This is a genomic window from Micromonospora sp. WMMD1120, assembly GCF_029626235.1.
Taxonomy (GTDB): domain Bacteria; phylum Actinomycetota; class Actinomycetes; order Mycobacteriales; family Micromonosporaceae; genus Micromonospora.
Map to the genome: position 1 here is coordinate 3,284,515 of NZ_JARUBO010000005.1, position 55,743 is coordinate 3,340,257.

General features: G+C 70.6%; 53 protein-coding genes, 3 tRNA genes and 2 pseudogenes (2 of these 58 cut by a window edge). 29 read left to right on the forward strand and 29 right to left on the reverse strand.

Annotation, left to right across the window (positions count from 1 at the left end; translation table 11 throughout):
- The 4 genes from O7634_RS15510 to O7634_RS15525 form a co-directional block, all read left to right on the forward strand.
- On the forward strand, positions 1–1,829 hold the 3' portion of the coding sequence (locus O7634_RS15510; RefSeq protein ID WP_278150836.1) for an O-antigen ligase family protein. The gene continues 802 nt to the left of window position 1, outside the view; 1,829 of the gene's 2,631 nt are visible here — the last part of the coding sequence; its start codon lies beyond the left edge, outside the window; its stop codon occupies positions 1,827–1,829.
- Positions 1,830–1,880: 51 nt separating this feature from the next.
- Positions 1,881–2,690, forward strand: coding sequence for a glycosyltransferase family 2 protein (locus O7634_RS15515; protein WP_278150837.1), 810 nt, complete (start codon positions 1,881–1,883; stop codon positions 2,688–2,690).
- Positions 2,687–3,847, forward strand: coding sequence for a glycosyltransferase (locus O7634_RS15520; RefSeq protein ID WP_278150838.1), 1,161 nt, complete (start codon positions 2,687–2,689; stop codon positions 3,845–3,847). Before O7634_RS15515 ends, O7634_RS15520 begins: the two co-directional genes overlap by 4 nt.
- A 66-nt stretch (positions 3,848–3,913) precedes the next feature.
- Positions 3,914–5,224, forward strand: a complete 1,311-nt coding sequence (locus O7634_RS15525) for an acyltransferase (protein WP_278150839.1) — start codon at positions 3,914–3,916, stop codon at positions 5,222–5,224.
- A 63-nt stretch (positions 5,225–5,287) separates the two neighbouring features.
- Here O7634_RS15525 and O7634_RS15530 read toward each other — a convergent pair whose 3' ends face one another.
- Together O7634_RS15530 and O7634_RS15535 are read right to left on the reverse strand one after the other, a co-directional pair.
- Positions 5,288–6,718 carry a sugar transferase gene (locus O7634_RS15530; protein WP_278150840.1) on the reverse strand — a complete coding sequence of 477 codons (1,431 nt, stop codon included), beginning with the start codon at positions 6,716–6,718 and terminating at the stop codon, positions 5,288–5,290.
- 219 nt (positions 6,719–6,937) lie between these two features.
- Positions 6,938–8,002 carry an LCP family protein gene (locus tag O7634_RS15535; protein ID WP_278150841.1) on the reverse strand — a complete coding sequence of 355 codons (1,065 nt, stop codon included), beginning with the start codon at positions 8,000–8,002 and terminating at the stop codon, positions 6,938–6,940.
- Between the two features lie 121 nt (positions 8,003–8,123).
- Between O7634_RS15535 and O7634_RS15540 the strand changes: the two genes are divergently transcribed.
- The 3 genes from O7634_RS15540 to O7634_RS15550 all read left to right on the forward strand — a co-directional run bounded on the left by O7634_RS15540 (position 8,124) and on the right by O7634_RS15550 (position 10,875).
- On the forward strand, positions 8,124–8,957 hold the full coding sequence (locus tag O7634_RS15540; protein WP_278150842.1) for a class I SAM-dependent methyltransferase: 834 nt from the start codon (positions 8,124–8,126) through the stop codon (positions 8,955–8,957).
- Between the two features lie 4 nt (positions 8,958–8,961).
- Positions 8,962–9,780: an MOSC N-terminal beta barrel domain-containing protein gene (locus O7634_RS15545; RefSeq protein WP_278150843.1), complete on the forward strand. Its 819-nt coding sequence runs from the start codon at positions 8,962–8,964 to the stop codon at positions 9,778–9,780.
- A gap of 105 nt (positions 9,781–9,885) precedes the next feature.
- On the forward strand, positions 9,886–10,875 hold the full coding sequence (locus tag O7634_RS15550; protein WP_278150844.1) for an expansin EXLX1 family cellulose-binding protein: 990 nt from the start codon (positions 9,886–9,888) through the stop codon (positions 10,873–10,875).
- A 3-nt stretch (positions 10,876–10,878) separates the two neighbouring features.
- Here O7634_RS15550 and O7634_RS15555 read toward each other — a convergent pair whose 3' ends face one another.
- From O7634_RS15555 to bcp, 3 genes are all read right to left on the reverse strand, one after another.
- Positions 10,879–11,403 carry a GNAT family N-acetyltransferase gene (locus O7634_RS15555; RefSeq protein ID WP_278150845.1) on the reverse strand — a complete coding sequence of 175 codons (525 nt, stop codon included), beginning with the start codon at positions 11,401–11,403 and terminating at the stop codon, positions 10,879–10,881.
- Between the two features lie 94 nt (positions 11,404–11,497).
- Positions 11,498–11,580 (reverse strand) — tRNA-Leu (locus O7634_RS15560).
- Between the two features lie 69 nt (positions 11,581–11,649).
- On the reverse strand, positions 11,650–12,126 hold the full coding sequence (gene bcp, locus O7634_RS15565; RefSeq protein ID WP_278150846.1) for a thioredoxin-dependent thiol peroxidase: 477 nt from the start codon (positions 12,124–12,126) through the stop codon (positions 11,650–11,652).
- Positions 12,127–12,303: 177 nt separating this feature from the next.
- Here bcp and O7634_RS15570 point away from each other — a divergent pair, with 177 nt between their 5' ends.
- From O7634_RS15570 to O7634_RS15585, 4 genes are read left to right on the forward strand one after another with little or no spacing between them, the layout of a single operon-like run.
- Positions 12,304–13,020 (forward strand): energy-coupling factor ABC transporter permease, encoded by a 717-nt coding sequence (locus tag O7634_RS15570; RefSeq protein WP_278150847.1) that lies wholly within the window; start codon positions 12,304–12,306, stop codon positions 13,018–13,020.
- On the forward strand, positions 13,017–13,427 hold the full coding sequence (locus O7634_RS15575; RefSeq protein WP_278150848.1) for a PDGLE domain-containing protein: 411 nt from the start codon (positions 13,017–13,019) through the stop codon (positions 13,425–13,427). Before O7634_RS15570 ends, O7634_RS15575 begins: the two co-directional genes overlap by 4 nt.
- Before the next feature lie 17 nt (positions 13,428–13,444).
- On the forward strand, positions 13,445–14,215 hold the full coding sequence (gene cbiQ, locus O7634_RS15580) for a cobalt ECF transporter T component CbiQ (RefSeq protein ID WP_278150849.1): 771 nt from the start codon (positions 13,445–13,447) through the stop codon (positions 14,213–14,215).
- Positions 14,212–14,970 (forward strand): ABC transporter ATP-binding protein, encoded by a 759-nt coding sequence (locus O7634_RS15585; RefSeq protein WP_278150850.1) that lies wholly within the window; start codon positions 14,212–14,214, stop codon positions 14,968–14,970. Before cbiQ ends, O7634_RS15585 begins: the two co-directional genes overlap by 4 nt.
- A 343-nt stretch (positions 14,971–15,313) precedes the next feature.
- On the opposite strand, the gene O7634_RS15590 is transcribed toward O7634_RS15585, so the two are convergent.
- The 4 genes from O7634_RS15590 to O7634_RS15605 are packed head-to-tail and all read right to left on the reverse strand — an operon-like array spanning position 15,314 to position 18,261.
- Positions 15,314–16,408: a hypothetical protein gene (locus O7634_RS15590; protein WP_278150851.1), complete on the reverse strand. Its 1,095-nt coding sequence runs from the start codon at positions 16,406–16,408 to the stop codon at positions 15,314–15,316.
- The gene (locus O7634_RS15595; RefSeq protein WP_278150852.1) at positions 16,405–17,121 is read right to left on the reverse strand and encodes a thioredoxin domain-containing protein; all 717 of its coding nucleotides are present in this window, start codon (positions 17,119–17,121) and stop codon (positions 16,405–16,407) included. Before O7634_RS15595 ends, O7634_RS15590 begins: the two co-directional genes overlap by 4 nt.
- Complete coding sequence (locus O7634_RS15600; protein WP_278150853.1) at positions 17,114–17,638, reverse strand: MauE/DoxX family redox-associated membrane protein; 525 nt, start codon at positions 17,636–17,638, stop codon at positions 17,114–17,116. Before O7634_RS15600 ends, O7634_RS15595 begins: the two co-directional genes overlap by 8 nt.
- 32 nt (positions 17,639–17,670) lie before the next feature.
- The gene (locus O7634_RS15605; protein ID WP_278150854.1) at positions 17,671–18,261 is read right to left on the reverse strand and encodes a sigma-70 family RNA polymerase sigma factor; all 591 of its coding nucleotides are present in this window, start codon (positions 18,259–18,261) and stop codon (positions 17,671–17,673) included.
- A 171-nt stretch (positions 18,262–18,432) separates the two neighbouring features.
- Between O7634_RS15605 and O7634_RS15610 the strand changes: the two genes are divergently transcribed.
- The 3 genes from O7634_RS15610 to O7634_RS15620 all read left to right on the forward strand — a co-directional run bounded on the left by O7634_RS15610 (position 18,433) and on the right by O7634_RS15620 (position 21,546).
- Positions 18,433–20,100 carry a copper resistance protein CopC gene (locus tag O7634_RS15610; RefSeq protein ID WP_278150855.1) on the forward strand — a complete coding sequence of 556 codons (1,668 nt, stop codon included), beginning with the start codon at positions 18,433–18,435 and terminating at the stop codon, positions 20,098–20,100.
- 17 nt (positions 20,101–20,117) lie between these two features.
- The gene (locus tag O7634_RS15615; RefSeq protein WP_278150856.1) at positions 20,118–20,852 is read left to right on the forward strand and encodes a YcnI family protein; all 735 of its coding nucleotides are present in this window, start codon (positions 20,118–20,120) and stop codon (positions 20,850–20,852) included.
- 151 nt (positions 20,853–21,003) lie between these two features.
- Entirely contained in the window at positions 21,004–21,546 is a 543-nt protein-coding gene (locus O7634_RS15620; protein ID WP_278153981.1) for a hypothetical protein, read from the forward strand.
- 94 nt (positions 21,547–21,640) lie between these two features.
- Here O7634_RS15620 and O7634_RS15625 read toward each other — a convergent pair whose 3' ends face one another.
- Positions 21,641–22,924, reverse strand: a complete 1,284-nt coding sequence (locus O7634_RS15625; RefSeq protein WP_278150857.1) for a glycosyltransferase 87 family protein — start codon at positions 22,922–22,924, stop codon at positions 21,641–21,643.
- Positions 22,925–22,996: 72 nt separating this feature from the next.
- On the opposite strand from O7634_RS15625, the gene orn reads away from it, so the two are divergent.
- Positions 22,997–23,587 (forward strand): oligoribonuclease, encoded by a 591-nt coding sequence (orn, locus tag O7634_RS15630; RefSeq protein WP_278150858.1) that lies wholly within the window; start codon positions 22,997–22,999, stop codon positions 23,585–23,587.
- A gap of 105 nt (positions 23,588–23,692) precedes the next feature.
- Positions 23,693–23,768 (forward strand) — tRNA-His (locus tag O7634_RS15635).
- Positions 23,769–23,890: 122 nt separating this feature from the next.
- Here the strand turns inward: O7634_RS15635 and O7634_RS15640 are convergent.
- Positions 23,891–25,180: an Ig-like domain-containing protein gene (locus O7634_RS15640; protein ID WP_278150859.1), complete on the reverse strand. Its 1,290-nt coding sequence runs from the start codon at positions 25,178–25,180 to the stop codon at positions 23,891–23,893.
- A gap of 245 nt (positions 25,181–25,425) precedes the next feature.
- Positions 25,426–26,688: an Ig-like domain-containing protein gene (locus O7634_RS15645; RefSeq protein WP_278150860.1), complete on the reverse strand. Its 1,263-nt coding sequence runs from the start codon at positions 26,686–26,688 to the stop codon at positions 25,426–25,428.
- 187 nt (positions 26,689–26,875) lie between these two features.
- On the opposite strand from O7634_RS15645, the gene O7634_RS15650 reads away from it, so the two are divergent.
- Positions 26,876–26,951 (forward strand) — tRNA-Lys (locus O7634_RS15650).
- A gap of 177 nt (positions 26,952–27,128) precedes the next feature.
- On the forward strand, positions 27,129–27,377 hold the full coding sequence (locus O7634_RS15655) for a DUF4326 domain-containing protein (RefSeq protein WP_278153982.1): 249 nt from the start codon (positions 27,129–27,131) through the stop codon (positions 27,375–27,377).
- Here O7634_RS15655 and O7634_RS15660 read toward each other — a convergent pair.
- From O7634_RS15660 to O7634_RS15670, 3 genes and pseudogenes are all read right to left on the reverse strand, one after another.
- A complete protein-coding gene (locus tag O7634_RS15660) occupies positions 27,367–28,251 on the reverse strand; it encodes a hypothetical protein (RefSeq protein ID WP_278150861.1) in 885 nt (294 codons plus the stop codon). The two genes, O7634_RS15655 and O7634_RS15660, sit on opposite strands and share 11 nt — an antisense overlap.
- Before the next feature lie 56 nt (positions 28,252–28,307).
- Positions 28,308–28,934 (reverse strand): annotated as a pseudogene (locus tag O7634_RS15665) (IS5 family transposase); the annotation flags it as partial.
- Between the two features lie 267 nt (positions 28,935–29,201).
- The gene (locus tag O7634_RS15670; RefSeq protein ID WP_278150862.1) at positions 29,202–30,041 is read right to left on the reverse strand and encodes a helix-turn-helix transcriptional regulator; all 840 of its coding nucleotides are present in this window, start codon (positions 30,039–30,041) and stop codon (positions 29,202–29,204) included.
- A 229-nt stretch (positions 30,042–30,270) separates the two neighbouring features.
- On the opposite strand from O7634_RS15670, the gene O7634_RS15675 reads away from it, so the two are divergent.
- Together O7634_RS15675 and O7634_RS15680 are read left to right on the forward strand one after the other, a co-directional pair.
- Positions 30,271–31,143: an SDR family NAD(P)-dependent oxidoreductase gene (locus O7634_RS15675; RefSeq protein WP_278150863.1), complete on the forward strand. Its 873-nt coding sequence runs from the start codon at positions 30,271–30,273 to the stop codon at positions 31,141–31,143.
- Positions 31,144–31,366: 223 nt separating this feature from the next.
- Positions 31,367–31,786: a carboxymuconolactone decarboxylase family protein gene (locus O7634_RS15680; protein ID WP_278150864.1), complete on the forward strand. Its 420-nt coding sequence runs from the start codon at positions 31,367–31,369 to the stop codon at positions 31,784–31,786.
- Between the two features lie 82 nt (positions 31,787–31,868).
- Here the strand turns inward: O7634_RS15680 and O7634_RS15685 are convergent, their stop codons facing one another.
- Together O7634_RS15685 and O7634_RS15690 are read right to left on the reverse strand one after the other, a co-directional pair.
- Entirely contained in the window at positions 31,869–32,006 is a 138-nt protein-coding gene (locus O7634_RS15685; RefSeq protein WP_278150865.1) for a leucine zipper domain-containing protein, read from the reverse strand.
- A 341-nt stretch (positions 32,007–32,347) separates the two neighbouring features.
- Positions 32,348–33,097 carry an SDR family oxidoreductase gene (locus O7634_RS15690; RefSeq protein WP_278150866.1) on the reverse strand — a complete coding sequence of 250 codons (750 nt, stop codon included), beginning with the start codon at positions 33,095–33,097 and terminating at the stop codon, positions 32,348–32,350.
- A gap of 128 nt (positions 33,098–33,225) precedes the next feature.
- Between O7634_RS15690 and O7634_RS15695 the strand changes: the two genes are divergently transcribed.
- Complete coding sequence (locus O7634_RS15695; RefSeq protein WP_278150867.1) at positions 33,226–33,834, forward strand: TetR/AcrR family transcriptional regulator; 609 nt, start codon at positions 33,226–33,228, stop codon at positions 33,832–33,834.
- 24 nt (positions 33,835–33,858) lie between these two features.
- On the opposite strand, the gene O7634_RS15700 is transcribed toward O7634_RS15695, so the two are convergent.
- Both O7634_RS15700 and O7634_RS15705 read right to left on the reverse strand, forming a co-directional pair.
- The gene (locus O7634_RS15700; protein ID WP_278150868.1) at positions 33,859–34,107 is read right to left on the reverse strand and encodes a hypothetical protein; all 249 of its coding nucleotides are present in this window, start codon (positions 34,105–34,107) and stop codon (positions 33,859–33,861) included.
- Positions 34,108–34,360: 253 nt separating this feature from the next.
- Complete coding sequence (locus O7634_RS15705; protein WP_278150869.1) at positions 34,361–34,939, reverse strand: hypothetical protein; 579 nt, start codon at positions 34,937–34,939, stop codon at positions 34,361–34,363.
- Positions 34,940–35,110: 171 nt separating this feature from the next.
- Between O7634_RS15705 and O7634_RS15710 the strand changes: the two genes are divergently transcribed.
- Positions 35,111–35,710 carry a TetR/AcrR family transcriptional regulator gene (locus tag O7634_RS15710; RefSeq protein WP_278150870.1) on the forward strand — a complete coding sequence of 200 codons (600 nt, stop codon included), beginning with the start codon at positions 35,111–35,113 and terminating at the stop codon, positions 35,708–35,710.
- Between the two features lie 58 nt (positions 35,711–35,768).
- Here O7634_RS15710 and O7634_RS15715 read toward each other — a convergent pair whose 3' ends face one another.
- Positions 35,769–37,001, reverse strand: coding sequence for a cellulose binding domain-containing protein (locus tag O7634_RS15715; protein WP_278150871.1), 1,233 nt, complete (start codon positions 36,999–37,001; stop codon positions 35,769–35,771).
- Positions 37,002–37,067: 66 nt separating this feature from the next.
- Positions 37,068–38,183 (reverse strand): ricin-type beta-trefoil lectin domain protein, encoded by a 1,116-nt coding sequence (locus tag O7634_RS15720; protein WP_278150872.1) that lies wholly within the window; start codon positions 38,181–38,183, stop codon positions 37,068–37,070.
- A gap of 526 nt (positions 38,184–38,709) precedes the next feature.
- Here O7634_RS15720 and O7634_RS15725 point away from each other — a divergent pair.
- Together O7634_RS15725 and O7634_RS15730 are read left to right on the forward strand one after the other, a co-directional pair.
- Positions 38,710–41,694 carry a glycoside hydrolase family 3 protein gene (locus O7634_RS15725; RefSeq protein ID WP_278150873.1) on the forward strand — a complete coding sequence of 995 codons (2,985 nt, stop codon included), beginning with the start codon at positions 38,710–38,712 and terminating at the stop codon, positions 41,692–41,694.
- Positions 41,695–42,078: 384 nt separating this feature from the next.
- Entirely contained in the window at positions 42,079–44,775 is a 2,697-nt protein-coding gene (locus tag O7634_RS15730; RefSeq protein ID WP_278150874.1) for a ricin-type beta-trefoil lectin domain protein, read from the forward strand.
- A 46-nt stretch (positions 44,776–44,821) separates the two neighbouring features.
- Here O7634_RS15730 and O7634_RS15735 read toward each other — a convergent pair whose 3' ends face one another.
- From O7634_RS15735 to O7634_RS15745, 3 genes are all read right to left on the reverse strand, one after another.
- Positions 44,822–46,030 carry a DUF1996 domain-containing protein gene (locus tag O7634_RS15735; protein ID WP_278150875.1) on the reverse strand — a complete coding sequence of 403 codons (1,209 nt, stop codon included), beginning with the start codon at positions 46,028–46,030 and terminating at the stop codon, positions 44,822–44,824.
- A 101-nt stretch (positions 46,031–46,131) separates the two neighbouring features.
- Positions 46,132–47,013, reverse strand: coding sequence for an ion transporter (locus O7634_RS15740; protein ID WP_278150876.1), 882 nt, complete (start codon positions 47,011–47,013; stop codon positions 46,132–46,134).
- A gap of 79 nt (positions 47,014–47,092) precedes the next feature.
- Entirely contained in the window at positions 47,093–47,410 is a 318-nt protein-coding gene (locus O7634_RS15745) for an amphi-Trp domain-containing protein (protein ID WP_278150877.1), read from the reverse strand.
- 125 nt (positions 47,411–47,535) lie between these two features.
- On the opposite strand from O7634_RS15745, the gene O7634_RS15750 reads away from it, so the two are divergent.
- On the forward strand, positions 47,536–47,832 hold the full coding sequence (locus O7634_RS15750) for a DUF6582 domain-containing protein (RefSeq protein ID WP_278150878.1): 297 nt from the start codon (positions 47,536–47,538) through the stop codon (positions 47,830–47,832).
- Between the two features lie 308 nt (positions 47,833–48,140).
- Here the strand turns inward: O7634_RS15750 and O7634_RS15755 are convergent, their stop codons facing one another.
- Positions 48,141–48,785 (reverse strand): hypothetical protein, encoded by a 645-nt coding sequence (locus O7634_RS15755; RefSeq protein WP_278150879.1) that lies wholly within the window; start codon positions 48,783–48,785, stop codon positions 48,141–48,143.
- Between the two features lie 37 nt (positions 48,786–48,822).
- Between O7634_RS15755 and O7634_RS15760 the strand changes: the two are divergent.
- Positions 48,823–49,482: pseudogene (locus tag O7634_RS15760) on the forward strand (glycoside hydrolase family 15 protein); the annotation flags it as partial.
- Positions 49,483–49,487: 5 nt separating this feature from the next.
- Here O7634_RS15760 and O7634_RS15765 read toward each other — a convergent pair.
- Entirely contained in the window at positions 49,488–50,303 is an 816-nt protein-coding gene (locus O7634_RS15765) for a DUF72 domain-containing protein (protein WP_278153983.1), read from the reverse strand.
- Positions 50,304–50,488: 185 nt separating this feature from the next.
- Between O7634_RS15765 and O7634_RS15770 the strand changes: the two genes are divergently transcribed.
- Complete coding sequence (locus O7634_RS15770) at positions 50,489–51,217, forward strand: Clp protease N-terminal domain-containing protein (RefSeq protein ID WP_278150880.1); 729 nt, start codon at positions 50,489–50,491, stop codon at positions 51,215–51,217.
- A 9-nt stretch (positions 51,218–51,226) separates the two neighbouring features.
- On the opposite strand, the gene O7634_RS15775 is transcribed toward O7634_RS15770, so the two are convergent.
- Both O7634_RS15775 and O7634_RS15780 read right to left on the reverse strand, forming a co-directional pair.
- On the reverse strand, positions 51,227–51,745 hold the full coding sequence (locus tag O7634_RS15775) for a hypothetical protein (RefSeq protein WP_278150881.1): 519 nt from the start codon (positions 51,743–51,745) through the stop codon (positions 51,227–51,229).
- A 179-nt stretch (positions 51,746–51,924) separates the two neighbouring features.
- A complete protein-coding gene (locus O7634_RS15780) occupies positions 51,925–52,116 on the reverse strand; it encodes a DNA repair protein (RefSeq protein WP_278150882.1) in 192 nt (63 codons plus the stop codon).
- Between the two features lie 159 nt (positions 52,117–52,275).
- On the opposite strand from O7634_RS15780, the gene O7634_RS15785 reads away from it, so the two are divergent.
- Positions 52,276–52,938 carry a GNAT family N-acetyltransferase gene (locus O7634_RS15785; RefSeq protein ID WP_278150883.1) on the forward strand — a complete coding sequence of 221 codons (663 nt, stop codon included), beginning with the start codon at positions 52,276–52,278 and terminating at the stop codon, positions 52,936–52,938.
- A gap of 663 nt (positions 52,939–53,601) precedes the next feature.
- Here O7634_RS15785 and O7634_RS15790 read toward each other — a convergent pair.
- Positions 53,602–55,059, reverse strand: coding sequence for a glycoside hydrolase family 3 N-terminal domain-containing protein (locus O7634_RS15790; RefSeq protein WP_278150884.1), 1,458 nt, complete (start codon positions 55,057–55,059; stop codon positions 53,602–53,604).
- Between the two features lie 170 nt (positions 55,060–55,229).
- On the opposite strand from O7634_RS15790, the gene O7634_RS15795 reads away from it, so the two are divergent.
- Positions 55,230–55,743: the beginning of an ROK family transcriptional regulator gene (locus O7634_RS15795; protein WP_278150885.1), read on the forward strand. It continues 662 nt past the right edge of the window; 514 of the gene's 1,176 nt are visible here — the first part of the coding sequence; its start codon is at positions 55,230–55,232; its stop codon lies off the right edge, out of view.

The window sequence follows — 55,743 nt, forward strand, 5'->3', positions numbered from 1 at the left end:
CGCCGGTGTTCATCGTCCGGATGATCGCCGACCCGTCCGGTGGCTCGCGGGGTCAGATCATGTCCAGCGCGCTGCAGTTCATGGCCAACCGGCCGTGGTGGGGCATCGGCCCCAACAACTACGTGGAGGTCGTCGGTCGGATCGATCCGATCGTGTCGGCAGGGGTGCCGGTGCACAACGGCGTTCTGCTGGCCGCCGTCGAGTTGGGCGTGCTGGGCGCCGTCATCCTGCTCACACCGGTGTCGGCCCTGGCCGTGCTGAGCGTGTGGAAGGGGGTTTTCTGGCCGACCCTGATCCCGGCGTTCTGTCTCACCTTCACGGTGGCCTACTTCGGAATCGTGGCCACCACGTACGGCGTCATGGCGGAGTCCATGTTGCCGCTGTGGTTCCTCGTCGTGGGGGTGGCGACGATGGTGCTGGTGCAGGACCATGAGCGCCCACGACGCGGGGCCGGCGCCCCGGCGTCCGGAGGTAACCCGAGCGCGGACGGCCCAGGCGGCATCGCCGGCCGAGGCGAGGACCGGCGCGGTAGCCAGGCCACCGTGGTCGTTCCGGCGCAGGCGGGTTCGTCCCGGCGTGGCACGCTGGGCGGCGTGCTGGGCGGGGCCTCGGCGCTGGCCGCCTCCCGGATCGTCGGCAGCGGACTGCAGGCCGTCGCGATGGTCCTGTTGGCGCGTTATGTGGACCCGCGAGGCTTCGGCGCCTTCGGCGGCTACTTCGGGGCGGTGGCCTTCCTGACCGTCGTCGCGGACGCGGGCGTGTCGACGGCTCTGCTGCGGTGGCGGGCGCTCGGGCGCGACGCCGCCGTCCGCGCGGGTCTTCGCCTGAACGTCCTCACCACGATCGGCGGACTGGTCGTCGCCGCGGCGTTGGGCTTCGGTCTCACCGCCGGCACCATGGCGCCGTGGGTCGCCGTGCTCCTCGCCGCCGGCTGGATGCTGGACAAGAACGTCGAGACGATGTTGTCGCTCGCGATCGCCGACGGCCGGATGGGGCAGGCGGTCGCCTCGATCCTGGGCCGGAAGGTCATGCAGGTCGCGATCTTCGTGGTCGCCGTCGAGATGGGTGGCGAACCCTTCGCGGCGCTCGCGTACGGCCTGGTGGTGGCGTCGGTCCTGGCGCTGGTCCACGTTCGTCTGGTGGTCCGGGTCTCCGGGGCGGCGGCCTCCGGCGACGTGTGGCGGGCGCTGGTGGACGCGCGGGCCTATCTGGTCAGCAACGTGTCCGCCCAGGCCCGGGTGCTGGACGCGACGGTGGTGTCCCTGGTCGTGCCCGGTCTGGGCGCGGGCCTCTATGCCGCCGCGTCCCGGATCTTCTCACCGTTCGTGTCGATCCCGTCGGCGCTCAGCGCGGTGCTGGTGCCGCACGCCGCGACCGCGCGCGGTGGCGAGGCCCGGCGACTCTTCTGGCGCACGAACCTGGTCGTGGTGCTCGTCGTCGGCGCGATCAGCGCTGTCGGAATGGCGGCGTCGCCCTGGCTGGCCGAGCTGTTGTTCGGCGAGACCTACGCGAAGGCCGGCGTCGTCATCGCCGTGCTGCTCGCCGGGGTGCCCTCGTTCTGCGCGAGTTCCCCCTGCGGCGCGGTGCTCCAGGGCGTGGGGCGGGGGGCGTTGGTCGCGAAGATCGGCGTGGTGAGCGCCGTTGCCCTGCTCGGCACGGTGGCCGCTGGCGCGGCGCTGTTCGGGGCTGTCGGCGCGGCCGCGGCGGTCTCCCTGAGTTACCTCTTCAAGCACGCGGCGCTGCTCGTCGTGGGTGACGCCGTGTTGCGGAGCGACCGGGCCGTGCCGGTCGTGCCGAACACGGCCCGGCCCTCGCCGTCGGCGGCGTGACCCGACGACCCCCTCAGGATCGAGTCAAGTGTGAAAACGATAGCCATCGTTGTGTCCTACAATTCCGCCGTCGACCTGCCGATGAGCTTGGGCAGCCTGGCTGAGCTGCCGGTCGCCGACGTCGTGGTGGTGGACAACGGGTCCTCCGACGACAGCGTCGAGGTGGCGAGGCGGTACACCCCACACGTCGTCGAGTCGTCCAATGTGGGCTTCGGTAAGGCCATCAACGCCGCGGTGCGGCAGTTCCCGGACGCCGAGGCGTACCTCCTGCTGAACCCGGACGCCGCGCTCGCGCCCGACGCGTACGCGGAACTGGCGCGGACGCTGCGCGACGACGCCAGGATAGGCGTGGTCGCCCCGCAGATGCGCTATGCCGATGGCGAGCCCGGCATCTCCTCGGGGCCGGACGTCAGCCTGGCCAAGGAGTGGCTGGCCGCGTTGCGGGTCGACCATCTGGTGCCCGACCGGGTGAAGCAGGGGCTCGCCAACTCGCAGCTGCTCCGCAGCCGACTCTCCATGCTGGACTACCTCGACAAGACCGGCTCGGCGGCGGCCACTGACGTCGCCTGGGTGTCCGGGTTCTGCATGCTGGTCCGCGGTGACGCGTTCCGCGACATCGACGGATTCGACGACTCCTTCTTCCTCTACTTCGAGGATGTCGACTTCTGCAAACGCCTGCGCGCTGCCGATTGGCGCGTCGTGTCGGTCGGCACCGCGTCGGCGACACATCGGGAGAGCACGAGCACCGGCGCGGTTGGCAAGAACCGCCTGTACCGCTCGGGCCTGGTCACCTACGTCGACAAGTACGGCTCCGCCATGGACAAGTTCTCGGCCCGCGCCCTCAGGAGACTACCGCTGTGAAGATCCTTTTCGTCGCACCCTGGATTCCCTCCAAGATCCGCCCACGGAGCCTGGCTCTGCTCCACATCCTCGCCCGGGACCACCAGATCCGGTTCCTCGGCCTCACCAGCTCGGACGAGGAGGTGCGGCAGGCCGCGGAGCTACCCGTCGAGTCCACAGTGCTGGTGCCCCGTAACCGGGTGGCCTCGATGATCCGCTGCGCCACCGCGCTGCCGACCGGAACCTCCCTACAGCAGGCCTACGCCGACGTGCCCGAGATGTCGGCAGCGCTCGCCAGGGAGCTTCAACAGTGGCGGCCGGACGTCGTCCACCTCAACGTCTTCCGTACGGCACACCTGGTGGAGCGCTGCGCGCCGGTGCCGGTGATCGTGGACCTCGACGAGTTCCGCAGCGAGTACTACAGCCAGCTCGCAGAGACCGCCGGTCCGAAGTGGAAGCTGGTCGGCAAGATCGAGGCACCCCGGATGCAGGCGCGTGAGGACACGCTGGTGTCGCGTAACGTGCCCCTGATGGTGTCGGCCCCCTTCGCCCCGGGCGAGGAGCGGCCCAACACGTACGTCGTCCGCAGCCCGTACGACCACCCGGACAGCGCCGCGCCGCGTGCCACGGAGCCGCGGGTGCTGTTCGTGGGTCGGCTCACCTACGAGGCGAACGTCGACGGGCTGCTGTGGTTCCTGAAGAACTGCTGGTCCGAGGTGACGAAGCGGGTCCCGAAAGCCGTCCTCGACATCGTCGGAACGGAGCCGCCCGCCTCGGTGCAGGCGTTCCGGGGCAGCAACGTCGAGATCCACGCGAACGTCCCGGACGTCACCCCCTACTACCCGCGGGCCGCGGCGGCCATCGTCCCGGTCTGGCGCGGCACCGGCGTGCAGATGAAGCTCATCCAGGCGCTGGCGGCGGGCGTTCCCACGGTGACCACTCCGGAGGTTGCCCGTCGCGCTGATGTGCGGCACGATCACGAGGTCGTGGTGGGTGCGGACGCGCAGGCGTGGGTGACCGAGCTGAGCAGCGTGCTCACCGATCAGGCCAGGGGCCAGCGGTTGGCTGCCGCCGGGAAGCGGTGGGCACTGGACTTCCACAGCTCGAACGCCGTGCGGGAGCAGCTCGCCACGGCGTACGCGGCGGTGTGGCCGGGTGCCGAGCAGTCCCGTCGGTAACCCCCACAACCCGCACCTCGGGTGTTCGTCGCGGACTGTCGGGCCGCTCTAACGAGTGAGGTAACCATGGAGTCTCACGGTGCCGCCCGGCGTGGCGGGCACGACCGCCTCGTCGTGCTCGACGGTCTGCGCCTGTTCGCCGCGCTCATGGTCGTCGTCTACCACCTCCTGCACGGCGAGGGCGTGCGCGACGACGCCTGGGGCGCTCCGGCCGGCCAGCTCTTTCCCGGGCTGGCCGGCGTGGCGGCGTACGGCTGGCTCGGGGTGGAGTTGTTCTTCCTGATCAGCGGCTTCGTCATCTGCATGAGCAGTTGGGGCCGCACGGTGGGGGAGTTCGCCGTCGCGCGGGTGGTGCGGCTCTATCCCGCGTACTGGTTCGCCGTCGTGGCGACCACCGCGGTGCTCGTGCTGTTCCCGGTCTTCGCCACGCACCGGGACTGGACCCACGTCCTGGTCAACATGACCATGCTGCAGTCGCTGATGGGCGTACCCGACGTCGAGCAGGCCTACTGGACGCTCTCCGTGGAGCTGCTCTTCTACGTGTTGTTCGCGCTGGTGGTGGTGGTCCGCGGGGTCACCGTCCGTCGCGTTGTCGCGTTCTGCGCGCTCTGGACGCTGGCATCGCTGGCCGCGCCGTGGATGAACAACTCGATGATCCTCATGCTCCTCGGACGCGGCTACGCGCAGTACTTCATCGCCGGCATCGCCTTCTACCTGATGTACCGGTTCGGAGCGACCGTTCTGCTCTGGGCCATCGTCGGGTGCTCGTGGATCATCGCGGTGTCCCGCATGTGGTCGGAGATCGAGACGTACGAGACGAGCACGTTCATGCCCGCGGCGGCCTGCGTCACCGTCTTCTTCGTCCTCATGGCGCTCATCGCGAACCACAAGTCCGACCGCGTCCGGTGGCGGTGGCTGACCACCGCCGGCGCCCTGACCTATCCGCTGTACCTGCTGCACGCGCAGATCGGCCTGACCGTCATCACCGCGGCCCGGCCGCACCTCCCCGCGTGGGTGTTGCTGGGGGCGACGATCGTCGGGCTGCTGCTGCTGGCGTACCTCGTGCACCGGCTGGTCGAACGTCCGGCCGCACGCCGGCTGCGCGCCGCCCTCCTCCGCTCGCTCGACAACATGCGCGCCGCCGACGCCGCGACTGCCGCGCCCGCGCCCGCGACTCCCGCGCCCGCGACTGCCGCGCCCGCGCCCGCGACTCCCGCGTCCGCGCCCACCGTCGCGCCCACCGCGCCCGCGCCGCGGGCTGCCGAGCAGCCGCCGTCGCCCGCCACCGACCCGGCCAGCGCCGACACGGTGGTGCTGGACGCCGAAGCGGTACGGCAGTCGCGGCGGCGCGGCTCCGAGACCCGGACGTTCACCTGACGGACGTCGGGCGGGAGCGCGACGCTCCCGCCCGAGAGAGACCTGTGCGTGCGTGGCCGCCGGTCAGCGACCGCCGGCGCGGAACACCTCCGCCACCGTACGGAGGACGACCTTGACGTCGAGCCAGAGCGACCAGTTCTCGATGTAGTAGTTGTCGAACCTCGCCCGGTCGGAGATCGGCGTGTCGCCACGGAGGCCACTGACCTGCGCGAGCCCGGTGAGCCCGACGGGCACCCGGTGGCGCATCGCGTAGTTCGGGTACTCCGCGGAGAACTTCTCCACGAAGTGTGGCCGTTCCGGCCGTGGCCCGACGATGCTCATCTCGCCACGCATGATGTTCCAGAGTTGGGGCAGCTCGTCCAGCGACGTACGGCGCATGAACCGCCCGATCGGCCCGACCCGCGAGTCGTGGGCGATGGACCAGTTGGTCTGCGACTCCTGCTCGTCGACCGGGCGCATCGACCTGAACTTGATGACCTTGAACGGCTTGCCGTAGCGGCCGATCCGTTCCTGGTAGAAGAAGATGCCCGGCCCGCCGTCGATGAAGGTCGCTATCGCGCAGAGCAGCAGCACGGGACTCAACAGGATCAGTGCCACGCTGGCGACGAAGACGTCGGAGGCGCGCTTGATGGCCCAGCGCGGACCGGACAGGGTGGTGTCGCCGATCTTGGCGATCGGGATGGCGCCGATGTGGTCGGGATATCCCGCCTGGGACCGCGATCCCCACAGGCGCGGCACGACCCAGAGGTCGCAGCGCGCGGTGTTCGGCTGCAGCAGGGCGGCGATCAGGGTGGACTCCGTGCAGTCCGGGTCGGCGATGACCAGGACGTCGCAGTTCAGCAGCCGGACCAACTGCTCGACGTTGTCCAGGGTGCCCAGCAACGGAACCGCTCCGGAGTCCTGGCGGGACGGTGCGTCGACGCAGCCAACGAAGCGCAGGCCGTACTGCGGGTAGCGCCGCAGCAGCCGAGCCAACTCGACACCGATCGGACCGCTTCCGATGATGATGGCGTTGTGCTCGACCCACCGGCGCCGCCGCGCGACGATGGTGAACTTCCGGCTGAGCGCGCGACCCGCGATCACCAGGACGGCCGAGAGGGCGACCCCGCGCATGAAGCTGGTGACGTACTCCACCGAGGCGTGGCGTTCGGCCGCGATGATGGCCACCACGGCGGCCGAGGCCAGCAACCGTCCACAGAGGATTGGCAGCTCGTCCAGGATGCTGATGTGGCGGCGGGCCCGGTAGAGCCCGCCCGCCGCGAAGATCGCCACCGTGAGGACGGCGTGGGCGAGGATGCCCCGCCAGTAGTCGTGGGTCACCAGAAGTGGCGCCAGCAGCGCGATGACGTCGATGGGAGCCGTCATCATCCACGCCCGCAGGAACCGGGTGCCGGTCGAGGCCCGGGAGCTGGCGTAGGGGAGCACCGCCGTGGTGTCGATGCCGGGAACCGCTGGCGTGGCGGCCGCCGGATCGGGCCGTTCGACGCGGGGCATCGCGCCGACGGTCGGCGCGTCGCTCGGTGCCTGTTGCCGCGGGGCCACCTGATGCTCTGCGACCCCGCCGACCGCGTTCGAGTCACTTACCGCCGATTGTCTGGACATGCTCGATTCCTCCCCCGTGGCAGCCCTCGGCCGTACCTGTCGAGCCTTGGGCGATCGCAGGATATGAGGAGCTCAACCGGGCCGCCAGAGCCGGAAGGACGATTAAGCGCCCTACTTACCGGCAGCCAGAATCTCCGGCACCGCATCCCGTCGAACCGCGCCGTAGAACGACTTTGCCTTCTCGGTGTTCGCGAAGACGACGCTCTCGCTGCCGACCTGGCCGGTGCCCTTCGTCGGACTGGTCAGGAAGGTGAGGTTGCCGCCCCGCAGGTTGCGTAGGTCGGTCGCCATGTCCAGGAGGGACATCTTCTCGTCCACCGACACGGCGCTGGACGACGCCTTGACGAACGAGTTGAGCCGGCCCGGGTTGGTCAGGATGCCGCCGGACGCCGCCCGGTCCATGATGGCCTTGATGACCTGCTGCTGGTGTCGGATGCGCGCGAAGTCGCCGTCGGCAAACTGCTTACGCTGCCGCGAGTAGTCCAACGCGGCTTCCCCGTCCAACCGCTGCATGCCCTGCTTGAAGGTGCGGAACGGCGGGTGGATCGAGGTGAACGACTTCTCCGAGTCGATGTCGACGCCGCCCAGCGCGTCGATGATCTCCACAAACCCGGCAAAGTCGATGATCATGACATGGTCGATGCGAACGTTCGTGAACTTCTCCACGGTCTGCACCATCAGGGGCACGCCACCCCAGGCGTAGGCAGCGTTGATCTTGGCATCCCGGCCCCCGTTGCTGCCGTTCTTGGAACGGGGTACCGGCACCCAGGTGTCCCGCGGGATCGAGACGAGCTGCGCGCTCGACCGGTCCTTGGGGATGTGCGCCAGGATGATGCTATCGGTACGCGAACCGGCCGTGCCCTCCGGATCGCGCGAGTCGCTGCCCAGGATCAGCATGTTCAGCGCGCCCTTGACCGCCGGCTGCGGGCGGCTCTCCTCGGGTACGTCGACGAATGCGTCCACCCGCTCGATGTCGGAATTGATCGAGCGGAAGTAGAGCCCTCCCGCGACGAGACCACCACCGCCGAGAAGCGCCAACACCAGAAAGGTGATCAGAACGACCTTCTGCCACCGGGGGCGGCGACGTTTCGGCCGCGTCGCCTCGGTCGGCTCTGGTGCTGACTGCTCGTCGACGAACTGGGTGCGGGGTGCGTCGTGCTCCTGGCCATACTGCATGCGGCGATGCTACTGATTTCGCGTTTCCGCCAGGTACCCCCGTCCGGTCCACTCGGCCGCACATCCTTGGCCGAACGGCTTTCCCCACCGCACGTTTGCCTCGACCTGATATAAGGCAACGGTGGACGCTACGCAGCTACGGCGAGCCATCGCCCGCACCCCCCTTGCCCCCGTCGCCGCGTTCCCCAAGCGGCTCGCCCGGATCGCCCGCCACGACGCCAAGGTGTTACGCGTCTCGGCCCGCTGGCTGGTCACCTCCCGTGAGCATCACAACTACACGTACGAGCTGACGAAACTCAGCCGCCACCACCTGACCTGGTTCGTCAGCGTGGTCTGCGACCTGCCGGTGCGGCAGGCGCGCGACCACATCGCCGAGATCGAGTCCGACGAGGTGCTGCGGCGGCACATCGAGCAGGCCACCGCCACCGCCGCCCGCCGTGGCCTCGCCGACCGGAAGGTGCACTACGCCCGACGTGTCGGCTGGTACGCGATCGTCCGGGCCACCCGGCCCGCACACGTGGTGGAGACGGGCGTCGACAAGGGTCTGGGCACCCTGGTGCTCGCGTCCGCGCTGCTGCGCAACGCGCAGGAGGGGCACCCCGGTCGGGTCACCTCGCTGGACATCAACCCGGAGGCCGGCTACCTCGCCGCCAGCGAGCCCTGGTCGAGCGTCGTCGACCTGGTCATCGGCGACTCGATCGCCTCGATCAACGCGCTGGACCGCCCGGTCGACCTGTTCCTGCACGACAGCGACCACAGCCGCGCCCACGAGAAGCGGGAGTTCGACGCCGTGGAGTCGAAGCTCGCCCCCGGCGCGATCCTGCTGACCGACAACGTCACCAGCACCAACGTGCTCGCCGAGCATGCCGAACGCACCGGCCGCCGGTTCCTCGCCTACCGGGAGAGCCCGGCGAACCACTGGTATCCGGGCGACGGGATCGGCGTGGCATGGTGACCGGATGCGGCTGACCTCGATTCACACGTACCCCGTCAAGGGTTGTCACCGGCTCGACCACGACGGCGCGTTCGTGCGGCCGTGGGGGCTGGCCGGTGACCGGCGGTGGATGGTCGTGGGCGCCGACGGCGTCGGCGTCACCCAGCGGGACACCACCCGGCTGGTCGGGTTGCGCGCCTCGGTGCGATCCGGTGGCCTGACGCTGCGCGCCGACGGACAGCCCGACCTCGACGTCCCGGAACCGGCCGGCGGTGAGCCGATCGCTGTGCGCACCTTCCGCAGCCGCACGTTCCCGGTCCCGGCCCGGCGGGCCGGGCGGGCGGCCGACGAGTGGTTGAGCGCGCTGCTCGGCCGGGCGGTCCGGCTGGTCTGGCTGGCCGAGCCGACCCGCCACATCCCGGCCGGAGACCGCGAGCACGACACCGGTGACCAGGTCAGTTTCGCCGACGCCTACCCGCTGCTGCTGGCCAACACCGCCTCCCTCGACGCCCTCAACGGATGGCTGGCCGAGGCGGGCGAGGAGCCGGTGCCGATGACCCGGTTCCGGCCCAACCTGGTGGTCGACGGGGCGTCGCCGTGGGCCGAGGACGACTGGGTCGGCCGTCCGCTGCGCATCGGTGACCTTCGGTTCCGCGCCGCCGGGCCGTGCGACCGCTGCGTGGTCACCACGACGGACCAGGAGACCGGGGTACGCACCAGGGAGCCGCTGCGCACCCTGGGGCGGTACCGCAACGTCAGGCAGAAGCTCCTCTTCGGACTGAACCTGGTGCCGCTCGACAGCGGGCAGGTGTCAGTGGGGGCGCCGATAGTCGTCGAACCCTGACCGGGCAGGGTGACCGACACGCTTCGATCACCGTGCGTCGATGCTGTCTTAGCTTTGGCTTAGCCGGCTTGTCGGTGACGGTCCCGATCCGGCAGCATCGCCGTCGTGGCGGACGGTAGCGCTGTCGACATCAGCATCGACCTGGACCAGCTTCCCGAGGAGCGACCCGCGCCGTCGTCCGGCCCGACGTCCTGGCTGGTCGCCGCCGGCGTCACCGTCCTCGCGGCGGTGCTCGGCCTGACCCTGACCCTGCGCTCCGGCTCCACCCCGGCCTGCGCCGCCGGTCGGTCGCTCGCCGCCGCCCCGCCCACCGGCACCGCCACGCACAGCGGAAAGGCGACGTTCTACGACTCGAAGGGCGCCGGCGGCAACTGCTCGAACCCGGCCGCCCCGGCGAACCGGCTCTACGTCGCGCTCGGCCCCACCGAATACTCCGCCGGGGCCGCCTGCGGTGGATTCCTCGACGTCACCGGGCCGAAGGGCAGCGTCCGCGTGCTCATCATGGACCAGTGCCCGGAGTGCGAACCCGGGCATCTCGACCTGTCCCGCGAGGCGTTCGCCCGGATCGCCGATCCGGTGCAGGGTGTGGTCCCGGTGACCTACCGCGCGGTGGTCAACCCGCCGCTGCCCGGCCCGCTCACCTTCCGCATCAAGGAGGGCGCGTCGCAGTGGTGGTTCGCCGTCCGCGTCGGCAACCACGGCAACCCGCTGCGGTCCGTCGAGGTCCGGCAGGATGACAACGATCCGTGGCAGTCCGCCGTCCGACAGGACTACAACTACTGGCTGATCGCCTCCGGTGCCGGGCCGGGCCCGTTCCGGCTCCGGGTCACCGACGTGTACGGAACCCGGGTCACCGCCGGCGGCATCCGGATGGCCCCCGGCCAGGTGCAGACCAGCACGGTCCGGATGTACCTGCCCGGGGGCGCGGCTGCCACGCCGCGCCCGTCCGCGTCGGCCCGGCCGTCCGCCACGAGGCTCGCCGCCACGCCACCGCCGAGCCGCCGCCCGGTGGAGGTGTCCAGGGCGAACCCGTCCGCCACCGGCGCGCCGACCACCAGCGCGGCCGTGGCGAACGCCCGGTGGTGCGCGGGCTGACCGTCAGGCGGGCCCCAGGTCGAGCCACATCAGGATCTCGTCCCGGTCGTCGCCGGGCGCCACCCGCAGCGCTCCCGGTAGCCGGCCGACCTCCCGGTAGCCGAGGCGGGCGTAGAACTTCTCCAGACCCAGCCCGCCGCGCACCGTGACGTGCAGCGCCTCGTGGCCGAACGCCCTGCCCAGCCGGGCGGCCTCCGCCATCAGCGTCGATCCGTGGCCGCTGCCCTGGGTGTCCGGGTGGACCATCACCCGCTTCAGCACGCACCAGTGCGCCTTGAGCGGGAACCGGTTGTCGCTGAAGATCAACAAGGCGACCAGCCGGTCCCCGTCGTAGCCGAGCAGCAGCCGGTCCGGTCCGTCGGCGATGCCGGCGAACGTCGGGTCGGCGATCACGCGGACGTCGTCGGCCTCGACGGGTGGTACGAAGCCGACCGCGCCACCGGCGTTGCTGACGTCCACCCAGAGGTCGACGATCTCGGCGCGCAACCGCGGGGTCAGGTCGGGGTCGAGGACGAAGCGCAGACTCACGCCCGCCATCCTGACCTGATGGGCACTCTCCCGACCCGGGGCAGTGACGCGCCCGACACTCGTGTGTGCCGGGCGCGCGACGCGTGGTGACCTGTGCGGGAGAGGGGATTCGAACCCCTACGCCCTTTCGGACAATAGGACCTAAACCTATCGCGGCTGCCGTTACGCCACTCCCGCCGACCCGCTGAGTCTAGAGCCTCCCGCGTCGACGGTGTCGACCCCGGCCGGGTGCCCGGTGCGCCGGGCTCAGTCCAGGCCGAGGTCGCGGCGGAGCTTCGCCACGTGCCCGGTGGCCTTGACGTTGTAGAGCGCCCGCTCGATCTTGCCGTCGGCGTCGATGACGAACGTGGAGCGGATCACGCCGGTGACGGTCTTGCCGTACAACTGCTTCTCGCCGTACGCCCCGTAGGCGGCCAGCACGGTCCGGTCCGGGTCGGACACGAGCGGGAAGGTGATGGCGTCGCGTTCGCGGAACTTCGCCAGCTTCTCCGGCTTGTCCGGGGAGATGCCGACGACCTCGAAGCCGGCGGCCTGGAGCGAGGCGAGCGAGTCGCGGAAGTCGCAGGCCTGCTTGGTGCAGCCCGGTGTCATCGCGGCCGGGTAGGCGTACAGGACCACCTTGCGGCCGCGCAGGTCGGCGAGGGAGAGCTGGTCGCCGGTGTCGGTGGCGAGGGTGAACTCGGGCGCGGGGTCACCGGGGGAGAGTCGGTCGGGCGCGGTCATGGCCCGACGATACCGTCGTCCGCGCCGGTGTCATCGCCACCGGTGCGCCCGGCCGGTCACCCGCGGTCAAGGTGATCATCACCTCGCGTTGTTGCCAGACTATGGCAACAACGTGGCCTGGGAAATAGGCTGAGCCACGCCGGCCCGGTCGGGGCCCGCTGACGCGTGGGAGGTCGCGTGGAAACACTGGCGATGCACATCTCGAACGGGATCATCGACGGTCCCGTCGCGGCGATCTTCGCCGCGCTCGCTCTCGTCGCGCTGACCGCCTGCGTCGTGCGCGGCCGGCGTGACCTGGACGACCGGCTGGCCCCGATGGCCGGTCTGGTGGCGGCGTTCATCTTCGCCGTCCAGATGCTCAACTTCCCGATCTTCACGGCCGGCGTGAGCGGTCACCTGCTCGGTGGCGCGCTGGCGGCCATGCTCGTCGGGCCGTGGGTCGGCGCGCTCTGCGTGTCAGTGGTGCTGGTCGTGCAGGCGCTGATCTTCGGCGACGGCGGCGTGGCGATGCTCGGCCTGAACATCACCAACATGGCGCTGCTCGGCACCGCCGCGGCGTACCTGCTGATCGCCCTGCTCCTGCGGGTGCTGCCGCGTACCCCCGCCGGCCTGGCGGTGACCGCCTTCGTCGCCGCGATGCTCAGCGTCGTCGTCGCGTCGCAGGGCTTCGTCCTCCAGTACTGGCTGGGCGGCACCACCGACCTGGGCGGCAACCTGGCCGGCCTGGCCGGCACGATGGCCGGCGTCCACCTGCTGATCGGCATCGGCGAGGGCCTGATCACCGCGACCACGGTGCTGACCGTCGCGAAGGTGCGCCCCGACCTGGTGTACGCGCTGCGCTCCCTGAAGACGCCCATCGCCCCCGCTGTCCCGGTCGCCGGAGGTGTCCGATGAGGAACCGAACCTGGGCCTTCCTGGCCGGTGGCCTGCTGGTCGCCCTGCTGCTCGCCGGCGTGGTGAGCAACTACGCCTCGTCGCACCCGGACGGGTTGGACTCCTCCCTGCTCAAGGGCTGCACCGTCGACGCCGACGACACCATCGTCGGCGGCAGCTGCCCGGCCCAGCAGGCGAAGGACCACGAGCTGGGCGACAGCCCGCTGGCCGACTACGGGGTGCGCGGCGTCGACAACGCCTTCGTCTCCACCGGCCTGTCCGGGGTGCTCGGCGTGCTCGTCACCTTCGCGATCGGGGCCGGCGGCTTCTGGCTGCTGCGTCGCCGGGGCGGCACGCCGACCGGCGACGCCGCGCCGACGTCCGCCGAGGGCGACGCGCCGGCGGCCCGCGCCGAAGTGACGAACTGAGCAGGGGGTACGCGGAGATGGGCGCCGGTCACGGGCATGTGCTGTACCGCGAGTCGGACTCGCCGGTGCACCGGCTCCCACCCGAGGTCAAGATCGCGGCGATGGTGGTCTTCACCATCGCCGTGGTGGCCACCCCACGCGAGGCGTTCTGGGCCTTCGGGGCGTACGCGATGCTGGTCGCGGCGGTGGCGGCGCTGGCCCGGGTGGGCCCGCGCTGGCTGCTCAGCCGGGCGCTGATCGAGGTGCCGTTCGTGCTGTTCGCCGTCGCGCTGCCGTTCCTCGGCGCCGGTGACCGGGTCGAGGTGCTGGGCCTGCGGCTGTCCGAGGACGGGCTGCACGGCGCCTGGAACATCCTGGCCAAGGGCACCCTGGGTGTGCTCGCCTCGCTGCTGCTCGCCGCGACCACCACCACCCGCGACCTGATCGTGGGGTTGGACCGGCTGCGCTGCCCGCAGGTGCTCACCCAGATCGCCACGTTCATGCTGCGCTACCTCGACGTGCTGGTCGGCGAGGCGCGGCGGATGCGGGTGGCCCGGATCTCCCGGGGCGACGACCCCCGCTTCCTGTGGCAGCTCCGCGGCTTCGCCGCCGGCATCGGGGCGCTGTTCCTGCGCGCCTTCGAGCGCGGCGAGCGGGTCTACCTGGCGATGCTGTCCCGGGGGTACACCGGGCGGATGCCCGCCGTGTGGCAGGGCGAGGGCGCGGCGACCGCCGGCCAGTGGCTGGTCGCGGCGACGGTGCCAGTGGTGGCGGCCTCCATCGCCGTGACCTCGGTCGTCCTGTCATGATCGGTCTCGTGCAGACCGCTCTCTCGCTCGAGGTCCACGGCGTCCGGTACGCGTACCCGGACGGGCACGTCGCCCTGCACGGGGTGGATCTGCGGGTGCCGCGCGGCGACCGGGTGGCGCTGCTCGGGCCCAACGGCGCCGGCAAGACCACACTGGTGCTGCACCTCAACGGCATCCTCGCCCCGACCGAGGGCAGCGTGAGCGTCGGTGGGCTCACCGTCACCCCGGACCGGACGACACTGGCCGAGGTGCGCCGCCGGGTCGGCATCGTCTTCCAGGACCCGGACGACCAGTTGTTCCTGCCCACTGTCGCGGAGGACGTGGCCTTCGGGCCGGCGAACCTCGGCCTGCGCGGCCCGGAGTTGGCCGCCCGGGTGGACGAGGCGCTCGCCGCGGTGGGGATGAGCGAGCATCGGGACCGCGCCCCGCAGCACCTGTCGTTCGGGCAACGTCGCCGGGTGGCGGTGGCCACCGTACTGGCCATGCACCCGGAGATCCTGGTGCTCGACGAGCCGTCCTCGAACCTGGACCCGGCCGCCCGTCGGGAGCTGGCCGAGATCCTGCGCGGCCTGCCGGTGACCCTGCTGATGGTCACGCACGACCTGCCGTACGCGGCGGAGCTGTGCGAACGTTCGGTGATCCTCGACGGCGGCCGGGTCGTCGCCGACGCTCCCACGTCCGCACTGCTCCGCGACACAGCCCTCCTGTCCCGCCACCGCCTGGAACTCCCCCACGGCTACACCCCCACCCCCTAACCCACCCCACCCCACCCCACCCCGCGCCGCGCCCCCACCCCGCGCCCCCGCGCCGCACCGTGCCGCGCCCTCGCGCCGCCCGCCCCCGCCCTCGCGCCGCGCCGTGCCGCGCCCTCGCGCCGCGCCCCCGCCCCCGCGCCATCGATCTTGCACTTGCTGTCGCGGCAAACCATTGCATAAGCCGCATAACGTCAACCCAAAGTGCAAGATCGACGGGGGCGGGGCGGGGCGGGACCAGGGCGGGACCAGGGCGGGGCGAGGACGGGGGCGGGGCGGGCGGGCGAGGACGGGGGCGGGGCGGGGTTTGGCCGCGCCTGCGGGGGCGGGGGGTGTGGGGGCGGGGTTAGGGGGCTTGGGCGGGGGTGCGGGGGGTTGTGGAGGCGGCGCGGGAGGTCGCATGTAGGCGTAGGACGCCGGCGGCTGTCGCGCCCGCGCCGACGACCAGGACCACCGCGACCATGACCCGGGCGACCTCCGGCGACCAGGGCACCGGGGCGATGGACCGGGCGAACACGGCGGCGTTCGCCACCCCGGCGAAGAGCGCCAGGCAGGCCCCGGCCAGCGCCACGGCGAAGTCGCCGGCCGGACGGCGACGCAGCGCGTAGAGGCCGGCGGCGACCGCGCCGAGGCCGGTGAGCAGCGACCAGATCTGCCCGGACAGCAGGCCGGTCAGCACCCCGCCGATGCCCTGGGCGCCCGCGTCGACCTCACGTCCCACCGAATAGGCGACCGCGACCGCGCCGCCGACGACGAGCAACGCGCCGAGCGCGGACAGCGCCCGGACGCCGGCCGGCGACGCGGCGGCGACCAGGCCGAGCGCGCCCACCGCGAGCAGCCCGACGATGCTCACCGCCCACCAGGTGTACGCGTCCGGCGGCGGCACCCAGTCCAGCGTGCCGACGATCGCCACCGGGTCGGCGCCGTCGCGTAGCGGTACGGTCCAGTCCCGGACCCGGTGCTCGCGCTCCGGGTCGGCGCGTACCGCCGCCGGTGGCGTCGACTCCTGCCACAGCGCGCGCCTGTCGTGCCAGCGCGCCGTTGTCCCGTCGGCGACCCGCTGCCAGGACGGCGGCGCGGCCGGGTCGGCCTCGGCCGGGAGCGCGGTGTCCCCGGTGATGGTGCGGTTCAGATAGGTGGCGGGGGAGTTCCGGTTCTCGAACACCCCGTTCGGGCCGACCCGCAGGTAGGGCTCGCCGGAGTAGCCGATCACCTCGACGGCGCGGCCGGTGTTGTTGGTCAGCTCCAGTCGGGCGCCCGCCTCGACGACACGTACCGCCAGACCCGGCCGCGCCGGTGTGACCCCGCTGGTGCGGGTCCGGTAGTCGGTGGCGTCCGGGGCGTCCGCGCCGTGCGCGGCGGCGGGCGCCGCGCCGAGCAGCGTCGCCACGCAGACCGTCGCGGCGACCAGGGCGGCACGGCCCAGCAGGGTACGGATCACTTGCCGGCCGCCGCCACGGCCGCGGTGAGGCCCTGCGGGGTGCGGTCGGCGAGCGGTTCACCGTTGACCAGGATGGTCGGGGTGCCGGTCACGTCGCTGCGGCTGGCCTCTTCGGTGACGTGCTCGGTCCACGTCAGGTACGTGCCGTCCTTGACGCAGCCGGCGAACGAGGCCCGGTCGAGCCCCACCCCGACGCCGATGTCGATCAGCTCGTCGTTGCTGAGCCCGGCGCTGCCCTCGGGCGGTTGCTTGGCGAAGAGCGCCGAGGCGTACTCGCGGAACTTGCCCCCGGCCGCCGCGCACCCGGACGCGGCCGAGGACCGGGTCGAGTATTCGGTGGTGGAGAAGCGGTTGAGGTACGCGACCGGGTGGTAGACCACCTTCGCCTTGTTCTCGGCCGCCAACTGGGTGAGCGTCGCCCCGCTGGACTGCTCGAACTGGTTGCAGGCCGGGCAGAGGAAGTCCTCGTAGACGTCGACGGTGACCGGCCCGCCACCGGTGACGATGCCGGTGCCGTCGGCGTTCGCGCCGGGCGGGGTGGTGAAGGTGTCCGAACGCTGGCCGGACCAGACGGCCCAGCCGACGACCCCGGCGACGACCAGGACGACGACCGCCGCTGCGGAGACCCAGATCGTGCGCCGACGCCGCCGCTCGCGGGCGAGTTGCTCGCGGACCACGCGGGCGGCGTCCCGCCGCCCCTTGCGACTACTCATCCTCGTCCTCCACCACGGGTTCGCCGGACAACCAGCCGTCCACCGATACCGGCGTACGCGGCCAGACCAGCAGGAATCCGGCCAGCACCAAGAATCCCAGGTCCCGGAGGATCTCCGGGAGGTAACTGGGCGCCTGCCCCTCGGCGAGCTGCCCGCCGCTGCCGAAACAGCCGCAGTCGATGGCCAGCCCACGTGCCCAGGCCGAGGCGATCCCGACGACGAAGACCACCAGCAGCGCGGCGGACACCCCGGCGACGAGCCGGGTGGCCAGCCCTGCCAGCAGCAGCACGCCCAACGCCAGCTCGACGAAGGGCAGCGCCGCCCCGAGCACAGTCGCCACGTCGTACGGCAGCACCTGGTAGGCGTTGACAGCTCGCCCGGACGCGGCCAGGTCGCCGACCTTCGACGCGCCGGCGACCAGCCAGACGGCGGCGAGGCCGAGGCGGGCGGCGACGCCGAGCCAGGGCCGGACGACGGGCCACCGGCCGAGCCGGTCGGAAGGTGCGGTCACGCTCATTTGTCGTCCCGTCCGGGCCGGAAGTTCCGGGGTCAGCCGGTCAGGGCGTCGCCGACCGCCTCGACCAGCTCGTCGCGGGCCCGGGCGACCCGGGACCGGATGGTGCCCACCGGCACCCCCTCGACGGCGGCGGCCTCGGCGTACGACAGCCCGAGCAGTTGGGTGAGCACGAACGCGGCGCGGCGCTCGGCGCTGAGCCGGCGGACCAGGTCGCGGGCGCCGAGCTGACCGGCCGGGTCCGGGTGCGGGCGGTCGGTGTACGCGTTCGCGGCCAGGCGGGCGTCGAGCCGCCGCCGGCGGACCACGGTGCGGAGGTGGTCGGCGCAGGTTCGCCGGGCGATGCCGAGCAGCCAGGTGCGGGCGCTGGAGCGCCCCTCGAACGTGGGCAGCGCCCGGAACGCCCGCAGGTAGGTCTCCTGGGTCAGGTCGTCGGCGCTGTCCTGGTCGACGAGGGCGGCGGCGAACCGCCAGACCTCGGCCTGGGTCAGCCGGACGAACGCCGCCTGGGCGACCGGGTCACCGTCGCGGGCGCTCAGCGCCCAGTCGGTCGCCGGGTCCCGGGCGACGTCGCCGACATTCTCGGCCGGACCGGCGGCGGCGTTGTCACGCGGGACAGGGATCACGACACACCAGGCTACGCGGCGGACGGCCGGGCGTCAGGGTCGTTGGTCCTCAGATGGTCTGCGCCACGTCGGGAACTTTTCCCCGCCGCCGGCCGACTAACGCTGCATGACGTGGGACCACGGACGCGATGATCCGCCTCGGGTCGCCGGAAGGGACACCCATCGGCGACCATGGCCGGCATGATTGTCGCCCCCCGCCGTTGGGCCGCCCGGCTGGCCGCGGCCGCCGGCCTCCTGGTCACCGTCGTCGCCCTGCTGATCGCGCCAGCAACCCCGGCCAGCGCCCACGCGGTGCTGGAGAGCACCAGCCCGGCCGCCTCGTCGGTGGTGCCGAGCGGGCCCTCCGAGGTGGTCCTGACGTTCAGCGAGTCGGTCCGCAAGGTGCCCGACAAGATCAGGATCATCGCGCCGGACGGCTCCCGTGCCGACCGGGGCGAGCCGGCCTTCGACGGCGGGGTGGTCCGCATTCCGGTCGACCCGGGCGGCGGGCGCGGCACCTACCTGGTCAGCTTCCGGGTGATCTCCGCCGACAGTCACCCGGTCTCCGGGGCCTTCACCTACTCGGTCGGCGCGCCCTCGACGCCTCCCGTCGACTCCGGCTCGGACAGCCGGGCCAACCCGGTCGTCGGCAACGCGGTGAAGGTGGCCCGCTTCCTCGGCTACGCCGGCCTGGTGCTGCTGATCGGGCCGGCGCTGGTGCTCGCCGCGCTCTGGCCGCGGCGGCTCTCCCGGCGGGGGCCGACCCGACTGGCCTGGGCCGGCCTGGGCCTGGTGGCCTTCGCCACCCTCGCCGACCTGTGGTTGCAGGTGCCCTACACGGCCGGCGGCGGTCTCTTCGATGTCACCGGCGAGGGGTTCGGCACGGTGTTCGGCAGCGCCTTCGGCGCCGCCCACCTGGTCCGCCTCGGCCTGCTGGCGGCGTCGGCCTTCCTGCTGCGGCCCATACTCGCGCGACCCGCGGGCCGGGCCGACGCGATCATCCTGGCCATCCTCGGTGGCGCGGCCCTGTTCACCTGGCCGCTGGCCGGGCACCCGGCGGCCTCCCCGGCGCCGGCGGTCTCCGTGGTGGTCGACGCGGTCCACCTGGGCAGCATGGCCGTCTGGTTGGGTGGTCTGCTCATGCTCGCCGTCTTCCTGCTGCGGCAGGCCGACGAGCGCGAGTTGGGCGCGATCCTGCCGATCTGGTCCCGCTGGGCTGCGCTCGCCGTCTCGGCGCTGCTGCTCGCCGGCACCGTACAGGCCCTGATCGAGGTGGCCACCCCGAAGGCGCTGGTCGAGACCACGTACGGGCGGCTGCTGCTCGCCAAGATCGGGCTGTTCGCGCTGGTCATCGTCGTGGCCGCGTACTCCCGGCACCTGGTGCGCAGCCGGATCGCCGAGCAGCGCCCGGCGCCGGTGCGCCGGGCGGTCTGGGCGGAGTTGGCGGTGACCGTGGTGGTGCTGGGCCTGTCCGCCACGCTGGTGCAGACCACGCCAGCGCGGACCGCGGTGGCCGGGCCGTCCGGCGGCGTCGAGGCCGGCCTGTTCTCCACCACCCTGTCCAGCTCGCTGTTCAGCATGCAGATCGAGCTGAGCCCGGCCGAGCGGGGCAACAACTCGGTGCACCTCTACGCCTACAGCAAGGACAATCTGCCGCTGCCGGTGAAGGAGTGGAAGGCCACCGCCGCGCTGCCCTCGGCCGGAATCGAGCCGATCGACGTCCCGCTGCTGCCGCTGACCGACAACCACGCCTACGGCGACGTCAGCCTGCCGGCCGCCGGTGACTGGCAGATCAAGATCACCGCCCGCACCACCGACATCGACCAGGCCACGGTGACCGCCACCGTGCCCATCCGTTAGAGAGGTCCGCGACACCCATGACCCGACTCCGGCGTACCGCAACCGCCGCTGCCGCCCTGGCGTTCACCGCCGCCGCCACCGCTGTGCTCGGCTTCGCCGGACCGGCGTCCGCCCACGTCACAGTCAACCCGAAGGAGGCGACCCAGGGCGGCTACGCCCGGGTGGCGTTCCGGGTGCCCAACGAGAGCGACAGCGCGTCCACGGTGAAGCTCGAGGTGGTGCTCCCGGAGAACGCGCCGGTCGGTTCGGTGTCGACGATGCCGGTACCGGGCTGGACGGTGGCCGTGGAGAAGCGCAAGGTCGACCCGCCGATCGAGGTGCACGGCAGCCCGATCACCGAGGCGGTGTCGAAGCTCACCTGGACCGCGTCCGCGGACGCGGGGGTGAAGCCGGGTCAGTTCCAGGAGTTCCCCGTCTCGATGGGGCCGCTGCCCACCGTCGATTCGATGATCTTCAAGACCCTCCAGACCTACTCGGACGGCAACATCTCGCGCTGGATCGAGGAGCCGGCGCCGGGCGGCGAGGAGCCGGACCACCCGGCCCCGGTGCTCACCCTCGCCGCCGCCGCTCCGGCCGGTTCGGCCACGCCGAGCGCCGCCGCCGTCGCGGCCCCGGACGACGACGATGACGACGAGGGCAACGGCCTCGCTGTCGGCCTCGGCGTGGCCGGTCTGGTCGCCGGTCTGGCCGGTCTGGCGCTGGGTGGGCTGGCGTTCACGCGGACCCGGCGGGAGCCGACCGCCACGTCCTGACCCCGTAGCGACCCGCTGGCCCGCCGGAGCATCCGGCGGGCCAGCGTGCTTTCCGCAGTCGAATGCTGCCGTGCCGTGGATATCCCCTGATCAGACGGTGTACGTCGGTAAGGTCGGCCGGGTGTTCGGCTACGAGAGGGGGACGGTGCGGATGCGTTTCGCGCGGGTGATCACCGGAGTGCTGCTGTTGGTGGTGGGGGTTCCGGCGCTGTTCGCCGGTGGTGCGGACCTGATCCTGGACCTACGCGCCGAGTTGCGGGCGGCGTGGACGGGCCTGGCCACCTGGGCGCTGCTCGCCGTCGGCGTGCTGCTGGTGGTGTGCGCGGCGCTGCTGCTCCTGCGCCCGTTGCGTCCGCGTGAAGTGATCTTCGTGGTCGAGCCGGACCAGGTGCCGGTGCTCGCCGGGCGGCTCGGGGTCAGCTCGCTGAGCGGCCTGGGTGCGCGGGACGCGGGGACGCCCCCGCCGTTGCCGGAAGCCCGGCAGCTCGCCCCGGTCGGCTCGGGCGCGGCGGAGCGGCAGCTTTCCGCGATCGGCGCGGAACCGGCGCGGCCGGCCACCCTCGCCGACCTGAACGAGCAGGGGCGGCTGCCCCGCCCACCGGACGTGGCGCTGAATCTCGCCTGGCCGCCGGCCCCTGTCGACGAGGTTACGGCGCGACCGGTGCGGGTCAGTCCACCGACGGACAGCGCCTGAACGGCGAGCGGCCCTCCGCGCTGCCGACGTGGAGGGCCACCCTCACCGGGGGAGCGGTGCTAACCGAGCGACGCGTGAGGTAGACGCGACGAGGTTAACCGCTTTGGTGGCTAGTCGACAGGTCCGTCCATTTGGTGCGATTTTCGGCAGGCTGCTCCGCTCGGATGGGCAGGGCCACGAGCAGCAGCAGGCTCAGCAGGACGTAACTGTTCTGGAGGACGAAGTCCACCGGATCGTGGGTGTGGATCGGACCCGCGCCCCACTTCTGGAACGTCACCACGCCGTACACGATCACCGCCGTGGTGACCAGCGCGAGCGCCGCCAACCACCACCGTCGGCGTCCCTCCTCCGGGCGGTCGGCGCGCAACGCCCCGTCGACGAGCAGCACCACCGCCGGCACGAACCAGTAGATGTGGTGGGTCCAGGTGATCGGGCTGGCCAGCGCGCCCACCAGCCCGGTCAGCGTCAGGCCGGTCAACGCGTCACCGGCCCGCGCCGCCCGGACGGCCCGCCACAGCCCGTAACCGGCGACGACGGCGACCACCAGCAGCCACAGCAACCGGTCCGGCCGGTCCGGTTCGGTGAAGCGGCTGAGCAGGCCGAACAGCGACTGGTTACCGACGATGTCGGTGCGCCCGACCCGCTCGGTGGTCCACAACTCCTGGGTCCAGAACCGCCACGAGTCGTGCGGAGCGATCGCCGCCGCGAGCAGTGTCGCCGCCGCCGCGGTGGCGCTCGCCACCGCCGCGGCCCGCCACCGCCGCGTCGCCAGCAGGTACACGATGAAGATGCCGGGGAAGAGCTTGAGCGCCGTCGCCAGGCCCACGCCCACCCCCGCCCAGCGTCGGGCCTGCGGTACGGCGAACAGCAGGTCGGCGAGGATCAGCACGACGAGCAGCATGTTGATCTGGCCGAAGGTGATCGTCTCGCGGATGCTCTCCACCGCCAGCACCAGCAGCACGGCGGCGGTCAGTGTGAACGTCCGGGGCAGGTCGTGCCGGGCGATCACCGGGTTCACCAGCCAGCGGGTGGTCAGCACCACGGCCAGCACGGTCAGCACCGTGAAGATCGTCACGGTGGCGCCCAGCCGCAGCAGGCCGAACGGCCACAGCAGCATTGCGCTGAACGGCGGGTAGGTGAAGTACAGCTCGCCCTGCACCCGGTCCGGCTGAACGTAGTCGTAGAGCGGGTGGCCGACGCGCCACCAGTCCATCGCCGACATGTAGATCTTGAGGTCGAAGAAGTTGTGCGCCAGGTTGGGCAGGTAGAGCGCGGGCAGTACGGCGACGAGCGCCACCACCGCGACCAGGCGACGGACCGTACGGCCGCCGGGATCGTCTTCGGTGACGGCGGGCGGTGCGACGGGTTCTGCTGGCACAGCGAAACCCTAGCGGTCCGGTCCGCCGAGAGCGCGCAGCCGCAGGGCGTGGGCTGCGCGTAGGCTGTCGCCGTGGCTGATCTTCTCGTCTGGATCGACTGTGAGATGACCGGGTTGGACCTCGGCAGGGACAAACTGATCGAGGTCGCGGCACTGGTCACCGATCCCGACCTCAACGTTCTTGGTGACGGCGTCGACGTGGTGATCCACGCCGACGAGCTGGCGCTGGAGGCGATGCCGGAGGTCGTCCAGACGATGCACGCCAGGTCCGGCCTGACCGAGGAGGTCCGTCGCTCGACGGTCACCCTCGCCGAGGCCGAGGACCTGGTCCTGGACTACGTCCGTACCTTCGTGAAGGAACCGCGGACGGCGCCGCTGTGCGGCAACTCGATCGCCACCGACCGGGGCTTCATCGCCCGCGACATGCCCCGCCTCGACGCGCACCTGCACTACCGGATGATCGACGTGTCGTCGATCAAGGAGCTGTGCCGTCGCTGGTACCCGCGGGTGTACTTCGGCCAGCCGCAGAAGGGCCTCGCGCACCGGGCGCTCGCCGACATCCGGGAGAGCATCCGGGAGTTGGAGTACTACCGGCGCACCGTTTTCGTCCCGCTGCCCGGCCCGGACGTGGACACCGCCAAGGCCATCGCCGCCGAACTCTGAGGCCGCCGCGCGCCCGCCGGCAACCCGCTGGACGTGCCCGGCCGGGGTGTGGCTATTATTGGTCCGCACCCAGCCCGGGGCGACTCACCGGGTGACGGCGGCATGGTGGCTGTAGCTCAGTTGGCAGAGCACCGGGTTGTGGTCCCGGTTGTCGTGGGTTCAATTCCCATCAGTCACCCCAGCGCAGGCCCCCTCTCCGGAGGGGGCCTGCTGTTTGTGCGCCCCTTCCGGCCGCCTTCCAGAAAACCGGGGCATCCGATCGAGCTGGATGCCGCGGTTTCCTGAATATCGAGTCGATCTCGCTCAGGCGGTCGGCGTCGGGGACGGGGTGCCGGCGCCGTCCGGTGTCGCCGGGGCGTCCGGGTCGGCCGGCGGCTCGTACGGCAGGGCGCTGCCCTTGACGTACTCGTCCCAGCTCATGTTCCAGTCGGTCCAGCCGTTGCCGTTCTGAAGCTTGCGCTCGGTCCCCTTGACCGTGATCGGGTCACCGATCTGGGTGTTCTTGAAGAGCCAGTCGCCGTTGGCCATCGACACGTTCACGCAACCGTGCGAGACGTTCACGCTGCCCTGCTGCCCCTCCGACCAGGGCGCGGCGTGGATGAACTCGCCGCCCCAGGTCAGCCGCTGCGCGAAGTCAATCTTGGTGCGGTAGCCCTCCTCCGGGCCCAACTCCTCGAACGTGTCGAAGACCGTCTTGCGCAGCTTCTCGATCACCACCATCGTGCCGCTGGACGACGGGGTGCTCTTCTTGCCCAGGCTGACCGGGATGGTCTTGATCACCGCGCCGTCGCGGGTCACCGTCATCCGCTTGGTCTTGTTGTCCACCGTCATGAGCAGGGCGGAACCGATCTTGATGTCCACCGAGAGGTCGGCGCGGCCGTACCACCCGTTGCCCATCGGCAGACCGCCGGCCTGTACCCGGTAGGAGACCTTGCTGCCGCTCTTCCAGAACTCCTTCGGCCGGTAGCGGATCTCGGTGGGGCTGACCCAGTGCCAGATCCCCTCCTGCGCCGGGGTCGAGGTGACGGTCATCCGCCGCTGCACGTCGTCGCGGTAGTCCTCCGGGATGTTCCGGCTGAACTTGACGATCAGCGGCATGCCCACGCCGACCACCTGGTTGTCGCCGAGGAAGCTGCTCACGCGTACCTGATTGGCGGGCTTGGCCATCGTGGTGAAGGTGCTCGTCGCGGTGGCCGGACGCCCGTCGTCGCCGGTCGCCGTCACCGTCGCCGTGTAGCTGGTGCCGTACTCCAGGGCGCCGGCCGGCAGCCAGGACCTGCCGTCCGGGGCGAGCGTGCCCTGCACCGCCTTGCCGGCCGCGTCCTTCAGCTCGACGGCGGTCTCCGTGGCGTCCTTGGTGGTGAAGGTGATGCCGGTGGAGGCGGGCACGTCCTTGGCGTCGGCGGCCGGCTCGCTGATCGTCGCCGTCGCCTTCGGCGCCTTGTCCTCGGCGCCGCCCTGCCACGAGGACGGCTTGCCGGCGTCGCCGTCGGTGCAGGCGGAGGTGAAGGCCAGCGCCACGGCGAGAAGACCCGCCGCCAACACGCGGCGTCGCCCACCGGGTCTGATCAGCTGGTCCTGGCTAGCTCGCATGATTCCCTCACAGTCGTGGTCGCTGCCCCATCGTCCTACTGACGTGCCAGAGCCGGCCCCGGTTGCTCGAGGTGAAAGGAAACACGCCACCAATAGTGCCCGAATTCTGCTACTATCCGGCGTTTCGTGAATCTGGCTCGTCTCCGTACCCGGCCTTCCGGGGTAGCCGCGCCGTCGTCGCGGCGGGAGTGCAACGGTACGCGCCGGCCCGGCCGTTGGGCAGGGCCGGCGCGACGGTTGCGGACTCAGAGAGCCGGACCGGCCCCACCACTCGGCACCGGCAGGGCGCTGCCCTTGATGAACGCCGACCAGCTCAGGCTCCATGCGGTCCAACCGTTGCCGGAGGCGAGGCGGCGCTCGGTGCCCTTGATCGTGATCGGGTCGCCGATCCGCGTCCGGTCGAACAACCACCTGGCGTTCGCCATCGACACGTTCACGCAGCCGTGCGAGACGTTCTGCCGCCCCTGCACGTGCTCCGACCAGGGCGCGGCGTGGATGTACTCGCCACCCCAGGTGAGCCGCTGGGCGAACTGGATGTCGGTGACGTAGCGGTTGGCCGGGTCCGGGTCGTCGCGGGTGTCGAAGACGGTGGCCTCCTTCTTCTCCATCACCACCATCGTGCCGCTGGACGACGGCGTGCTCTTCTTGCCCAGGCTCACCGGGATGCTGCGCACCAGCGAGCCGTTCTCGTACACCGACATCTTCTTGTTGGCGTTGTCGACCTTCATCTCGAACGCTCGGCCGATCTTGGCGGTGGCCTTGCGGTCGACGTCGCCGTACCGGCCGTTGCTCAGCGGCAGCCCCGCGATGGCGATGCGCACGGTCAGGGTGGTGCCCGGCTTCCAGTACTCCGGCCCCCGGTAGTACGCCTGCGTGCCGTTGTCGACCCAGTGCCACGCCCCCGGCTGCGGCGGATCGGTCCGGACGAACATCCGCTTCTGTACGGCCGCCCGGTCCTTCTTCGGGATGCCCGGGTGGAACTCGGTGACCACCGGCATCGCCACGCCGTAGCTCTTGTCGTCGAAGAGGTACAGACCCGACCCGATCGTCGACTTCGGCTTGGCCATCGTGGTGAAGGTGCTGGTGCCCTGGCTGCTGGTCCCGTCCGCAGCGGTCGCCGTCACCGTGGCGGTGTAGCGGGTGCCCCACTTCAGGGGAGCGGACGGCACCCAGGCCGAGCCGTCGGTGCGCAGCTTGCCCTCCACGCCGCCGCCACCGTCGGCGGTCACCGTGACGGAGGACACCTTCGCGCCGTCCGGCAGCTTCGTGCTGATCTCCGTGCTCACCGGCCTGTTCTTCGCGCCGTCGGCCGGGCTCAGCGTGAGCGCCGGACCACTCGGGGAACTCGACGGCGCAGGTTCGGCCGAACCGGGTGCGGCGCTCACGTCTGACGACGCCCCGCCCACGAATTCCGGCTTCTTCTTGTCGTCGCCGCACCCGGTCAGTGCCAGCGACGCCACCAGAGTCAGAGCGCCCACCACCGCCCCGGCTCGCGTGAACCGTGCCATGCCCACCTCTGTTCTCGCGTACCTGGCGGACATCGTGCCGTATGACTGCCCCAACCCATGCCCCAGTGCCGAGCGCGCGAGGGTGTTTGTGGCGTTTTGCCCGCAAAGCTCGACCGAAGGGGGGAGTCGGGGAACCGAATTGGAGCCCGGGTTGGCGGGGTGCTAATGTTCTCTCCGTTGCCGACGAGCGCCGCTAGCTCAACTGGCAGAGCAGCGGACTCTTAATCCGCGGGTTCGGGGTTCGAGTCCCTGGCGGCGCACCAACGAGCAAGGCCTTGACCTGGTAATTCACACCGGGCCGGGGCCTTTTTCGTGTACGTGGGTGGTGGGTGGTCGCTCGGTGTCCTTCGAGCATCCACGCGGGGCCGGTCGTCGCCGATTACGCTGGCGGCGTGGGGGAACAGCCTCGGGTTCGTGTCCAGGGGGATCTCTATCACCCGGTGGTACCACCGGGTGCCGTGTACGTGGGGCGGCAGGGGTTCGGGTTGCGGCGTTCTCCCTGGGCCAATCCGTTCAGCCTGCGGAAGCATGATCGGGCGGAGGCGTTACGCCTCTATCGGCAGTGGCTTGTGGGGCAGCCGGCCCTTGTTGACCGGGCGCGTCGGGAACTCGCGGGGAAGCAGTTGGCGTGCTGGTGCCGCGCCGAGGATCCGTGCCATGCCGACGTACTAGCCGACATCATCGGTTGACGTGCGGCCGGTGCCGAGCGGTGGGCCGTATCGGTGCGTAGACACCGCCGATGCTGAAGGACTGCGGTCTTGCCACCTGGTTGCCCACGTAGAAGGCGACGTCGCGGTCGGCGGCGCAGAGCTGGGTGAGGAACTTGTGCCTCAGCTGCTCCTCGGCCTCCGCGTCGGTGAGCTGGCCGAGGCGACGTTGCAGGGCGACGAACTCAGAGTCTCGGAGTGTCTGCTCGTGACCGCGGCAACGGCGGTCAGCGCATCGGTAGCGGTAGGTACCGGTGAAGCGCGGTGCATGAAGTGGGCTGCGCTTGGCCGGTTCCAGTAGGTCGAGCTGATCCAGGTAGCGAGCGATCTTCTTCCGATCCTCCGCCGACCAGCCGCGATGTCGTCTGACCTGGAGATCCGAGATGTCGGCCGCGCGAATCAGCGCGATCGATCGCGCGCTCCGGCCGCCGGGGGCCTGTGCGTTGAGCCGGCACATGGAGTCTTCGACGAGTGGATCGAGGAGGTGTCGACGCGACTGCCGGCTGGCGAGGTGCCGTTCGATGGCGATGGTGTCCACGATCGGCTTCCAGCTCTCGCGCCGTGGGTCGTCCCTGGCCGGCAGCGCGTCAACCTGGATGATGTCGTACTTGCGGAACGTGCCGTCGTCGCCGAGGTGCCGATGGTGGACCGGGTAGAGGCGAATCCAGCCCGTCCAGGGTGGGTCCATGCCCAGTGCCCCGACGCAGACCGTCTCCCCGTACCGCGCGGAGGGGATGGGTGCCGCCTTCACGGTGATCAGCAGGCGGAGTTTCGCTGGTCGTGTCAGGACCGGCTTCGGTCTCGGCTCTTCGTCGGTGCTCGGTCCCCACAATGGAAGCTGTTCCAACGGAACCACCTACATCGCTAGATGCAGCTGTAGAGGCACATTCAGTTACATAGACAGTCTCACATCTAGGCCGTGATTCGTAGGGCGCGAAGCCACTGGTTGATAGCGGCGATGGTGAGGGCGGCTTCGTAGCGCACGGCGAGTTTGTCGTACCTGGTGGCCATGGCGCGGTGTTGTTTGAGCTGGATGCCGCGCTCCACGGCGTGACGTAGGCGGTAGACCTCGGGGTCGAGGGCGGGCGGGCGTCCGCCTTGGGATCCTTTGGCCTTGCGGTGCGCGTCCTGGTTTGCCTTGCTCGGGATGCACGCGCGGATGCCCCGGGATCGCAGGTGGGCGTGGTTGGCCTTCGACGTGTACGCCTTGTCGGCCAACACGGTGTCGGGGCGGGTGCGTGGCCGGCCCTCACCGGCTCGGGGGATGCGGACCTTGGCCGACACGGGGATGAACTGAGGGCTGTCGCCGCGCTGTCCGGCGGTCACCACCAGGGCCATCAGTTTGCGGCCCTGCTCGCAGGCCAGATGGGTCTTCGTGGTCCAGCCGCCCCTCGATCGGCCGAGCCCGTGATCTGCCGGCTCGGCCTGCACCCCACCAGGAGGCTCCTTCTGCGCCTGGCCGTCGCGGCGGGCTCCCGCCGCGTGCTGGTGGGCGCGGCTGATGGTCGAGTCCACGCTCACCGTCCAGCCGACCAACCCCGCGGCGTCCGCCGGGCCTGCAACGAGGTGAGGTCGGTCATCCCTGCCCTGCTACCACCAGCAAGGGCGCGTCACCAACCACATCAAGCCGGGCACCCCACGAATTGCCGGGGCCCTGGCCGCCGGCCGTCTCCGCCAGCTTTTTTCACGCGTCCCATCCGCCCCAGGCCACATTTGTGATCGATCACGACGCGCACGACCCGGCCACGGGTCGGGTCTACAACCACGATGCCGGATTCGAGGCAGGGCATTTTCGAAACGGGGATTTCAAGCCACCGGCGCGTTCGCCCACTGGGCGAGCAACTTCAGTGCCTCGTGGGATGGGCTGTCTGGTTCGGCGGTGAACACCACGAGGTGCTGGTCGGACTTGCCGCTGACGTCGAATTGCTGCGAATCGAGGGTGAGCGGACCGACCAGTGGATGCTGGTAGATCTTGCGGCGCAGCGTGGCGCCGGTCACGAGGTGGCCGCCCCACCATGTGCGAAAGTTCGCGTCTTTGACGGAGAGAGTCCCGACAAGTTCGGCCAGGCGCTGATCGCTCGGGTAGTTCCGGGCCTCCATACGTAGATAGGCGACGCATTCCTGGGCGGCCCTGGCCCAGTCGGTGTTCAATTCCCGGTAACCCGGATCGAGAAAAGTGAGCCAGACAAGGTTCCGGTGCCGCTCCGGCAGTGCCCCATAATCGGTGAACAAGGCAGCGGCCAGGGGATTCCAGGCGAGGATGTCCAGTCTCCGGCCGAATACGTAGGCGGGAACTTCGTACAGGCTGTCGAGCAATCGCTGGGTCTGCGGGTCAACCCGCGACGTGGTCTGAGTACGGGATCCTGGGCGCTGTTTCGGCCCTGCAATTGAGTGCAAGTACTCCCGGCCGTCGCGGTCGAGACCAAGCGCGTCCGCGAGGGCGTCGAGGACTTCGGGTGACGCAGTGGTGACGCGTCCCTGCTCGAGCCGGGCCAGATAGTCCGCACTGACATTGGCCAGCTGGGCGACCTCTTCACGGCGCAGCCCGGGAACGCGGCGCCGCCGGCCGCCGCCGGGTAGGCCGACGTCGTCCGGCCGGATACGTGCACGACTGGCCCGCAGAAACTCGGCAAGCGGATTGCTCACGCTGGACTCCGGGCGTTTGGACATGAAACCCAAATTACCCCCGGGCCTCGGCGGATACCTGGGAATGTCTTTCCCATGATGAACTTTCCCATGAAGAACCGAACCTGGCCGGCCCGGTGAACCACCGTGACACTTGGCGCATAAGCAAGCCACCACTTGCCCGGACAGCGGCAAAGCCCATAGCGGGCACGGATGTCCGGGCCGGGACTAATGGGAGAGGAAGCCCTCCGTGTCGAAAACGATCGTGGTGACCGGTACCGCGACTGGAATGGGCCGGGCCATCGTCGAAAAGTTCGCCTCCGAAGGCTGGAACGTGGTCGCGACGGTCCGCAAGGAGGCCGACCTGACGGTGCACGATGGATTGGAGCGGGTCAGGACGCTGCTGCTGGACGTCGATGACGAGCAGGCGGCAGGGCCCTTCGCGCAAACCGCGGTGGAGCAGTTTGGACAGGTCGACGTCTTGGTCAACAATGCGGGTTTCTACCAGATGGGGCCGGTGGAGGTGAGCAGCATGGACCAGATCCACCGGCAGTTCCAGACCAACGTGTTCGGACTGATCGCGCTCAGCCGGGCCTTCCTGCCGATCTTCCGCGCCCAGCGCTCCGGAACGATCATCAACATCTCCTCGTTGACCGCCGAGCAGGGTTATCCGTACAGCGCCGTCTACGCCGCCTCCAAGGCAGCCGTGGCGGCGCTCAGCGAGGGGATGAGCCTGGAGGTGGCCGCCTTCGGCATCGCGGTCAAGGCCGTCCTGCCCGGACAGCACTCCACCCGCATCTTCACGAAGATCGACATTGCGCAGGACGTCCCTGCGGACTATCAGACTGGAATCGATGCGTTCTTCTCCAAGAACGCGCCAACCGGCTCCGACCCGTCGATTACCGCCGAAGTCGTGTATCGAGCCGCCGTCGACGGGGACAACACCAAGGTACGTTACTACTCCGCACCGGACTCGGCAGCCATTCCCAGGGCCAAGCAGATCCTGGGCACCGACGGCTACTGGGCGGAGTTCCGTACCGCCGTCCTCGCAGAGCCCAGCCCGCTGTTCACTGCGTTGATTCCGCGCCCGGGCGAGCATCCGATCGATTGGCAGATCTCCTGACCATGCGCTGACTCCGTCTTGGTAACAATCGGCCCGGTCGGCTGGCCGATCCCGGCAACCGCCACCGGGGCCGGCCAGCGGCCGTCAGCCATGGCTCCCACAGCGAGACGCTGCCCGGTCCCGACATGCGACTTGATCAGCTCGAGGGAGGTGACGATCCTCAGTCACCTTCGAGATGCCGGATCTCGCCTGCTTTGTCCTTATAGATGGAAGAGTGATTATCGTGACGACGAACCATCCGACAGACCCGGGATATGCCGCTGCGCTGGACACGGCTGAGCGTCTGCTGGGCTTCCGCTTGGAGCGCTTTCTTGGCGCCACGCCTGGTGAGCCGGCTAACAGCGCAGACTTCAAACGGATCGCGACGGTGCACGCCTTCGGCGACGTCTGGCCGCGCACCGAGCACCTAGATACACGGACGCGGGCGCTGGTGTCCGTCACCATCGCGGCGACACTCGGCGTCCTGGAGCCCCTCCGTGGTCAACTTCGCATCGCGCTCAACGCCGGCGCCGCCAAGGAAGAGATCGCCGAAGTCTTTCTTCAGGTCGCGGCCTACGCTGGCGTAGCACGCGCGTTCGACGGCTACCAGGTCGCGGCTCAGGTCTTCGCAGAGAACCCGGAACGCTCAGACCCTGGTAAGTAAGGGGTTCAGAGGTCAGGCCCGGTCCGGTTGGGCCGGGCCTGATCCCTTCCGGCCAGCGCCATGCGCCGGACGAAGTGCCGGTTCAGGTTTCGCGGCTCGCTGGGGTATCGATGCCGGTTGTGGAGACCAGGTCGAAGTCCAACCGCCGGCCCTGGTCAACGACACGCGTGACGAGCAGCCGCCGGCCATGGATGGTCAGCCGGGCATTACGGTGGGCCATGAGACCTCCGGTTTCGTGTGGGCGTCAGCACCTCACACCTCGCCGGAGGTCTCGCCTCATCTCAAGTCGCCACGCCGTCAACAACCCTCATGGGCACTACAGCTAGCGGTTGGCACCCAGCGGCCGCAGACGCTGGGTCAGCACGGGCACGTGGGACCCATGAACACGACATAGGCGAAGCTCTTAATCCGCGGGTTCGGGGTTCGAGTCCCTGGCGGCGCACCAACGAGATAGGCCCTGGCCCGGAGTAACCGGGTCGGGGCCTTTTTGGTTCCCGCTTCGCCGCACCGGGCGGGCAGCTCCCGACGGTGCCGGGAGCTGCCCGCCTTGTGCCGTCTCCGTCAGACGGCCACCGGGGGCTTCGGAGGCTCGACCGCGGTGAGGCCGCCGTCGACGGGAATGGTGGCACCGTTGATGTACGAGCCGCCCGGACCGGCGAGGAAAGCGATCACCTCGGCGAGTTCCTCGGGCTGGCCGACGCGGCGCAGCGGGATGAGGTTGATGTAGCGGTCCAGCCAGACCGGGCCGACGCTGGTGTACGTCGGGCCGGGCTGAACCGCGTTGACCCGGACGCCGGACGGGCCGTACTCGGCGGCCCAGGCGCGGGTGATGGCGTTGATCGCGCCCTTGGTGGCGACGTAGACGGCGTTGTTCTCGTCACCCATCACGGCGGAGCCGCTGCTGATGTTGATGATGCTGCCGTGGCCGCGCTCTGCCATCTTGGGGGCCAGGGCGGCGGTCAGCAGGAAGGCCGCGCGGAGGTTGCTGTCGAGCAACGTGTCGTACTGGTCGGCGGTCACGTCGGCGCTCGGGCCGAAGATGTTCGCTGCGGCCCCGTTGACCAGCACGTCCACGTCCCCGGCGTCCCGGGCCAGCCGGGCCACGTCGTCCCGGTTGGTCAGGTCGGCGGCGACGAACCGGGCCTGGCCGCCGTCGGCTTTGATCTTTTCGACCACCGAGGCCCCGCGCTGGGCGTCGCGGCCGGTAACCACCACGCTGGCCCCCGCGGCGGCCAGGCGCAGAGCTGTCGCCCGGCCGATACCGCTGGTGCTGCCGGTGATCAGGGCCGTCTTGCCAGTGAAATCGCTCATGTCCCACTCTCTTCGGACGATGCCGTCGCAGCGGCACGTGCCAGCGGATAGTTCTGTACCGACCGATCGGTACGGAAGTACGGTAGCACATCTGAATCGATCGGTACGGAAGTGGTAAGCTCGATCACGTGACCATCCGACGGAGCACGCCGACCGGCCGACCGAGGGGCTTCGACGCCGACCGGGCTCTCGACAACGCGATGCGTGTCTTCTGGGAGCAGGGCTATGAGGGTGCGAGCTTGGCCGACCTCACCAAGGCCATGGGCATCAACCGCACGAGCATGTACGCGGCGTTCGGCAACAAGGAAGAGCTGTTTCGCAAGGCTTGGGCGCGCTATGCGGCCGGGCCGGCCTCGTATGGCGCCGAGGCGCTGGCCGAGCCGACCGCCCAGCGGGTGGCCACGGTGTTCCTCCAGGGCGCGGTCCGCAGTGCCACCCTGCCCGACTACCCGGCTGGCTGCCTCAGCCTCCGGGCCTCGCTGATCGGTGGCGACGACGGGCAGGTGATCCGCGAGCTGCTGTCCACCTCGCGCCAGGAGACCTACGACCAGCTCACGAAACGGTTCGAGCGAGCCGTCGACGAGGGCGACCTGTCCCCGGAGACCTCCCCGGCCCAACTGGCGCGATACGTCATGACGATCGCCAACGGCGTCGCTGTTCAGGCCGCCGGTGGCGCCGAGCGCGCCGAGCTCGAGCTGGTGATCGACGCCGCCCTGCGAAACTGGCCGCCCGTCTAGGCCCTGGCTCCTCCACTACTCCCTTCAGTGTCTCGGATGCCGCAGCGCCGGCGTCTCGTTGTTCGTGGGACGCGCCGCGCCCGGGGTGCGTGCCGGCCCGGTTCTCCGGGTGCACCACCAGACGATGGCCGTGATCACGATGATGGCGACGGTGGGAACGATCTGGTAGGGCGAGCCGACTCCGTCCGAGCGGTCCTGCGTCGCGGTACCGAGATCGACCCGCAGTGCGGCGGCCAGCACGAGGGTGAACGTGTTGAGCACGGCGTGGAGCATGACGGAGACCTCGAGACCGCCGGTGCGCCAGGTGATGATGGCGAGTCCGGTCCAGAGCGCCAGGTAACCAGACGATGAGGTACGGATCGGTCGCGCCGTGGAGAGCTGTGAAGAGGAAGCTCGCCGATGCGGCGTTTGTCGCCGGCAAGTACCCGGTGGTACTCCACTCCGGTCGTGCTGGGCGGCTCGCTGCGGTCCGGGGTGCGAGGCCGGCTCGTGTGGGTGAAGGTCATGGGATTTCCTTGCGGGAAGGTCACTTGCCGGCCTGGTCGACAAAGCCGTAGCGCAGGCGCAGGGCCCGCTCGGTGCTCGCCAGAATCGCACCGACGGCGAGGGCGAAGTTGAGCCAGATCGGCAGATGGACGGGCAAGTCGAGATGTCCGGTGCGCTCGGCGACTGCGGGGATCCGCGAGATCGGCTCGGCGAGTTGCAGCAGGTTCAGTCCTGCTCCGCCGAGCAGAACCAGCATCGAGAGGAGACCGACCGAGCGACTCAGCGCTCGGTGGTCGTGTTCCAGGCGAGCGCGGCGCCCCTCGGCGGTCCTCGGATCGGGGATCAGTGGGTGTGTTCGGCCGGCGGTGGGGACGTAGTGGCAGCGCTTGATTCCGAAGGCGCTGACGGCCACCTCGATGGTGCCGCCCTCGACCGGGAACGCCGCCGGAAGCTTCGATGCGGCGAGGTGCCTGCCCTCGAGGTACAGGTGTGCCTTCGCCCTGCCGCTGCCCGAATCGGCCCGGTACGGAAGGTCGACCGCGTACGCCAGTCGCCGGCCGTCCCTCCGGGTTAACGGCAGGTGGAACAGCGTTCGGAAGGGCAACTGCCACCAGCGCACCGGTTTCAACGTCCGGCCGTCCCCGACCTCGATGCGCGCGGCCGCTCTGCGTCGCCGCCACTTTTCGATCATGTTTTCTCGCTGCCCCCGCCCTCGTCGCACGCACTAACACACTGTGCTAGTGGCGACGGTAGCACAGTGTGTTAGTAGAGTGGTCGAGGAGGTGGAACGGTGACTCAGGGAGAAGAGACCACCGGCTCGCGGGAGAAGATCCTCGCCGCTGCGGCGGCGATGCTCGCCGAGGATGTGATGGCGAGGTTGAGCGTGCGAGCGGTCGCCGCGCGCGCCGGGGTGAGCACGGGCTCGCTCAGGTTCCACTTTCCGACTCAGCGGGAGCTGAAGGACGCGGTGCTGTCCCGGATCTACACGCAGGTGTTCCCGGACAGCCCGATCCACGACCGGTCGCTCCCGGCGCGGGATCGGCTGGTCAGCTGTCTGCGCCAGGTACTCGCCCCCGCCGGGGTCGGGGCGCGGGCCCGTGCGGCGTGGACCCTGGCGTACCAGGCGTTCATCGCGTCCGAACCGACGGAGCAGGTGCGTGCGGAGTACCTCGCGGTGGAGCGCGGAGGATGGCAACGTGTCGAGTACTGGCTGTCGGTTCTGGCTGACGAGGGCGCACTACCCAAGGAAGACCACGCCCGCCGGATCAAGTTCCTGCTGACCGTTCTCAACGGGTTGTCGATCGAGCGGGCCCTACCCGCCGAGGACTCCATCCTGGAGACCGAGACCGAAACCCTCTACCTAGCCGTTGACTCCGTCCTCAGGTCCTGAACCAGGGGCCGCGCCCCCGACCGGGTGCTGGTCGAGGGCGCGGCGGTCCCGCCTCAGGTCACGGGCTGAGGCAGGTCGGCGCTGGGACGCTGCCCGCTGTTCCGGAACCGAGGAGGCCGAAGCTCGTGCTGGCGTTGGCGGCGAGCGCGCCGTTGTAGGACGCGTTGCGGACTGTCGCTGTCGAGCCGCTGGTGCTCAGGGCGCCGTTCCAGACCTGGCTGATGGTCTGGCCGTTGCCCAGGCTCCATCCGACGGTCCAGCCGTTGATCGCGGCGGCGCCGGCGGTCACGGTGACCTCGGCCTGAAAGCCGCCGGACCACGAGTTGACGGTGCGGTAGGTGGCCGTGCAGTCGGCGTCGGAGGGCGGTGGCGGGGTGGTGGTGGGTGGTGACGTCGGGCCGTCCGGCGGCACCAGGGGGCAGGTGGCGGAGTACCGCGAGACGCCGGTGCGGTCCGCCAACGGGCAGAGGAACGGCGTGTACCGCGTGTCGTTGTCGAGGAACGTCTTGAGCCAGGGGATCAGGACGCGCATCTCGGTCGGGTTCGGCCTGGTGAAGGAGAGATGGTCGTTGCCGGCCAACTCCGCCCAGGCGTGCTCCACCGTGGCGGGCAGCGAGTTGTGGATGCCCTGCACGTAGGAGGGCGTCACCGTGCCGTCGTTCTGCCCGGAGATGAGCATTGTGGGAACCTGGGTGGTGGACATGTTCAGGCTGTTTCCCGGCGCTCCGGGCGCCAGACCGACAGCCGTTCTCAGGGTCGGCCGCCGCAGGGCGGCGAGCAGCGTTCCGGCCCCGCCCGCCGAGTGGCCCATGACGCCCAGGCGGTCGGGGTCGACCCGGTTCCGCACCGTACTGGTCCGGGTCAGGTAGTCCAGCGCGGCGAGCAGCTGGGTGGCCCGGGCGTCGGCGCCGTCGGTGCGGCTGTTCGTCTCGATGCCGAGCACGACGAACCCGAAGGACGCCAGCCAGGGGCCCATCCAGGCCTCCTCGTTGGCGAACAGGGCGGAGTAGCCGGGCACGATCGCGATCGCGCCCCAGGTGCCCAGGCTGGTGTCGGTCGGGTAGTAGACGTACCCGCCGTTGAAGCCGTTGCCGGCCGGGACCGTCGCCTGGGTGGTGGCGAACGGCCCGCGGGTGGCGGCGATGCTTGCCGGGGTCGGGTCGGGGCCGCGCTGGTACGGGCTGTCGGCGACCGCCGCGTCCCGCGTCGTCGTCGCCAACGCCAGGCCGAGGACGACCGCGAGGCCGGCCGTGAGCCATCTGACCGGCGTACGGTGTGGTGGCGTTTTCACTTCCGCGTTCTCCTTCGGTTCGGGGCGCGCGTGCGGTGGTGGGAGGTGGTGTCCGCGTCCCGTCCGTCAGCGGCGGATCCACTGCTGGTTGGTCTGGCCGGTGCAGGTCCAGAGGACGAGCTTGGTGCCGTTGCCGGTGCCCTGGTTCACCGGGTCCAGGCAGAGGCCGGACTGCACCCCGGTGATGGTGCCGTTGGCGTTGACGTTCCACTGCTGGTTGGTGCCGCCGTGGCAGTCGTAGATGGTGACCAGGGTTCCGGGAGAGGTGCCATAGCCGGCGGCGTCGAGGCACTTGTTGCCGTAGACGGTGAGCGCCTTGCCGCTGGTGTAGGTCCACCGCTGGTTCGTGCCGCCGTGGCAGTCCCACAGCTGCACTTGGAGACCGTTGGTGGTGGACGAGCCGGGGACGTCGACGCACCTGTTGGACAACGCGCCCACGATGGCGGTGGTGGTCTGGCCGCCGCCGGTGCCGGGCTCGCCGATGCTGCCGGGCACCGACTGGAGGGCGCTGTACCAGCGGGCCGCCATCTTGTCGTAGCCGCCGGACGTGGGGTGGATGCCGTCGATCAGGTCGGCGGTGGTGAGCGCGCTGTACATGTCGACGAGGTGCACCCGTTTGCCGGCGTTCACCTTGCTCTGCACGATGCCGGGAATGGCCGCGTTGAAGGTGCGGACGGCCGCCGCCTGGTTGCTGTTGGAGAGCGGGATGAGCTGCGCCACGAACACCTCGGCGTTGGGCGCGGTGGTGGTGATCCGGTCGATCAGCGTGGAGAGCCGGTTCGGCGCGCCGCTCACGTTGTAGTTCTGCAGGATGTCGTTGGTGCCGATGTGCAGCAGCACGGTCTGCGGGCGTTGGGTGTTCAGCCAGTTGACGATGTTGGCGTCGATCTGGTCGATGCGCCAGCCGGGATGCCCCTGGTGGTCGTGGTCACCCAGACTGCCGGGCCCGTTGAACTGCGAGCCGACGAAGTCCACCGTGTAGCGGCCGTTCACCAGACGCTGCCACAGCCCGATGCGGTATCCGCCGGGTACCTGGGTGCCCTCGGTGATGGAGTCGCCCAGCGGCATCACCCGGACCCCGCCGTTGGACTCCGCGCTGGCCGGGCTGCCGGGGGTCAGCACCCCGGCGACCATCATGCCGAGCGCGGCGAGCGTCGCGAGCCATCGTGCCCTCGTTCGCATGGTTCTCTCCCTTGGATCGATCGAGCAGGCCGAGGGCGTGGCCGGTCGGTGGCGGCCACCACGGCACGACGACGGCCCGTTCGGGGAACGGGCCGGCCGGACCGGGCAGCCGCCGGTCGCCGGGCGATGCCCGGCACGCGCCGATCGTCATGTCGGCACGGCGATGCCGCCTCAGCACTGGGACGAGTGTGAGCGTTAACAACGAAGATTGTAAATTCTTTGGGTCGGCCAGGTCCAGCGGGACCGGCAGCCGGGTGCCCCAACCGCGGGCCCGAGAGCGGTACGCGGTGGCGACGCGGCCGGCGAAGATCGGCGCCCAGCCGGCGTAGGTGCCGGGACGGTTGCCCATTCAATCGGCGCGCATCTATAGTTTCGCGAATCGCGACATTCATGGCCGTGGTGACGCGGCCGGATCGTCGAAGCGCTTCGACGATCCGTCGTTCAGGCCCGTCAGCCGGGTGTCGAGCCTGGCCACGCCGGTCTCGGCGCTGTCTGGCGCCGGTCGTACGACATGAGGAGAAACCGCATGCGGAACTGGCGCCTTCGGCGCGGAATCACCGCGCTCGCGCTCGCCCTGCTGGCCCTACCGGCCGTTCCCGGCACCGCGCTCGCCGAGCCCACCTATCCGTTCCGAGATCCGCACCTGCCGGTGCACGCCCGGGTCGACGACCTGCTCGGGCGGCTGACCCTGGACGAGAAGATCTCCTGGCTGCACCAGTACCAGCCGGCCGTGCCCCGGCTGGGCATCGGCCTGTTCAAGACCGGCACCGAGGCGCTGCACGGGGTGGCCTGGTCGACCGACATCGACAACAACGGCGCGGTGGTCAAGGCGCGCGGCACCACCTTTCCGCAGCCGGTGGGGATGGCGAGCACCTGGAATCCCGACCTGGTCCGGCGGGTGGGCTCCGCCGTCGGCGACGAGGCGCGCGGTTACCACGCGCAGAACCCCCGGGTGTGGGGCCTCAACCTCTGGGCGCCGGTGGTGAACCCGCTGCGCGATCCCCGGTGGGGCCGCAACGAGGAGGGCTACTCGGAGGACCCGCTGCTCACCGGCGCGATCTCCACCGCGTACGGCACGGGGATGACCGGTGGCGACCCGAACCACCTGAAGACCGCTCCGACCCTCAAGCACTACCTGGCCTACAACAACGAGGTGCGGCGGGACGTCACCTCGTCGAACGTGCCTCCACGGGTGCTCAACGAGTACGACCGCGCGGCCTTCGAGCCGGCCATCGCCGCCAACGCGGCGACCGGGATGATGGCCGCGTACAACCTGGTCAACGGACGCCCGGCGACCGTCGACCCGGACCTCGACACGGTGGTACGCGGCTGGACCGACCAGCGGCTGATGCACGTCACCGACGCCTGGGCGCCGAACAACCTGGTCAACTCCCAGAAGTACTACGGCACCCAGGCGGAGGCGAACGCGGCGATCATCAAGGCCGGCCTCAGCAGCTTCATCACCGACGACACCAACGCCCAGCCGACGGTCACCGCCATCCGGCAGGCCCTCGCCAGCGGCCTGATCAGCGAGGGAGACATCGACACCCGGATCAGGGACATCCTGACCATCCGGTTCCGGCTCGGTGAGTTCGACCCGGGCGGCGGCCGCTACGGCGGCATCAATCCGGACGTCATCAACAGCCCCCAGCACCAGCGCCTCGCCCGGCAGGCCGCCGGCGAGGCGATGGTGCTGTTGAAGAACTCGCGCCGGGCGCTACCGCTGGACCCGGCCCGGACCCGCAGTGTGGCGGTGCTCGGCCCGCTGGCCGACACCCTCTACTCCGACTGGTACGGCGCCGACCTGCCGTACCAGGTGACGGCGCTCGACGGCATCCGCGAACGGTTGGGCGACAGGGCCAGGGTGAGCGGGCTCGACGGGGCGGACCGGATCGCGCTGAAGGTGGTGGAGACCGGTCGGTACGTCTCGGCCACCGGCACCACCGACGCCGACCGGGTCCTCGGGACCGGCGCCGCGCCGGCGCCCGTCGCCCAGTTCGACGAGGTCGACTGGGGGCAGGGCGTGGTGACGTTGCGCAACGCCGCCAACGGCCGCTACCTCGGCTACAACTGGGGGCCGTTCGTCACCCGCGACGAGCAACCGAACGGCTGGTACGTGCAGCAGCAGTTCAAACTGGAGCCGCGGTCCGACGGGACCGTGGTGCTGCGGTACGCCGGCTACGAGACCAAGGAGAGCTGGTTCGGGGTCAACACGTACGTCACTGTTGGCGACGACGGCGCGCTCACGCTCGGCGCGGCGACCCCGGACGCCGCCACCCGCTTCAGCCGCGAGGTCATCAGCAGCGGAATCGACCGGGCGGTGGCGGCGGCGAAGGCGGCGGACACCGCGGTGCTCGTCGTCGGCAGCAACCCGTTCATCAACGGCCGGGAGGCGCACGACCGGTCGTCGACGGCGCTCAGCGCCGGGCAGGAGGCGCTGGTCAAGGCCGTGACCACCGCCAATCCGCGGACGGTGCTGGTGCTCCAGACCAGTTACCCGGTCACCACCGCCTGGGCGCAGGAGAACGTGCCGGCCATCGTCTGGACCACCCACGCGGGCGCGGAGACCGGGCACGCCGTCGCCGACGTCCTGTTCGGCGACCGCAACCCGTCTGGTCGGCTCACCCAGACCTGGTACCGCTCGGACGCGCAGCTCCCACCCGACCTGCTGGAGTACGACATCATCTCGTCGGGGCAGACCTACCTCTACAGCACCGCGAAGCCGCTTTACCCGTTCGGGCACGGGCTGTCGTACACCCGTTTCCGGTACGGCCAGCTGCGTACCGGCGGCCAGGCTGTCGGGGCCGACGGCACCATCACGGCCAGCGTCGACGTGACGAACGTCGGTGACCGGGCCGGGTCCGAGGTGGTCCAGCTCTACGCCCACCAGCGCACCTCGCGGGACGTGACGCCGCTGCGCCAGCTCAGGGCGTTCCAACGGGTGGAACTCGCGCCGGGGCAGACCCGGACGGTGACGCTGCGGCTGCCGGCCGCCGACCTCGCGCACTGGGACGTCACCAGGGACCGGTGGGTGGTCGAGTCGTCCACGTACGACCTGCTGGCCGGCTCGTCCGTCGGGGACATCCGGGCCCGGGCGGCGGTGCGGGTGCGCGGCGAGACGATTCCGGCGCGTGACCTGTCCAGGCTCACCCGGGCCGAGAACTTCGACAGGTACGCGGGGGTCCGGCTGGTCGACGAGTCGAAGGTGCGCGGTACGGCCGTGGGCGCCACAGCGGCCGGTCAGTGGATCTCCTTCGACGGTTCCGCCCTCCGTGCCGGCGCGCGCACCTTCACCGCGACGGTCGCCAGGGCCGGCGCGGACGCCGGCGCCATCCAGATCCGACTGGGATCGCCCACCGGGCGACTGCTGGGCACGGTCGGGGTGCCCAGCACCGGAGACGACTACCGGTACGTCAGCGTCAGCACCGAGTTGACCCGGGCGGTCGGCGCCGGGGACGTGTTCCTGGTGTTCGACTCCCCGCTGCGGCTGGCGACCTTCGCCATCCGGTGACGGAGTCCGGGCCGGGGCGGACGTCGCGCCCCGGCCCGTGGCCCGCGCGTGCCCTGGTCACCGCCTGTTTCCGGCGACGGCGCCTGGCCTGCCGGCGGTGCCCGGTCACCGCGTCGGCGGCAATCATCCGATGACCCCTGGATGAGGCCCGCCGACATTGATCGTTATGCCGGCTTCATCCCTAATAGCATATAGACGTCCGGCGATTGACGGTTGCATTCATCACACGTGTGACCTACGCTTCGAAAAGATTTCGAGTCGATTAACACGAGAGTGCGGTCGGGCGACGAAAAGCCCTGCCGGCCCTGATGGCGTCGCTGTTTCCGTACTCATCGTTCGATACGCACGGGGTCCCCTGCCGACGGCACATGAGAGGAACAGTACGTGAGGTCAATCGTGTCCACCGCTCGAACGTCAGTGCTGGCGGTGGCGGCTCTCGTTGCCGCCACTCTGCCGGCCGTGCTGACCAATCAACTGCCGGCCTCGGCCGCGGTCCAGGCGACCTACTACGTGGCCCCCGACGGCAACGACGCCAACCCCGGCACACTGGCGTCTCCATTCCGGACGGTCCAGCGTGCGCGTGACGTGGTCCGCACCATCAACACCAACATGACCGGCGACATCAACGTCTACCTGCGCGGCGGCAGCTATCCGATCAGCAGCACCGTCGAGTTCGGCGCCGGTGACTCCGGGACCAACGGCTACCGGATCAGCTACGCCGCCTACACCGGTGAGGCGCCGGTCCTCGACGGCGGCGTCCAGGTGACCGGGTGGACCCAGCACAGCGGAAACATCTGGAAGGCGCCACTGAGCCGCACCAACAAGCTCCGGGCGCTCTACGTCAACGACAAGCGCGCGTTCATGGCGTCGAAGACGGTCAGCTCGGGCGGTTGCTACGGGACGTACACCGTCACCGCCGGCCAGGCGCCCTGGGCCTGGGAGTCCGGCTCGCAGTGCGCCGGGTCCCGGTACAGCCAGAGCGACTTCCCGGCCGTCGCCCGCAACCAGGACGACATCGAGATCGAGACGGGCACGACCTGGACCACGGCGATCGTTGGCGTCCGGCAGGTGACGACCGACGGCAGCAGCCGGGTCGCCCTGTTCCAGCAGCCGGGCGCGGCCATCGCTCAGGGCGCCTTCAACGGCAACGCCCAGGTCGGCGGCACCCACAAGCTGATGAACGCGTACGAGTTCCTGGACGCGCCCGGTGAGTTCTACTTCGACAAGGGCACCCAGACGGTCTACTACTACAAGGCCAGCTCGGAGAACATGTCGACGGCGACGGTGTACGCGCCGAACAACGTCACCACTGTGTTGCGGGTCGCGGGCACCTCGACGACCAGCCACGCGCGCAACATCACGTTCTCCGGTCTGACCGTGCGGCACTCCGACTGGAACCTGTTCACCGTCGCCGGGTCGTCCTTCAAGCAGGCCCAGCAGGGCAACCTCGGCGCGCAGGTGTACGCCAAGGGCAACTTCCACGTCTACTACTACCGCAACGTGGACGTCACACCCGCCATCGTCCAGGTGCAGAACGCCGACGGGATCCTCCTGCAACGCAACCGGATCCAGCACACCGGCGCGGACGGCGTCAACATGGTCAACGACGTGCAGGGCTCACAGTTGATCGGGAACCACACGAGCGACATCGCCGGGTCCGCCATCACCATCGGTCATCCCCAGCACGTCTTCATCGGTGACGGCACGTCGAGCAACAACGAGAAGTACTCCCCGCAGGTCGAGGGGCTGCCGAAGAACATCGACATCAAGAACAACTACCTGTACGACAGCGCCGTCCTGTTCAACGGGCACAGCCCCATCTCCGCGTACTTCGCCGACACCCTGACGATCCAGCGCAACCGGATCGAGAAGGCACCCTGGTCCGGCATCACCCTCGGCTGGGGCTGGTGGAACTTCGACGGCTCGTCGGGCTCGATCGCGCCCAACCGGCCCACGACCACGGCGCGGAACAACACCATCAGCCACAACCACATCATCGACACGGTGCAGCGCCTCAGCGACACGGCGCCGATCTACACGCTTGGCAGCCAGCCCGGGACGACGATCACCAACAACTACCTCCAGGGCGTCCCCTCCGGCCACAAGTACGGCCTGCACCCGGACGAGGGCTCGGCGTTCATCACGTTCCGGGACAACGTCCTGAGCATCGACAAGAACGTCACCTGGATGATCAATTCCGACGACTTCGGTCGGAAGCACGACCTGAGCATCACCCAGATCTACGGGCCGATCAACAAGGTGTCGAACAAGAACCTGCCGAACAGCACTGTCGCCGACATCCTCGTCTCCTCCGACTACGTCTGGCCGGCGCCGGCGTACGCCATCGCGGCGAACTCCGGCCTGGAGGACGCGTACCGGGACATCATCCCGGCGGCCACCTTCTCCGCGCCCAACTACGTCCTGCCGGCGAGCACGTTCGTCACCAGCGCGACGGCGACGATCCCGATCCGGAGCACCGGCGACGCCACCAGGTCGGTGTGGCTCGCGCCCTCCGGCACCACCACCTTCGCCGCCGGGCCGACGATGACCAGGGCGGGCGGCACCGCCACGTCCATCGCCGTGCCGACCAACCAGGGGGAGTACCGGCTGTTCGTCGTGGACGCCCAGGGCAACCGGTCGGCGGAGTCGACCTCCATCGTCCGGCAGCAGCAGGGCGGCGGCACCGGCACCGGCAGCGGGCAGCTCGTGGGCGGCCAGTCCGGCCGCTGCGTGGACGTGCCCAACTCGACCACCACCAACGGCACCCAGGTCCAGCTCTACGACTGCTCCGGCGGCACCAACCAGCGGTTCACCCACACCAGCGGCAGGCAACTGACGGTGTACGGCACCAAGTGCCTGGACGCGTCCGGAGCGGGCACCGCCAACGGCACCGCGGTCATCATCTGGGACTGCCACGGCGGGACCAACCAGCAGTGGAACGTCAACGCCAACGGCACCGTGACCAACGTCCAGTCCGGGCTCTGCCTCGACGCCAACGGCGCCGCCACCGCCAACGGCACGAAGGTCATCCTCTGGGCCTGCAACGGTGGCACCAACCAGCAGTGGACGCTGCGTAGCTGAGCGCCACCGGAACCCCGGGGCCAGGCCGACACGGGCCTGGCCCCGGCTACTTCTGGTAGCCGTAGTTGTCGCAGGTCCGGCGTTGCAGCACACAGTTCTTGGTGCGCTTGTTCATCGTGGTGACGTCCCACATCACGAACGCGTCCCCGTGCATCGACGAAGCGCTCTTGCCCTCCTTGTCGGAGGACAGGTAATAGCCCGCGGGGGTTCCCTTGACCGGGTACTGGATGTCGAAGGTGATCGCCGGGACGCGCACCGGGTGGCTGCTCGGGCAGCCGCCGCCGGTGCCGTACGCGACGTGGTCCTTGTGGTTGGGGCTGTCCAGGTGCTTGCCGTCCCAGCAGTCGGGGAACTGCATCATGTAGTGCAGGGTGGCGTCCCCGCCGCAGATCGGCCAGTTGCCGTTGGTGCTACGGGCGATGCCGTCCAGGTCGCCGGGGCCGTAGAAGGCGCAGTAGAACTGGCCGGTCGCGCCGCGCGGGGTCGGCTTCTTCTTCTTGGCGTCGCCGGAGATCATCCGCAGGCCGTTGGGCATGGGCATCTGGCCGGTCGACGTCTTCGCCAGGGACCGGTAGTAGACCCGGAATCCGGAGGTCTCGACGGGCTTGCCGGTGCCGTTGTCGTAGAGCGTGGGGACCCAGTAGGCGGAGTGGTCCTGGACCGGCTTGCAGGAGGTGGCGGTGAACTTCGTCAGGTCACCCGCGACCGTGTCCGCGTCGACCGCCCTGTTGCCCACGAACGAGTGCATGTGGGAGGCGCCCGGCAGGCCGGGCGCGACGATCGGGTCGTCCGGCAGCCGGTGACTGTACTGGCAGTCCGCCCGGAACTCGGGCAGGTTGCCCACGCCGGCCGGGACGGGGTCGGTCTTCAACGCCCGGTACGCGTCGACCTGCGCCTTCCAGGCGGCACGGTCCACCGGCACCCAGCCGGTCGCCGGGACCTTCGGCGCGGCGGAGGCGGACGGCTTCGCGGAGGCCGACGGCGTCGTGGACGCCGATGCTGACGCCGACGGGCCGACCGAGGCGGACGACCCAGCCGACCCTGCCGGGGATGTCTCCGGGTTCTCGACGGCGTTCGCCGCGTTCGTCGGTTCCGGCGCGTCGGCTCGGGTGGTCGAGTAGACGCCGGCCGCACCGATGACGAGCACGGCGGCGACGCCGGCGGCGATGCCCAGCCGATGGCGGGCGAACCGGCTCACCGGACGCGGCGGTGGCGGCGGGCTCGCCGGCGCTTCGCGAAACGAGGCGTACGACACGGGTCACTCCCCACGAGCAGACGATGGCATTGACCCGGACGGCCACGGCCGCCGTATGGTAGGCGCTCGCCCGGGGCGCCCGATAGTTTTCTAAACCTTCCTTAAAGGAGGCGGCGCTCGGCCGGTCCGGTCTCCTTCGGCAGTCGCTGCTCCAGGTCCGCGATGATCGTGCGGAGCTGGGCCAACTGCTCGTGCGCCGATGGTGCGTCGCTGTCGTCGGCGGTAGCGGGCGCGGCGGCCCGTGCCGCCGCGGCGCGCTCCTCCCGATGGGCCTCGTCCAGTGCGGTCAGGACGACACCCACCAGGAGATTCGTCAGCAGGTAGCAGGCCGTGACCATGTACGACACGTAGTACAGGACCGCCCACCCGGTGATCTCCCGGCCGGCCTGGAGCGTGTCGGTGATGCCGTCCAACGACAGCAGCAGGAACAGGGTGAGCATCGCCTGCCCGACGGTGCCGTACCGGTCGGGAAGCGCGACGCCGAACAGCATCCAGCCGAGCATCGCGTACCCGTAGAGCACGAGGACCGTGACCAGGAGGAAACTGCCGAGCCCGGGAAGACTGCGCCGGATCCCGACGAGGATCACGCGCAGACTGGGAAACAGGCGGAACGCGCGGACGATGCGGGCCAGGCGCAGCAGCCGCAGCAGCGTGACGTTCTCCCGGATTCCGGGCAGCAGTGGCGCCGCGACGATGAGCAGGTCGAAGACGTTCCACGGGTCCCGGAAGAACTGCGCGGGTCGCCACAGGTGCGCCCCGAACCGCGTCAGGAGTTCGAGCACGAAGTACGCCAGGCACGCGTACTCGATGCCGCGCAGCGGGGCCCCGGCCAGCGCTGTCGCCCCGCCGTACGTCTCCAGGCCCAGCGCCACCGCGTTGAGCGCGATGACGGCGAAGCTGACCAGGTTGAACCAGGGGGCGGCCACCACCTCCCGGCACGCATCGGTCAGGCGGCGCGTCCGGCCCTGTTCTGCGCTCGTCATCGTTCCTTCCGACAGGTCGCCGGCCGGGCGGTGTCCACCTACTGCGGTGGCCGCCGCGCGGCACTGTGTCGCCCCGGAGTCACGCCTGCGACGTGGCCCCGGCCTGCTCGTCGGTGTCGCTCGAGGGCTCCGGCGCCGTGTCCGCCGTGTCCGCGGCGTTCACCGGCGCCGGAACGCTCCAGGAGAGCTCGATCTCGACGGACGACTCCGTCTCGCTTTCGCGCTCGATCTCCAGCTCGCACCGCAACGTGTCGGCGACCGTCACGGCGCCCGCCGCGCCGTAGAAGATCCGTCCGTCCGACTCCAACTGGTTGGCGAGTTGGCGCAGCCAGGCGGCCAGATCGGAGTGACACCGTACGGGTGTCCGCGTAGATATCCATGCGGCCCATGCTCGCACTCCACAAAGGACGGAATCGTCGAGGGCTTCGGTGGGAGGTGTCAGGGTCGCGTGATATGGATCTTGCGATGGCAACCGCCCGGTCCGGCGGGTGCTACCGGGCCGCTTCTGGGTATCCGGAAACCATGAAGACGACCTGGAAGCCCCACGAGAAGCACGGCGGCCTGTCGGAGAAGGACAAGCGCGAGTTGCCGGAGAGCGTTTTCGCGTTCCCCGACAAGCGCAAGGAGCCGATGACCGACGCGAGTCACGTCCGCAACGCCGTTGCCCGGTTCGACCAGGTGCAGGGCGTCACCGACGCGGAGCGCGAGCTGGCCTTCCAGAACATCCTCGCCGCCGCCAAGCACTACGACGTCGAGGTCGTCGAGACGAACTGGCGTCAGCTCGGTAAGCTGCCGCACACCCCGAATCCCGCCCACTGAGCGAGCCGGCACGATCGGGGCGTCGACCACCGGATAGTTCGTTCCGTGGGCGGGTAGACGGCGCAAATGCCCCGCCGCCCGAGAACGCCGCGGGCCCGTCCGGACCGGCGCGGGCCGACCACCCGTGGGCCCGCCTGCGCGGAAGGCTGGGTAAACCCGCCTGGCGGGTACACCTGTACGGGCTGCTCGCCGTGCAGGCCGGCGTCGCCGCGACGCTCGCCTGGTTCGCGGGCTACCAGTTCCTCGACAACCCCGCGCCGGTCTTCGCGCCGACCACCGCCGTCGGCATCGTGGCGGCCTCGATGGGATCACGCCTGCGCCGCACCATCGAGTTGCTGGCCGGGGTCGTCCTCGGGCTCGCCGTCGGCGACGCGCTCATGCCGTTCTTCGGCATCGGGGCCTGGCAGACCGGCGTGGTCGTGGTGCTGGCGATCATCGTCGCCGTGCTGCTCAAGGGCGGCGGCTCGCTGCTCACACAGCCCGGTGCCACGGCGGTGCTCATCGCCACCCTGGAACCACCGGTACGGGACCTGTCCGTACCCCGCTTCGTCGACGCGGCGGTCGGCGGGTTGATCGGGCTGGCGGTCGGCCTGCTGGTGGTGCCGATCCACCCGCAGCGGACGGTACGGCGGCTGGCCGAACCCGTCCTCGACCCGGCCGTCGCCGCCCTGCACGACCTCGCCGCGGCGCTGCGCCGTCGCGATCTCGACGCGGTGGAGCGGGGTCTGGGCGCGTTGCGAGGTCTCGGTCCCCGGCTCACCGCGCTCGGCGAGGGGCTCGACGCGTCCCAGGAGGTGGTGCGACTCGCTCCGCTGCGCTGGCGGGAACGGCCGTCCCTGGACTTCTACACCGAAGCCGTCCGACACATGGAGCGCAGCCTGGAGGTCTGCCTCTCGGTCGGGCGGCGGCTCAAGAGGGCGATCCGGGAGGGCGAGCCGATACCGGAACGGCATGATCGCACCCTACGACGGGTGGCGGAAGAGCGCGGAGTTGATGGACTGGCTCTGCGAGCACTGGGACCAGCCCGAGGACGGCGTCTGGGAGACCCGCTCCGGGCGGCAGGACTTCACGTACGGGCGGATGATGTCCTGGGTGGCGCTGGACCGTGCCATCCGTCTCGCACAACGCCGCGGCCGCCCCGGCGACACCGTCCGTTGGGCGACCGAGCGCAACACCATCTACGAGCAGGTCATGTCGCGCGGCTTCCACCCCGGGCGGCAAGCCTTCGTGCAGCACTACGGCAGTGACATCCTGGACGCCTCGCTGCTGTCCATGCCCGGCCTCGGCTTCATCTCGGCGCTGGACCCGATGTGGAGGTCGACGCTGCGGGCGGTCGACGCCGGGCTGGTCTCCGACAGCCTGGTCTACCGCTACGACCCCAGGGCCTCGCCGGACGGTCTCGCCGGCACCGAGGGCACCTTCAACATGTGCACGTTCTGGTACGTACAGGCGCTCGCCCTCGCCGGCCGGATCGACGACGCCCGACTGACCTTCGAGAAGATGCTCACCTACAGCACACCGCTCGGCCTCTACTCGGAGGAGATCGCGCCGACCGGCGAGCAGATCGGCAACTTCCCGCAGGCGTTCAGCCACCTGTCGCTGATCAGCACCGCCACCCACCTCGACGACCTGCTCAAGCGACAGCGCTGACGGCATCAGAACAGCGTCAGCGGCTCGACCGGGATCGGCTCGGGCAGCGGGTCCAGTTCCGGTACGCGCGCTCGTACCTCATCGTGGAAGCGGCGGGCGAGCGCCGGCGCGTCGGCGTTGTCCGGGGTGTGGACGAACATCGTCGGCGTACGCCCCTCGCGGAGCCAGGTGGCTGTCACGTCGACCCAGTGTTGCCACCCCTCGACGGTACGGGCCGGGTCGTCACGGCCGAGGTAGCGGACGATCGGCCGGTCGGTCAGCGCGAGCGACCGGAGCGGCACCCGGGGCTTCTTCGTCCAGGCGTCCCGTTCGGCGTCGCTCGTCGGAGGGCGGGCGAAGAAGGCGGTCGTGTCGAAGGGAACCCATTCGGCCCCGGCGGTGGTCAGCGCCGAGGCGAGCAGTCGAGCCGCGTTGTCGTCGGTGAAGAACGCCTGGTGGCGGACCTCCACCGCGTACCTGTGGGACTGCGGTAGCCCGCCCAGGAACCGGCTGAGGGTCGGCACGTCGGCGGGGGCGAACGAGCCGGGTAGCTGTATCCAGAGCGCGTGGGCGCGGGGGCCGAGTGGTTCGATCGCGTACAGGAAGGCCCGCAGCGGCTCGCCGGCGTCGGTGAGCCGCCGTTCGTGCGTGATGACCTTCGGGAGCTTGAGGACGAAGCGGAAGTCGACGTCGGTCTGCGCTGCCCACGACGCCACCGTCTCGCGGGCCGGGATCGCGTAGAACGTGGTGTTGCCCTCCACGGCGTCGCACCAACTGGCGTAGTGCCGCAGGCGCTCGGCGGACGGCAGCGAGTGACCCGGCCACGACCGGTGGCTCCACATCGCGCAGCCCACGTGCAGCCGCATGCTCGCCCCTCCCGCCGCGTGCCGGTGCTCGACCGGAGCCACCGTATACGGCCGGTGCGTCGAGCCGACCCGACGGTCCTTGCCCGACGACAATCGGAATTCGACGGGGCAATCGTCAACCCATGGTTGACGAAGGTGGCTCGTCAACCTATGGTTGACGCATGACGGAGCCTATCCAGATGAGCAACGCGGTCAAGCTGGACGATCTGATCCAGGCCATCAAGCGAGCCCACACCGATGCGCTCGACCAACTCAGCGACGCGGTCATCGCCGCCGACCACCTCGGCGAGGTCGCCGATCACCTGATCGGGCACTTCGTCGACCAGGCCCGGCGCTCGGGCGCCTCCTGGACCGACATCGGCCGCAGCATGGGAGTCAGCAAGCAGGCCGCGCAGAAGCGCTTCGTGCCGAAGGCGACCGACGCCGCCGCGCTCGACCCGAACGCCGGCTTCGCCCGCTTCACCCCCCGGGCCCGCAACGTGGTGATGGCGTCACAGGAGGAGGCCCGGGCCAGCGGCAGCCCCGAGATCGGCCCCGCGCACCTGGTGCTGGGCCTGCTGGCCGAGCCGGAGGGCCTGGCCGCCCGGGTGCTCGTCGGCCGGGGCGTCACCCCCGAGGCGGTGCGCGAGGCCGTCGGCGCCGTCCTCCCGCCGCCGTCCGACCAGGTCCCGGACCTCATCCCGTACGACGCGCGCGGCAAGAAGGCGCTGGAGCTGACCTTCCGGGAGGCGCTGCGCCTCGGGCACAACTACATCGGCACCGAGCACATCCTGCTCGCCCTGTTGGAGCAGGAGGACGGGGCCGGCGTGCTCACCGACCTCGGCCTGGACAAGGCGGCGGTCGAGGCCGACCTGTCCGCCGCCCTCGCCGCCGCCGTCGCGGGAAAGTAGGAACCAGGGTCAGGAAGCCTCGGGGAAGCCGTAGCGCAGGGCGTGCTCCGGATCGGTCGGGTCGATCTGGCGTACGCCCGCGTCGGCAAGGCGCTTGTTGACCTCGTCGAGCTGCTCGCGCACCAGCCGGGCCTCCTCCTCGGTGACCCGGCCCCGGTGCGGCTTGCCGGCGTGTTCCAGCGTGCCGTAGTCGATCTTCTCGGCGCTCTTGCGGGCCTTCGGCGGGCGGACCCGTTCGGCAGTCTTGAGCAGTTGCGCCATCGGCACGTCGGTGGCCATCGCGTCGAACTCGCTGGCGGTCAGCACCACCCGCCGGGGCTCACCGTTGCCGTGCCGGTCGTGGATCTCCACCACCGCCACGTCCAGCGCCGCGTCGTCGATGTTCTCCACCTCGCCGGGGGTGGCGTCCAACTGCACGGGCCCGGCGACCAGGTCCGGGTGCTCCAGCACGACGACGCGGACCACCTCGTCGTCCTGCCGCAGAACCGTGCCGGTGAAGTCGGAGACGTGGATCGTCTTCTTGCCCATGCGCGGAGCTTCTCCTGTCGTAGGCCGGGATGCCGGACCACAAGAAATTACCCGACAGGTGTGCGAAAGCCGCCGCTGGACCTCCCGGTGTGTCGTCCCGGGCAGGGGAACGCGTGATCCGAACGGGTACACCGCTCCGTGCCCCGCGGAGGCGTCATGCCGCGCGCGGACCTGGTGCGTCAGCGCTTGTTCAGGCGGTGCCTGTTGACGCTCGCCACCGGTGAGTCGTTGAGCCCGGCCCAGGACTGGGTGCCGGTGCCGATCGCCCGCGGGGTCCGGTAGCGCGGCTGGGCGGGAACAGCCCCGATGATTTCGGCGGCCTGCCAGCGGCGCTCAGGGTCCTGGTGATGGTGCTTCGGCTGAATCGGCATGCCCTACCGTCCCAAAGAAAGGTGTCCAGGTATGGAAATACATATGACGGTCAATCCGTATCCCCGGTTCGCGTGCCTTCGGCTCGGCCGGATCGCCAATCCGGGCGGGCCGCCCGGCGTACGGTGATCCACGACGGGTCGGCAGACGGGGAGGTGCGCATGCTCGATCGGCGACTCCACCTGCACCTGGCCACCTGGCTGGGCCAGTGGCCGGCCGGGCCGGGGCTGCACGTGGTCGCCTCGCACCGGCGGGCCCTACCGGCCTGGGACGGCCGGCTGCGCCCCGCGCTCGCCGTGGATACGGGGCAGAGCGGTGTGCTCTCGGTGGCGCCGGACCGGGTGGCGTCGATCCGCGCGCTGGTCCGGCGTACGCCCACCCGACTGCTCGCCGCGCTGCCGGAGGCTGTGGGCCTGCCCGACTGGTGCGTGCACGACGGCTACTTCCGGTGGACCCTCGCCCCCGCGCCGCTGCCCGACGTGGGCGAGTGGACCGAGTCGACGGCTCCCGGGCTGCCGCCCTGGCTGCGGATCTTCGACCGGCAGGTGCTGGTGGTCCGCGACCCGGACGGCGCCTACCTGGCCGGCGCCGGGATCAAACGGCACGACGCGTACGGGCACGAGCTCGCCGTCGGCACCGTCCCGGCGGCCCGGGGGCGTGGCCTCGCCCGTCGGCTGGTGGCGCAGGCGGCGCGGCGGGTGCTCGATGACGGGGCGGTGCCCACCTACCTGCACGAGCGCGACAATCACGCCTCAGCCCGGGTAGCCGAAGAGGCCGGTTTCCCGAACCAGGGCTGGCGCGCCTACGGCGTCTACCCCCGCTAACAACCCCACCCCATCCCACCCCGCCCACCCCACCCCCTCCCACCCCGCCCCCACCCCGCCCCACCCCGCCCACCCCGCCCCACCCCGCCCACCCCGCCCACCCCGCCCACCCCGCCCCACCCCGCCCACCCCGCGCCGATCTTGCAGTTGCTGTCCCGGCATAGGGGGCATTCCACGCGTTTCGGCAACAGCAAACGCAAGATCGGCGCGGGGTGGTGGGGCGCGGTGGGGTGCGGCGCGGCGCGGTGGGGTGCGGCGCGGCGGGGTGGGGTGGGGTGCGGCGCGGCGCGGCGGGGCGCGGTGGGGGTGCGGCGCGGCGGGGCGCGGCGGGGGTGCGGCGCGGTAAGGGGTGCGGCGCGGTAAGGGTGCGGCGCGGCGGGGGTGGGGGTGCGGGGTGGGTGCGGCGGGGGGCGCGGGGGTGGGCGCGGTTTTGGGCGCGGACCGTGGATCCCGGGCCGGATCCACGGTCCGCAACCTCCCCCCAGGCCCCGGTCGCGGTGCGGCGACCTCGCGGAGTGGCGAGTCGCTGTGTGCGATCACGCTACGTATCGAAAGGCTCGAGGGCAAGGTGTGAGCTGTTGGTTCGGAGTGTCGAAAAGTGGACTTGACCTCGATCGGAGTACGCCGAGGCTGTCGCCGGTCGTGGTGACTCAGAGTGCTGGATCAACCGGCGAGGCCGAGCGCCTCGGCTGCCGCGCGGCCATTGGCGTGGCTCGCGCCGTAGGTGGTGACGAACGCGCGCGCACCCGTCGGGCGCCACTGGGCCGGCCAGCCCATCTCCACCACCGTCACCGGGTGCTGGGCCGCCAGAGCATCGATCAGCGCGGGGCCACCGGGCAACCGGTGCAGGTGCCGCCCGACCAGCACGATGGGCCGGTCGCCGGCCAGCCCGCGCAGCGTCGCCGGATCGGTCTCGGTGGCGATCACCCGGACCTCCTCGGACGCCCCGCCCAGGTGCGGGCCGAGGCCCCACGGCACCCGCCCCTCGGCCATCGTCGACTCGGTGTGCAACTGCACCACCAGCGGCTGCTCCAGGCCGGTCAGCAGGCCGTCCACCCGGACCGCGCGCCGCGCCGCCGCGTACCCCAGCTCGGTGTCGGCGGTGGCCGACGACCTGCCGGCGGCCCGGGTCCAGGCGGCGAGGTCGGCGGCACGGCCGGCCGCCTCCTCGACGCGCGTGACCGCGAGCCGGCCGTCGGCGAGCGCGTCGACGATCTCGGCGGCCACCCGCTCGACCAGGTCGGCGTCGACCTGCGCGCCGATGCAGAGCAGGTCGGCCCCGGCGGTCAGGGCCCGGACGGCGGCCGGGCCGACCCCGCCGGCGGCGATGGCGGCGCCCTTCATCTCCAGCGCGTCGGTGATGATGGTGCCGGTGAAGCCGTACTCGGCGCGGAGCAGGTCGACGAGGACGGCTCGGCTGAAGGTGGCCGGATCGGCGTCGGTGAGTTCCGGTACCCGGATGTGCGCGGTCATCACGGCGCGGGCCCCGGCGGCGACGATCGCCGCGAACGGCGGTAGGTCCCGCTGCCGGAGCAGGCTCAGCGGAGCATCGACAGTGGGCAACTCGTGGTGGGAGTCGGTGACGGTGGCGCCGTGGCCGGGGAAGTGCTTCGCGCAGGCGGCCACACCGGCGGCCTGGAGGCCGGCCACGGCCGCGGCCGAGTGGGCGGCCACCCGTACCGGGTCCGCGCCGAAGGAGCGGGTGCCGATCACCGGGTTGTCGTCGGCGGTGTTGACGTCCACGGTCGGGGCGAGGTTGACGGTGATGCCCAGCGCGGCCAGCTCGGCGCCGATCGACTGGTAGACCCGGCGGGTGAGCGCCACGTCGCCGATCGCGCCGAGGGCGGCGTTTCCGGGGTACGGGCTGCCGGTGGCGTGCGCCAGCCGGGTCACGTCGCCGCCCTCCTCGTCGATGGCGATCAGCGCGTCCGGCCGGCCCGCGCGCAGCGCCGCGGTGCTCGCCGCCACCTGCGCGGTGTCGTGCACGTTGGTGCCGAACAGGGTGTGCCCCGCCAGCCCGTCGGCCAGCAGGTCGACCGCCCAGTCCGGCGGGACCGGTCCCGGGTACGCGGCCAGCAGTGTGCCCAGCGCCAGCCGGCGCAGTCCTGGATCCAGGTCCAACGTGATCTCCCCCTTCGGTGCCCCGCGGGTACGGAACGTCGTACCGGTTGGTGGTCTTGGCCCTGCCGGGTCGGCCGAGCGTCCCACCGTCGAGTGACCGTTACGCTACGGCTACCCGTTCGCAGGTCGGTTTACAGTTAGCAAAGTTTACTAAAATCAGAGGACGTGTCATGAGTGCGACCCGGCTGCCCGGCACCCCCCGCCTGTTGCGGGCGCTCAACGACCGTGCCGCGCTGGAACTGCTCCTCGAACGCGGCCCGCTGACCCGGGCCCGGCTGGGCGAGCTGACCGGGCTGTCCAAGGTCACCGCCTCGCAACTGGTCGAGCGCCTGGAGGAGCGTGGCCTGGTCGCGCGGGTCGGCGAGCAGGCCGGCGGACGGGGGCCGAACGCCCAGCTCTACGCCGTCCGCCCGGGCAGCGCGCACGTGGTCGGCGTGGACGTCGGGCCGGACCGGGTGGTCGCCGCCTGCGCCGACATCACCGGCGCGGTGATCGGTCGGGTGGAGCAGTCCACCCGGGACACCGACGACCCGGTGGGCGTGGTGCACAACGCCGTGGTGCAGGCCGCGAGCAGCGCCCAGGCGCAGTTGAGCAGCGTGCGACGGATCGTGCTGGGCACGCCCGGTCTGGTCGACCCCGGCACCGGCGACATCACCTTCGCCTTCAACCTGCCGCGCTGGCACA

What these genes read in the sequence shown, in the direction of transcription:
- O7634_RS15765 (WP_278153983.1), bottom strand. Translation starts at nt 50,303, where the DNA reads ATGTGGAGCCACCGGTCGTGGCCGGGTCACTCGCTGCCGTCCGCCGAG.
- O7634_RS15615 (WP_278150856.1), top strand. Translation starts at nt 20,118, where the DNA reads ATGACCCGACTCCGGCGTACCGCAACCGCCGCTGCCGCCCTGGCGTTC.
- O7634_RS15545 (WP_278150843.1), top strand. Translation starts at nt 8,962, where the DNA reads ATGCGGCTGACCTCGATTCACACGTACCCCGTCAAGGGTTGTCACCGG.
- O7634_RS15645 (WP_278150860.1), bottom strand. Translation starts at nt 26,688, where the DNA reads ATGGCACGGTTCACGCGAGCCGGGGCGGTGGTGGGCGCTCTGACTCTG.
- O7634_RS15690 (WP_278150866.1), bottom strand. Translation starts at nt 33,097, where the DNA reads ATGAGCGATTTCACTGGCAAGACGGCCCTGATCACCGGCAGCACCAGC.
- O7634_RS15720 (WP_278150872.1), bottom strand. Translation starts at nt 38,183, where the DNA reads ATGCGAACGAGGGCACGATGGCTCGCGACGCTCGCCGCGCTCGGCATG.
- O7634_RS15600 (WP_278150853.1), bottom strand. Translation starts at nt 17,638, where the DNA reads ATGAGCGTGACCGCACCTTCCGACCGGCTCGGCCGGTGGCCCGTCGTC.
- O7634_RS15725 (WP_278150873.1), top strand. Translation starts at nt 38,710, where the DNA reads ATGCGGAACTGGCGCCTTCGGCGCGGAATCACCGCGCTCGCGCTCGCC.
- O7634_RS15685 (WP_278150865.1), bottom strand. Translation starts at nt 32,006, where the DNA reads ATGGCCCACCGTAATGCCCGGCTGACCATCCATGGCCGGCGGCTGCTC.
- bcp (WP_278150846.1), bottom strand. Translation starts at nt 12,126, where the DNA reads ATGACCGCGCCCGACCGACTCTCCCCCGGTGACCCCGCGCCCGAGTTC.
- O7634_RS15525 (WP_278150839.1), top strand. Translation starts at nt 3,914, where the DNA reads ATGGAGTCTCACGGTGCCGCCCGGCGTGGCGGGCACGACCGCCTCGTC.
- O7634_RS15585 (WP_278150850.1), top strand. Translation starts at nt 14,212, where the DNA reads ATGATCGGTCTCGTGCAGACCGCTCTCTCGCTCGAGGTCCACGGCGTC.
- cbiQ (WP_278150849.1), top strand. Translation starts at nt 13,445, where the DNA reads ATGGGCGCCGGTCACGGGCATGTGCTGTACCGCGAGTCGGACTCGCCG.
- O7634_RS15530 (WP_278150840.1), bottom strand. Translation starts at nt 6,718, where the DNA reads ATGCCCCGCGTCGAACGGCCCGATCCGGCGGCCGCCACGCCAGCGGTT.
- O7634_RS15785 (WP_278150883.1), top strand. Translation starts at nt 52,276, where the DNA reads ATGCTCGATCGGCGACTCCACCTGCACCTGGCCACCTGGCTGGGCCAG.
- O7634_RS15755 (WP_278150879.1), bottom strand. Translation starts at nt 48,785, where the DNA reads ATGCCGTTCCGGTATCGGCTCGCCCTCCCGGATCGCCCTCTTGAGCCG.
- O7634_RS15770 (WP_278150880.1), top strand. Translation starts at nt 50,489, where the DNA reads ATGACGGAGCCTATCCAGATGAGCAACGCGGTCAAGCTGGACGATCTG.
- O7634_RS15750 (WP_278150878.1), top strand. Translation starts at nt 47,536, where the DNA reads ATGAAGACGACCTGGAAGCCCCACGAGAAGCACGGCGGCCTGTCGGAG.
- O7634_RS15575 (WP_278150848.1), top strand. Translation starts at nt 13,017, where the DNA reads ATGAGGAACCGAACCTGGGCCTTCCTGGCCGGTGGCCTGCTGGTCGCC.
- O7634_RS15775 (WP_278150881.1), bottom strand. Translation starts at nt 51,745, where the DNA reads ATGGGCAAGAAGACGATCCACGTCTCCGACTTCACCGGCACGGTTCTG.
- O7634_RS15620 (WP_278153981.1), top strand. Translation starts at nt 21,004, where the DNA reads ATGCGTTTCGCGCGGGTGATCACCGGAGTGCTGCTGTTGGTGGTGGGG.
- O7634_RS15535 (WP_278150841.1), bottom strand. Translation starts at nt 8,002, where the DNA reads ATGCAGTATGGCCAGGAGCACGACGCACCCCGCACCCAGTTCGTCGAC.
- O7634_RS15610 (WP_278150855.1), top strand. Translation starts at nt 18,433, where the DNA reads ATGGCCGGCATGATTGTCGCCCCCCGCCGTTGGGCCGCCCGGCTGGCC.
- O7634_RS15780 (WP_278150882.1), bottom strand. Translation starts at nt 52,116, where the DNA reads ATGCCGATTCAGCCGAAGCACCATCACCAGGACCCTGAGCGCCGCTGG.
- O7634_RS15700 (WP_278150868.1), bottom strand. Translation starts at nt 34,107, where the DNA reads ATGCTCCACGCCGTGCTCAACACGTTCACCCTCGTGCTGGCCGCCGCA.
- O7634_RS15640 (WP_278150859.1), bottom strand. Translation starts at nt 25,180, where the DNA reads ATGCGAGCTAGCCAGGACCAGCTGATCAGACCCGGTGGGCGACGCCGC.
- O7634_RS15595 (WP_278150852.1), bottom strand. Translation starts at nt 17,121, where the DNA reads ATGAGTAGTCGCAAGGGGCGGCGGGACGCCGCCCGCGTGGTCCGCGAG.
- O7634_RS15740 (WP_278150876.1), bottom strand. Translation starts at nt 47,013, where the DNA reads ATGACGAGCGCAGAACAGGGCCGGACGCGCCGCCTGACCGATGCGTGC.